Here is a 57,671-nt window from a genome sequence, read left to right on the forward strand (position 1 = left end):
GAGCACCACCTTCTTCAGGCTCATCTGCTAAAACCACTTCTGTAGTTAATAACATTGCGGCAATAGAAGCTGCGTTTTCTAAAGCTACACGAGAAACTTTAGTTGGATCGATAACACCAGCGCCAATTAAGTTTTCGTAAACATCAGTACGGGCATTGTAACCGTAATCTGCTGTACCTTCTTTAACTTTTTGAACAACGATAGAACCTTCGATACCTGCGTTTTCGCAAATTTGACGTAATGGCTCTTCGATTGCACGACGAATAATCTGAATACCAGTATTTTCATCTTCGTTAGCGCCTTTCAAATCAGCAATTGAAGCAACTGCACGGATGAAAGCAACACCGCCACCAGCAACAATACCTTCTTCTACAGCTGCACGAGTTGCATGCAAAGCATCATCCACACGGTCTTTTTTCTCTTTCATTTCAACTTCACTCGCTGCACCTACGTAAAGAACTGCAACACCGCCAGCTAATTTTGCTAAACGCTCTTGTAATTTTTCTTTATCGTAATCAGATGTAGTAGTTTCAATCTGAGCTTTGATTTGGCTAACACGAGATTTAATATCATCAGAGTTACCAGCACCGTTAATTACAGTTGTATTGTCTTTATCAACGACAACTTTCTCAGCAGAACCTAAGTAAGTTAAATCAGCATTTTCTAATTTATAACCTCTTTCTTCTGATACCACAATACCGCCAGTTAAGATTGCGATGTCTTCTAACATTGCTTTTCTTCTATCACCAAAACCTGGAGCTTTAACCGCCACAACTTTCAATGAACCACGGATTTTGTTAACCACCAAAGTAGCTAAAGCTTCACCATCTAAATCTTCAGAGATAATTACCAATGGCTTACCAGTTTGAACTGTTTTTTCTAAAACAGGCAACAATTCTTTCATGTTGCTGATTTTTTTGTCGTAGATTAAAATGTAAGGGCTATCTAATTCAGCCTCCATTTTATCTGCGTTGGTCACAAAGTATGGAGATAAATAACCTCTGTCAAACTGCATACCTTCAACTGTTTTAACTTCAGTTTCAGTACCCTTTGCTTCTTCAACAGTAATAACACCATCTTTACCCACTTTACCCATTGCCTCAGCAATTAAAGCACCGATAACTTCATCATTATTTGCCGAGATCGAAGCAACTTGTTTGATTTTGTTGTTGTCTTCACCAACTGTTTGAGATTGCTCTCTTAAGTTAGCAACAACAGCAGCAACAGCTTTATCAATACCACGTTTCAAATCCATTGGATTTGCACCAGCAGCAACATTTTTAATTCCTGTAGTGATAATTGCTTGAGCTAAAACAGTAGCAGTAGTTGTTCCATCACCAGCAATATCAGCTGTTTTTGAAGCTACTTCTTTAACCATTTGAGCGCCCATGTTTTCAACCGCATCTTTCAATTCGATTTCTTTAGCAACAGTAACACCATCTTTAGTGATCGCTGGAGAACCGAATTTTTTATCGATAATTACGTTACGTCCTTTTGGACCTAAAGTTACTTTTACTGCATTTGCTAAGATATCTACACCGCGTTTCAGGGCGTCACGTGCATCTACGTTATATTTTACTTGTTTTGACATTTTTATTTAAGATTTTATAATATGATGATTTGACGATTAGCCAATAAACTAATTATCGCATCTGCTAATTTTTTTACCCAACAACTGCGTAAATATCAGTTTCACGCATGATTAAGTAGTCTTTACCTTCGTAAGGGAACTCAGTGCCACCGTATTTACCATAAATAACAACATCGCCTACTTTTACGCTTGCTTTTTTACCTTCAGCATCTTCTTCAGAAACTGAAACTACAGTTCCTTTAGATGGTTTTTCTTTAGCGGTATCAGGGATATACAAACCCGATGCAGTTTTCTCTTCTGCGGCAGCTGGTTCTACAATTACTCTGTTCGAACTGCCAGCAATTGGTTTAAGGTTTAACGCCATAACTTTTATTATTTTTTATTTTGATTTAAGTTTTTTAACTAAGCTTACAATTAACACTTTTTATGCCAATAGGTTTTCAGGGACAAAATTACACCTGTACTGTCAAAATACAAACAAATCAAGAATAGAAGGTGCCAGCTTGGCAGGGAAGATTCTTTAAAACTACCATTGCTCATTCCAGTAAAATAATATCTAAATGGAGATTGCTTCGTCGTGCCTCCTCGGAATGACGAGTGCTTTAAAGCATTGTTCCCGGTTTTACGTATGAAAATCACTTTTTAAACCGGTCGTCATTTCGAGCGCAGCCGAGAAATCTTTTAAAGCCGCTAATCAACGCGATCCTCTTATCGATCACTGACCTGCTTATTCTTTGTCGTTGCGATCCCGATCTTTCATCGGGAGAAGCAATTTCATTTCAGCAAAACATCTTAATGGAGATTGCTTCGTCGTGCCTCCTCGCAATGACGTTTAGGTTGGAGTGGCGAGTGCACGAGAACCTTGTTAATATCAATTTTATAAATCAATTATCACTCAGAAAGAAATGCAATTACAACTATTTCAACGTAGCGGTAGGATTTGTTCCCTTATCTACCAAAATTTTAATTTTGCCTTTTAAATCAGAAGCATAAATTCGGCTTTGTGTAAATGGTTTTTCAGATCCGCTGAAGAAAACCCGATCATCTGCAGTAACAAAAAGATTCGAAACATGTAGTCCAACTGGTGAAATCTGTTTTATCACCTTAGATATTACATCCATTGCAAAAACAGCATTCGCCTTTCCATGCAACTCGGGCACACCAGCCCCAAAATAAGCACTGAAAATGAGTGTTTTACCCTGATCAGCATAAAAGAAAATATTATCGCTGGCGATATTGTAATTCGTTCCGATCAAATCTTTTAACTGCTTGGTATCAATAATTTTTCCGGCATTATTAAAAGTATACAGGTTATTCAGATCATGCGCAACAATTTCATTTGCCGATTTCCAGGTTGGAGAACTTACGCTGATGTTGGATTTGCCATCAAGGATTATAAAACCGGTATTATCATTTTTGATCAGGCCAATTTTCCAGATGCTTTTCTCATTTAAAACACTAAAGGCAATACGAACACCATATGCAGACCAGATTGCGCCATAATAGTTTTTACTATCGGCATGTAACTGCAGCTGACTTTTATTTTCCATATCTGCTACCCAAATGCTTCTGTTCCCGGTACTATCGCTAACGGTATAGGCCAGTTTGTTTCCATCTGGAGATATCGATGGATCTGTAGCGCCACCAAATGAAATTTGTTTCATGGTGTCGATGCTTGTTGCTACAATTTTGTTCCCATCCTGGTAAGCAAGTGCAAAACTTTTACCGCTCAAAGAAACAGTATCCAACATCGCACTTGATTTAGCTTGATCGTTGTTGTTAGAATTGCAGGAAACAAAAACTGATACGCATAGTAACATCGCCACTGCAATACGGAAATACAATTTAGTCATGTGCAATTTTACGAATTGTTTTTAAACAAAGAAGATCCGGGCTTTTCAAAACCCAGATCTTCTAATTTTTATGATTTTATTCAGACTTAACTTTTTTTCTTATCGGCATAACCAAACACTTTTTGCAGCAAAGTTGTACTACGCGAATTTAAATTTCCTCTGATTTTGAGTTCCTCTTTCGCCACCTCAATAAATAATCCGTCAATTGCCTTTTGCGTTACATATTCAGTAAGATTTGTATTTACAGGTTTTACCAAAGGCAAACGGTTATACTGCGAAGTTAAATCGCTATAATATTTCGTTGCATTCACTTTATTCAGGCTAGTTGTTACTATCGGACTAAATTTTTGCATCAATTCAGAAGTAGTTACCCGTTTAAAATAAGCTGTGGCCGCATCATTATTTCCTAGAAGGATGTTGGTTGCATCAGCCAGTGTCATCTGTTTAATCGCTGATATGAAAATTGGTTTTGCTTCAGTAGCCGCATCTTCAGCAGCACGGTTTAAACTGGTAATCACATTATCGCAAAGCTTATTCAAACCTATGCCACGTAAAGTTTTTTCCACTTTTTGTGCTTCCGGAGGCATTAAAATTTTAACAGCTAAATTACCCAAAAAACCATCTTTTACTGATAACCGGTCGGCACCTGCTGAAACGCCAATTTGTAAAGCCTCTTTAATTCCCTGCCCAATTTCGAAAGTGGTTGGAGTGCCCGTGGCGGTAGTAGTACCTTGCTTCTCCGTTACTTTCTTAAAAATGTCGCTCAATTTAATTTGAGCATTCGCGTTCAGGTTTGCAAATAATATCAATGCCAGGGATGACGTTAAAATATTTATTTTTTTCATTTTGTGTGTTTAGCTGTGTTAAGCAAAAGGGCTGCCACAATTTGTCGGCCGGTACGCAAAGATACAGCTTGGATGAAAGCCTAAAGATTAAATTTTTATCATTGGTAAAAATCTAAAATAAATAAGCCCGAATTGTATAAACAATCAGGGCCGTTGAAATTATAATAGACGAAACTTAGTTTACCGCAATATCTTTCGCCGGCACATTGGTTTCGGGATTTTTAGGAAGTGTAACCTTCAAAATTCCATCAGCATATTTTGCCGAAATGCTTTCGGTAAGCACTTTTCCGTTTAGGGCAAAGGCTCTTTCAAAAGCGCCGTTGCTATATTCCCTTCTGCTGAATTTCTGTGTAGCATCTCGTTCTTCATTCGGAGTGTAAGCTATGCTGAGCACATCATCCTTCGTTACTACCTTTAAAAATTCCTTTTCTAAAGCTGGGGCAAAAAGATGAATGATGTAGTTTTCATCTGTTTCTTCGATGTTTGCAGGAACACGTCTGAAACCTTTTCCTAACATTTCATGCGCATGGTGGGCGAACCTGCCGTGATGGTGTCTTCCAAATTTTCCACCTCGTGGTCCACATTCTTTGCCTGTATGGCATCTATTTTCGTTATACATTTTTATAATATTTAATTTTTTAATTCGAGATCATTTGCTGGGTTCTCGAAATTCCCAGCAATTGTGTGATGATGCTGGCGTATGGATAGGAGGGAGAAAAAACAGCATAGTCGAATTTCAAACCCCTAATCTGAACCACGATATCATCAATAAATTTCATTGGTTCCAATAGCGCACTAATCAATCCAGATTTTGGTTTTTTATCGTCCTGCTCATCCGCTTTAAAAATGTTTAAATCCTGATTATACGCTTTAAAATCGGCGCCGATGTTTTGGATCGATGCTTTGAATTCATCCGAACTAAAGAAAGTAACTTTTTCTCCCTGAGTGATTAATTCACTTGCAAATCCTAAAATCGGATCAACATCTTGTTGAGAAGGGCTGCTTAAAACTAAAACCTGCGACATGTGCTTATCTGTTTTAACTATGGTGTAATAACCGTATCAATTGGTTTGCTGTTGTGATGACTAAAACCATGATTCCGATGCTGTGATTCACAATTTCCTTCGTGATAATGTTTATTCTTGAAGTCAAGTCTGTCTGGGTATCCATTTCTCATAGCCAGTACATTTAGACTGTAAAAAGTTGCACCTGCAATGGCCAAAGCCAGTAATATTCTGAATGCTCTCATCGCTTAGTAATTAATGTTGATGTTGTTAACCTGTCCGTTACTTTGTACTGATGGTTTATACCATTGATTGTCAATGGGAACGATTGGTGAATAATTCGAATCGAAGCCTTCAAAGCGATTCACAAAATGACGACGACGTCCTTTGAAAATCATTCTGAACGTAAATCCAATTACCATTGCGGCTAATATAAACTTGAATATAAAGGGCACAAAGAATACCGCTGTACCAAGTACGATTCCGAATGCTATAGTTTTTAATATCTGTTTCATTTTTATTATTTCTTGTAATTTAATAGGGTAGACGGAACAGATTTATTTTTACTTTAAAAAATTTGAAATATTTATAGATTGATTTTTCAATAGAGGATTTGTCTCTAAATCAACATTTTAAAACGAGCGAGAGATTAAACAAAAAAAGCCGGCGTTTCTGCCGGCTCCAAATTATTCCTTGTTTCGATGTCCCCATCCGCCACATCTGCGTCTGTATTCTTCTTTGAACTTCGCCCTTTCTTCTTCATTCATGCCATCCCATTTGGAACGCATTTCTCTTGCTTTTTCTCTAAAGCGATTATGGCCACCGCCCTTGTTAAAATTTCCGAATAGCAACCGGCAAAGCACCAGCAAACCCAAGGCTTGCCAAAAGTTTAATTTACCGGCACCAACAACCTCTGGTAAAATCCAGTTCCACAAAAACATCACAATGTACCCTAAGGCCGCTGCAATAGCGGCGACAACAGGTATAAAAAAAATGAATTTCTTGCCTTTACTAAATTTCCTGTTTCTCATTTCCTATTCAATTAATAGTTAATAAATTCTTGATATAAATTTTGTAAACGGCTACGCAGATGTTTTACCGCATAACCCTTTCTTGATATTAATGTTTTTATATTTTCGCCCGTTTCATCCGCCAGTTCCTGAAATGTTCTTTCTTCCAGTTCATTTTGAATAAAAACATAACGTTGATTCTCCGGCAGTTCTTCCAGGGCTAAAAATAACTGGTCCCAAAAAAGTTTTTTCAAGCCTTCCTGTTCGGGTGAATACGCATCGGCTAACAAAATTTCCTTAAAGTTGATTTCCCCGTCATCACCTTCAAAAGTAAAATCCTCCAGGTGCTCTTCTTTTTGCTTTCTATACTTATCGGTAATTTTATTTCTCGCAACGCGATAAAGCCATCCGCTTATTTGCTCAATAGCGCCCGCTTCCGGCTGATTACTCAGCTGATACCAAACATCCTGCAAAATATCTTCCGCGTCCTCATCAGTATTCACTCGCCCCCGAATGAAACTGAACAGGCGTTTTCCATAACTGGAAACAGTGGAAATAATATTTTGGGATTCGTTTGTAGGCACTTATTTATTAGGATATAAATCAGTAGACGGATGAGATCTAGTTTTACTTTAAATTATTTTATTTTTTTTATTAAAAGGGCTGTTCAATATAAAATATCAGATACAAAAAAAAGCTTTCCCTTTTGAGGAAAGCTTTTATCATGCTAAAAAAGCATTAAATTATTTTTTAGTTGTATCAGTAGTTGCAGGCTTAGCCGGAGCAGTATTGTTTAACGATCCGCCAAGTGGAGATGGAGAAGGTGTTTTATCTAAACGTTCCTGGATAGCTGAGTTTCCAACAGCTGTAGCGCCACCACCGTTTTTGGTAATTGTAGTGATACCTAAGGTTAAAATAACAATTGCAGCCAATAAAACCCACGATCCTTTTTCTAAAACATCGCCCGTACGTTGCACACCAAACATGTTGCTTGTGCCACCGCCTGTTGCTAAACCACCACCTTTAGGATTTTGTATCAATACAAATAAGCCTAAAGCTATACACACAACAATTAATAAAATGATTAAAAAGGTTACCATCGTAATATTATATTTTAAAATTTCTTTTCTATGGATTGGATAAGGTCGGCAAAGTAACCACTTTTTTCTGGATATTTCAAACTTAATTTTTTATAAGTATCTATGGCTTTGTGATAAAGCATTTGCTCGATGTAAATTTTAGCTAAGGTTTCCGAAACCAGGTCGTAGTGATCTTCAGCACTCTTCTTTGCTTTATTCTCGGTATCAATTTGCTCTGGTTTTGGTGGCTTAATTGTAGGATCTTCTTTTAAGAATTTCTCGATAATTTCTGCGCCCTTTGCATCTTTTACCTCCGGAGCAGGGTATTCTGCTAAATGATCCGCTACTTCAAAAGGTGTTTGAATATGAAAAATATGCTCTACATACTGTTGCTGGAAGGCTGCGCTATCTTGTTGTTTACTAACTTCCTGCTGTTGTTTAGCTACATTCGGCCTGGGCTGCGCATAAGGCTGAAATATTTGTTCGTGTTCTTTTCTGGTTTTAGCCAGCCACCATAAAAAGGTATAAGGCAACTGATCATCGTCGTATTTAGAAACACGGTGAATTTCTGGTTCATCAGGAATAACGGTTTCAATATGTGGTGCCTCAGGAACAACATCGGTGCTTAATTTCTTTTCAAACGCAAAGAAGTCTACCGCGGCAACACTTTCGATAAAATTATTTTCATCGGCAGGTAAATCCAGAAGTTGATCTGCTCCCGGTAAATGGATTGGTGTTTCTACCTCAACCGGTTCAACTTTATGCTCTTGTTCCGTTTCTTGTAAAAGGTCGTTATCTGGAGCAATTTCCGTTTCAGCTAAAAAGATTTCCTCTGTTTCAGCATCTTCCGGTGAAGCTTCTACCGCAACAATATTTAAAATGTGAAACAAGGTGTTTCCTTGCGTGTAAAGTGCTGCTTTTGGAATTAATGACGATTCAGCTTTTGCCAGCAACAAATGAATCGGCTGGGCATAAGGAAATTGTTCGGCCATTTCTTTCAACATGGGTACATGTGCAGCTCCAACCTTTCCGGGTTGTGCAAGTAAATCTGCAAGTAGCTGTTTGTGGTCCATGTTTAAGGTTTGTCGCTAAGTTAAAAATTGTAGGCGGTTTTTGAGAAAAGATTGTGATGTGTAATTAGATATTTACCACTGTGCAAAGGCCCTGTTGAAGATATCTTCCGTTAATTGTTTATTAATTTGATCGAGCGCATTAGGCAATGCCGCCTGAATGGATGCTCCATTTAGTGGGAAATCAAAAAACTTCGTAAAACTTTCATCAAAGCTTTCCTTCTCCTTTCCTGCAACATTATTGGTGTATTTAATCGAAACGGTAACGGTTAAACGGTTTGCGCCTGCAGTTGGTGTAGCACTCGATTGTAATGCAACTGGTTTAATATCATAGCCTGTAATTCTGCCTTCGAAAACGGCATCTGCTTCAGTAGTAGATACGCTTAAGTTGGTTTGATTACGAATCCTTGTTTTTAATGCCTCGGTAAGCTGGTTGTTTAAGTTTGGAACCACCAATGGCGCATTGTTTTCAAATGTACGCACAATTACGGTTTTTAAGCCTTCGGTTGATGCACCACTAAACTTGTAGGAACAAGAAGTAAAAGCAGCAATCAGTATAAATGCTAATATTTTGATTTTCATTAACTGAATATTTTGGCAATATTATAAATTCAATTCCTTGATTTTTCTGTACAGGGTTCTTTCTGAAATGCCCAATTCCTGAGCAGCAAACTTGCGTTTGCCTTTGTGTTTTTTTAGGGCTTTTTTGATCAGATCAGATTCCTTATCCACCAGCGATAGAGATTCTTCAACTTCTTCTGCTTCATGGGCGAAGTAATCTCCGTTATTGCCGTTGTTGTTGCTGCTTGGTGAAGGCTGCTGAATGGTAAAAGCATGCTCGTGACCCGAAGGTAGCTCCACATCTCTATATAGCTGGTTGATGTATTGAGGATTATCGGCTAAAACGGTTGCTGTATTTCCGCCGTGTTGAATAATCTCCGCTACTAATTTTTTAAGCTCAACCATATCTTTTTTCATATCGAAAAGTACCTTATATAAGATATCTCTTTCTGTGAAATCTTCTTTTGATTGGGCATTAATTGCCATAGGTAAATTGCTTCCGGCTTCGTTAGGAATGTAATTTAAAATGGCCTGACCGGTAACATTTCTATCTTTTTCCAGTACACAAATTTGCTCGGCAATATTTTTCAGCTGACGAACATTTCCCGGCCAGCTGTAGTTAGTTAAAATATTTACTGCATCAGGCTCTAAATGTAAAGCCGGGCTGCGATATTTATCGCTAAAATCGGCAGCAAATTTTCTAAACAATAAATAAATATCTTCCTTACGTTCTTGCAGGGCTGGAATACGCAGTGGAACCGTGTTTAATCTGTAGTATAAGTCTTCACGAAACTTTCCGTTTTTAACACGATTGTAAACATCTACGTTGGTGGCTGCAATAATCCGCACATCAGTTTTTTGAACTTTTGATGAACCTACACGAAGATATTCGCCACTTTCCAGAATCCTTAGCAACCTGGCCTGAGTGCCCAGCGGCAATTCAGCAACTTCATCAAGGAAAATTGTTCCGCCATTGGCCACTTCAAAATAACCTTTGCGGGCTTCATGCGCACCGGTGAAAGAGCCTTTCTCGTGTCCGAATAGTTCAGAATCTATCGTTCCTTCAGGGATAGCACCACAGTTTACAGCGATAAATGCGCCATGTTTACGAGCGCTCATCTGGTGAATGATCTGAGAAAAAACCTCTTTACCACTTCCACTTTCACCCGTAATAAGCACCGACATATCCGTTGGTGCCACCTGGCTTGCAATATCTATAGCACGATTAAGCAAAGGCGAATTGCCAATAATGCCGAACCGTTGTTTAATATTTTGTGTATCCATTCTTTAATGGTTGAAAGTTAAAGGTTAAAAGTTGATGGTCATGCTTTATAACATGTTTCTTATGATTTAATCATTAACTTTTATTTTTTATTGTGTGACCAGTTTCGGTGTATTAAAAATTTGGCATTCAGTCATGTAGCCCGCAACCGATAACATGTAACTATTATCAAACTATTTTGCCAATCAGCGTTGCTGAAGTACATCTTTCGATATACACATTAGCATATTGGCCTGGTTTTACACCATCAATAGCCGGAAAAATAGCCATTGCACCACTATCGCCACGTCCGCAATAATCCAAATCAGATTTTTTTGAAGTGCCTTCAATCAATACCCGAACCGTTTTACCCACCCATTCCTGCAATCGCATTAACGAATGTGCTTGTTGTTTAGCTAAAATTTCTGCTAAACGGCGTTTCTTCACATCTTCAGGGATGTCATCAGCCAGTTTACGAGCAGCTAAAGTTCCTGGTCTTTCCGAATAGGTGAAGTTATAAGCGAAATCGTATTGTACATAATCCATCATGCTCAGCGTTTGCTCATGTTCTTCCTCCGTTTCAGTACAGAAACCAGCAATAATATCCGTTGAAATGGCACAGCCAGGAATAATATTTCTAATCGCATCAATGCGGTTAATGTACCACTCACGGGTATAAGTTCTGTTCATCAACTCCAATACCCGGGTATTACCAGATTGAACGGGTAAGTGAATATAATTACAAATGTTGTCGTATTTGGCAATAGTATGTAAAACTTCATCGGTAATATCTTTAGGGTGCGACGTAGAAAAACGAACCCTTAAATCTGGATTAACCAATGCTGTTTGTTCCAATAACTGTGCAAAATTTACAGTTTCTGTTCCGTCTTCTGAAGTCCAGGTATATGAATCCACATTTTGACCCAGCAGCGTAACTTCCCTGTAACCAGCTTCGAAAAGTGTTTTTGCTTCTTCGATGATGGAGTGTGCATCGCGGCTACGCTCACGACCGCGGGTAAAAGGCACCACACAGAATGAACACATGTTGTTACATCCGCGGGTAATCGAAATAAAGGCAGTGATGCCGTTACTGTTTAACCTAACCGGACTGATGTCTGCATAAGTTTCCTCACGGGATAACAGTACATTCACGGCTTTGTGTCCGCTCTCAACCTGCTCAATTAAGTTAGGTAAATCGCGGTAAGCATCAGGACCAACCACTACATCAACCAAACGTTCTTCTTCTAAAAATTTAGATTTCAATCGCTCAGCCATACAACCCAAAACCCCAACAATTAATTTAGGGTTGCGGCGTTTTTCAACACCAAACTGAGATAAACGATTTCTTACCCTGGTTTCTGCGTTTTCACGGATAGAACAAGTATTGATGAAAATAACATCGGCCTGGTGATAATCGCCGGTGGTTTCGAAACCTGTTTCCGAAAGGATAGAAGCAACAATTTCACTATCAGCGAAGTTCATTGCACAACCATAACTTTCGATGTATAATTTGCGGGCATCGGCTTTAACAGGCGTATCTAAAATCAACGCTTCGCCTTGTCTCGTCTCGTCATGCGTTTTATCCTGTACTTGTAAATCAATCATTCTTAAAAAGATTTTGGGGATTGCAAAAATACACAAATAAAATTAAAAGTGACAAATTGGCACGTTTTGTTTCAATGTTTACAATTGAATTGAAAAACCCGCATGAAATGCTTTAAGATGCGTTTATTCAGAGTGTTTGGGTTTGCTACCCAATCTTTTGGAGCGTAAAAGCGAAAGTTGTTCCTATACCTGGAGTGCTTCTTACAGAAATAGTCTGTTGGTGAGCTTCCAAAATATGCTTTACAATGGCCAAACCTAAACCAGTTCCACCTACTTCTCTCGCCCGGTGCGTATCAATGCGATAGAAACGCTCAAATAACCGCAGTAAATGTTTCTCTTCAATGCCGATTCCATTATCGGTTACCTCAATCAGGAATTGATCATGAAGTTCGAAAATTTTAATGGCTGTTTCGCCGTGTTCAATGCCGTATTTAATGCTATTTACAATCAGGTTAATTAGCACCTGCCGGATTTTTTCGCGGTCGGCATTAACCATGGTTACAGCCGTATATTTATCTTTAAAAAAAAGTTTGATGTGTTTGGCTTTTGCCCTGTCTTCGAGGTTTTCCATTACCTCTTTGGCAAGCGTAACGAAATCAAACTTCTGATAATGGATAGGCGCTTCTCCTGTTTCCAACTTCGAAATGGCATCTAAATCATTGATCAGATAGCTCAAACGCTCCACATTATTTTCTGCTTTTTTCAAGAATTTTACGGCCATATCCGGATCATCTACAATACAATCCTGCAAAGTTTCGATATAGCCCTGGATGGCAAAAAGTGGTGTTTTAAACTCGTGTGATACGTTAGACAAAAACTCCCGGCGAAACTGTTCCTGCTTTTTCAGTAAATCGATTTCCCGTTTTTTAGCACCGGCCCATTCTTTAACTTCTTGTTCTACATCATTAATCGGATCGGAACTTACATATTCTCCAAGCGCATCTTTCAAATCTTTTCCAAGCTTGAGATTATGGATGAGTTTATAAATCAGTTTAATTTTATTGTAGATGTATTTTTCCAGCAGATAATAGAAAACCAGAAAGCTGCACAGGAAGGAAACACCAAATGAAATTCCAAAATAATACCAGCTGCGTTCAAAATAAAAGTTTACCATCCCGATGGAAAGCGCAACAGCAAGAGCTGTAATTAAAACCAGCACACTTAATTTCATGGTGCAATTTAAAGCTTTTTATGTTAATGGAATGTTAACAGCATCGTTTTATACGGGCTATTCTGCTCTTTTAAATACCAACTCAGTTCCATTTAGATCAGATAAGATTAGCTTTTCTGGAAATAAATTTAAAACCTTGTAAACGTCTGTTCTTTTCGTTTCTAACATTGTTAGCTGGGGTTTGAAATCTACAAAAACATTACTCGATTTATTTTTGAGCTTATCAAACGGAATGGTTACGGAATTCAGTCCAATAAAGTCAATCGTGATATAATGTATATCAGCATGTTTTCTAATGGTTAAATCTGCTATCCCATTCACCACGGTGGTTACAGAAAATAATACGTCGAAATTTTTATCCCTCATGGTAACTCCAGCGCCATTTACAGGATTTTTTTCTTCAAATGCCTGGATATAAATACGAGTAAAATTCGATGGGTTATTGCTTATATCAATTTTATAAATGGAGGAGTCCTTGTCTTTTAAGGCATGATAATTTAAATACAACCGATTGTTTTTTAAGGAATAGGAACCTTCGCCATATTTTCCGGACATGTGTCCGGTAGATTTATCTGAAAAATTTGATCCTTTGAACGATAATGTTCTTGTGCCGGCATCTACACCAGCCGAATAAATATAGGTTCCAGCAATTTGAGCAATTGAACTACTTAAGGTGAAAGAGAGAAGGAAAAACAGGATATAGCGTAAATACATTTGTAACTATTTTACACCAAATTAATCAATTATTTTAACCCAATTGCTTTTCAGTTAAATATTTCCAATATCTTTTGGGTACGTGTTTAACATGGAGTTTAGTGTTTTTACGGGCAACAATGTTGGCACTTTTGAAATAATCTTTCCAAAGCAGAGAATATAATTCTTCTTTTTCATCCATTAATATTAATCCAGGATTTTTCTGATTGACTTCTGATGCAAAATCGATGGTGATTTCTTCCACCGTTTTTAAATTATAATGTAAACCATATTTTCTTTTCAAATCATAAATAATCCATTCCTGATCCGCATAGCGGTTTTTAAAATGATTGCTGATTAAAGGCAAAACATTAAAGTCTGGATCAACTGAGGCGTAAAACATGCCGTCGCCAGTTTTTTGAAAGCGAATAAACGCCTCCATGCGATGTTTTTCGCGTTCTACACTTTTTGCATATTTCGATAAAGCCATTACATGATCATTTCCATAATTGGACGCAGCACCGGTTTCATTTTGAAAAATATAGATGGTAAACTGAAACAAGTGATCGTATGCTTCAGGTATTTCTGATAAATAAGTGCAGTAAAATTTTCGTAGCCAATCTTTTTTTAGTTTTTTCTGAAGTCCAGCCCAAACCCTGTCGGCTTTCTCCTGGTCAGTTGTAACGATCAGGTTTTCACTGAAAGCCTCCGGTTGATAAAGCATCATCGATTTTAAAGTGGTAAATCCAGGTTTCCTTTCAAACCATTCAAATACCGCAGTTAACAAACCGGTTAAAGATCCATCGAAAATGTAAATCATTTAAAATAAAATCAATTGATTGCTATCCGTTTTCAAATATTTACTCTGACTATCCGCCAAAATAAAGGCCTTAATTTGAGTGCCCTGATAATCTTTCAGTTGATAAGGACTATCAGCGCAAGTAATAAAATGTTTTGCCCGGTTATAAGCCACACCAATTTTTTTCAACTGATCAATCCTTAATTTACCAAACTTACGGGCCTGAACAATTTTTTGGGCAGACATTACACCTATACCCGGAATGCGCAAAATCATTTTGTAATCGGCTTTATTAATATCCACCGGAAAATGTTGCATATTTCTGATTGCCCAGCTTAATTTGGGGTCTATATCAATATCGAGATTTGGATTGGCATCATTTAAAATCTCCTGAACCTTAAAGCCATAAAAACGCATAAGCCAATCCGTTTGATACAACCTGTTCTCCCGAAGGAGTGGTGGCTGGGTACCTAAAACCGGCATTCTAGTATCGTCGCTAATGGGAACATAACCAGAATAATAAACCCTCTTTAGCGAAAAGTTTTTGTAAAAAGCATTCGCAGTATACATGATGTCTTTATCGCTTTCTGGCGTAGCGCCAATAACCATCTGTGTACTCTGTCCTGCAGGAACAAATTTTGGAACATGTTTAATCAACTTTTTGTCAGCAGAAAACTGCGCAATATTTTTTTGAACAAAGTCTAATGGTTTGATGACATCCGCATGGTTCTTCTCTGGTGCTAAAAGTTTTAAACCCGCTTCAGTTGGCATCTCCAAATTGATGCTCATTCGATCGGCATAAAGTCCTGCTTCTTTTATTAATTCATCACTTGCGCCGGGAATGGTTTTCAAGTGAATATAGCCATTATAGTTTTGCTCTAAACGCAGTTTTTTACAAACCAAAAGTAAACGCTCCATCGTAAAATCAGCGTTCTTGAAAATTCCAGAACTTAGAAACAATCCCTCAATATAATTCCGTCGGTAAAAGTTCATGGTGAGTTCTACTACTTCATCAACAGTAAATGCAGCCCGCTTTACATCATTGCTTTTTCTGGAAACACAGAAAAGACAATCGTAAATGCAATGGTTGGTGAGCAATATTTTAAGGAGAGAAACACAGCGGCCATCTTCTGTATAGGTATGGCAAATGCCTGAAGAATGACTATCTCCAAGGCCTTTGTTATCATTTTTTCTTGTGCCACCACTTGATGAACATGAAACATCATATTTAGCAGCATCAGCAAGAATATTTAACTTTTCACGAATTCGATCGAATGACATAGGCAAGTATTTACTAACAAATATAGCTTTAAAACTAAATATATTAGTAAATATTGCTCAATAGTTTACTCTTTTAAGGAGTGACAATTAACTGGTTGCTAAAATATTTTTGCGACCAATTTTAAAAGGTTTCGATAAGTGATGGATTTCTTGATACTGATTATCCTGAAAGTAACGCAATTGTTTAAAAAAGGCCTCTGCTTCCTCTTCGTGTTGCTCTTTCATACTAAAATTAGCGCTAAAAGAGGGTTCGTTAAACCTGACAGCATAATAATAATCTCCGTTTTGATTATTGAATTTTTCCTCAATTGAAGTAATGCTTTTCCAGGTAAAAAAGAGATTTCTTTTGGTGTAAAACAAGCTATCATTTTTAATTATGAATCTTATTCCACTTTTATCAATATTAACATCGCAGGTTACAAAAATCTGCGTTTTAATTACCCATCTTAAGGTCAAAATCATTAAGGATAAAAATGATAAAATTAATACGGTAATTGTCCAGATTGGCGTGTCGATGGGTAAACAAAACAAAATAGTCAGCATCGTTAGCGCACCGATAAGTGGCACGCCGATAAATGCTGCGATAAGCACCCTACATTTATGATATTTTAATTGAAAGGAGTTCATGACGTTAATCTGCTACTAAATTAAACGCAGACTAAGTCCGATCAAATACTTACTTGTAAGTATTTTATACCGTAATATTACGGTATTTTATACATTTTGAATTAATTGCCCTCCCACTCTTTATAAAAATGATCCAGATATTGCTCCATAAAATGGTGCCTTTCTTCCGCAATAGCTTTACCTGCTTCTGTATTCATCATATCTTTCAGGAGTAATAATTTCTCGTAGAAATGATTAATGGTTGGAGCAGTAGTGTTTTTATAACTTTCTTTATTTAAGTGTTGTTCTGGTTTAATCGCAGGATCATATAACACACGGTTTTTAAAGCCACCATAGGTAAAAGCCCTTGCAATCCCTATTGCACCTATAGCATCTAACCGATCCGCATCCTGAACAATTTGCATTTCTTTCGATGTAAAAGTGTTCTGATCAAAACTATTTTTGAATGACATGTTTTGAATGATCAGTTTTACATGGTCAATAATTTCCTGGTCAACCGGAATAGATTCAAGGAAAGCTGCAGCCATATTCGGCCCCAAGGTTTCATCTCCATTATTAAATTTTGGATCGGCAATATCATGCAGTAGTGCAGCAAAAGCTACAACAAGTTGATTGCCATTCTCCTTTTGATTAATATTTTGAGCGGTTTTGAAAACACGTTCAATATGAAACCAATCATGGCCTGCTTCGGCATGGGCTAAAGTTTCTTTAACAAAGTCGATGGTTTTTTGGATAGACAACTGCATAGCTAAATTTTCTCAAAGATATTGGAAATATATGCAGGGCAGAAAAAATGATATCAACAGCGGAGAGTAAATTAACTCGCCGCTGCTGTTCTACTTTCATCTTCAGCAATAATTTTAATTAAATCATTGTGATTTAAAGTAAGTAAGTGTGTTACCTCAACCTCTAAAATTGCGGCTATTTGAAATAAACGATCGATAGTTAATTTACTGTAGCCTAACTCAATTTTACTATAAGCATTTTGAGATATTTTTAATTTCGCTGCCAGATAATCTTGAGTATAGTCTCTGTATTCTCTAATTTTCCTAATATTCCCGGCAACATTCTTCGTCTTTAAAGCCAATACATCTTCCATAAAAGGGATAATTTTAAATGTTTCTATAATTTACGAAATTCTTTAAAGCTTAGATTTTATAGGAATGATTCACTAGCTTTAAGGTATTACGCGAACGGGCAAACAAGATAATTATTACCAACAATGAAACAACTCAAAAGTTTAATGTATTCTATTTTGGTGTTGCTAATCAGGCAGTTGCAAAAACTATTGGATAACGAGATTCGTTTCTTAAATAACCTCGCAGTAAAATGCGATTATAAAAAGGAGTAGCCGAAAACCTCAAACAGAGTAGGCATTATTAAAATTAGAACGTTATGAAACTTCAAGAGTTAAATTTAAACGAAATGAAAGAAATCAACGGTGGTGGTTTATTTGGTGGTAATGATTCATCGAATTCAGGTGGATTATTAGGATCAATTGGAATTGGTAATTTACTATCATTTTCAAACGAAACCCAAGACGGAGATGAATCGAGTAAAACCTCGTTCTCTTTAGGGAATAACATTGGTGGAAGCTTGCAAGGTTTGTTCCAAAGCTTAACCAGCTAATTTGATTAACACTCAATTTATAGAAGGGGTTCTGAAAAGAATCCCTTTTTTTCGCTAACAAAATACTGAAATAATGGAAAATTTATCAGCACAAGAACTTGTAGAAATTGGGGGTGGAGGTATTTTTGGAAATACACAGCAAACAGCCGGCATATCAATCAGTGCTTCATCTGACAGTTTATTAAGTATAACATTTATTACCACAAACGGTGATAGACGAAATGAAACAACCATCTCTGTTGGAAATAACATCGCCCTTGATTTGGGTTTAATTGGCAGCAGGCAATAACTTACTTTAAATATAAGTGATGAAAGACCAAGAGATTTGGTCTTTTTTTATGGTCTTAAAACCTAAAATAGCAAAAATGCGTATGTCAATATAGATATGGATAGTGACAAATACATATTTCCGAAAGAGATTATTGAAAATACAGCCGAGTATCATTTTCATTCTCATAACTCCTACACCAAGGTAATTTATCAGGTTATTTTGGCTGTACTCATTGCTGCTTTTCTGGCATTATTTCTTATTAAGGTTGATGTAAATGTAAAAAGCACTGGTTTATTCAGGCCCACCGCAGAGCGGAATGAAATTAAACCGCTTATAGCCGGACGCATCGATTCTTTATTTATTAAAGAGAATATGCATGTAAAAGCTGGTCAGGTTTTGCTTACCATAAAAAAGGAAAATATCGAAAGTCAGGATGCCCTGAATCAGTTTCAGCAAACCGATGTTAAAGATCAGCTACATGATTTGGGCTTACTCATCAATGCTTACAGAAGAAACGATTGGTCGAAAAAGTTGCCGCTTAAATCTGGCGTATATGGCCAGCAGTACAGTTTCTTTATGCAAAGGGTAACCGAGGCAAAAGCAAGGTATCAGCTCGCTTATAAAAACTATGAACGTTACGCCTATCTTTTTAAAAGAAAAGCGGTTTCTGCATTAGAATATGATGAGATGAAACTAAGAAAGGATAACGTATTTAATGAGCTGAGTTTAATTGGAGAGGAGCAGGGGAATAAATGGCAAACCGAACTGAACCAGCTAAATATCCAAAATCAGCAGCTTGATACCAGGGATCGGCAATATGAAGAAGAGAAGGAGTTTTACACCATAAAAGCACCTTTAACCGGAACCGTACAGCAATTAAAGGGCATACAACCCGGAAGTTCTATTTCAGCAAATGAAGTTTTAGGTGAAATTTCGCCCGATTCGGGCTTGATTGCTGAGACCTATGTGCAGCCTAAAGATATTGGTTTGCTAAAAGTTGGTACCAAAGCCCGGTTTCAAATTGATGCCTATAACTATAATGAATGGGGCATGGCAACTGGTAAAGTCATTTCCATTTCGAGTGATGTATTTATGCAAAATGGGTCGCAACCCTTTTTTAAAGTTCGCTGCCTATTGGATAAAAACAACTTAAAGTTAAAAAACGGATATCTCGGTAAAATAAAAAAAGGGATGACCCTACAGGCCCGGTTTTTTGTAACCAGAAGAACGTTATTTCAATTGCTATATGATAAGGCTGATGATTGGTTAAACCCCAATGTAATTCCTGAAAGTAAAGAAAATCAAGTAAGCAGCCTATGAAAAATTTAACCCAATTCTTCCAGGCTTTCAAAGAGAAAATCGCTTTAAAAAAGAAAGCTAAACGTACTGTTATCAAACAGCATGACGTTACAGATTGTGGTGCCGCATGCCTGGCGTCTATTTCTATTCATTATGGTTTAGATTTGCCAATTGCCAGGATCCGGCAATACGCTGGTACCGATAAAAAGGGAACCAACGTACTGGGTTTAATTGAGGCATCTGCCAGATTGGGGTTTTCTGCGAAAGGTGTAAAGGCAAGTTACGACAACCTTTTTACCATCCCAACGCCAGTTATTGCCCATGTGAACCATAATAATCTCGCTCATTACGTTGTTATTTATAAAGTAACCGAAAATCATGTAGAGGTTATGGATCCTGCGTACGGAGAAATGCAGCGGCTAACGCCCGATGAGTTCAGGCAAAAGTGGACGGGTGTGTTGATTATGCTTTTGCCCGGAGATGATTTTACTGCCGGAACCGAGCGCATATCATTAGAGAAAAGATTTCTCTATCTGCTGATGCCACATAAGTCAATTTTAATTCAGGTATTAATTGGCGCCATATTTTACACCATCTTAGGTTTATCGACTTCCATTTTTCTTCAGAAGATCGTAGATAATGTACTTCCTGAAGGCAATACGAATTTATTAAACCTGATGGGAACGGTGATGATTATCATCATCCTGCTGCAGATATTTATCAATTACGCTAAAACATTATTAACCATAAAAACCGGACAGCAAATTGATGCGAGGTTGATTTTGGGGTACTATAAACATCTTTTAAAGTTACCTCAGGCTTTTTTCGATACCATGCGTGTGGGTGAAATCATTTCCCGAATGAATGATGCGGTTAAAATCAGGGCATTTATCAATGATGTATTGGTTGGTTTTGCGGTGAATATTTTTATCCTGATTTTTTCTTTTGCACTGATGTTTACCTACTATTGGAAACTGGCTTTGATTATGTTAACGGTTGTGCCTTTGTATGCCTTGGTTTATTACATATCAAATCGCCTGAACAAAACCACGCAAAGGCAATTGATGGAGAAAAGTGCTGAACTGGAAAATCAATTGGTAGAATCGGTGAATTCAGTTAGTACCATAAAACGGTTTGGATTAGAAAATTTCTCTAACCTGAAAACAGAAATCAGGTTTATTAATTTGCTAAAAACGGTTTACACTTCCGGAACCAATTCACTTTTAGTGGGCAATGCCAGTGGTTTTATTTCGAGCACATTTTCAGTAATCTTGTTATGGGCAGGGGCGAGTTTTGTGCTTCAAAACCTGATCACTCCCGGAGAACTTTTATCATTTTATGCCATTATTGGATATTTCACCGGGCCTGTAATTAGTTTAATCGGCATGAATAAGGTTTTTCAAGATGCCAGAATTGCCGCCGATAGACTTTTTGAAATAATGGATTTGGAGCGGGAGAAAACAGAAAACAAAACTGACATTACACCAGATATGATTGGAGATATCGAATTTCGGAAAGTGAATTTCAGGTATGGTACCCGGGTTACGGTTTTTGATGGTTTTGACCTTCATGTTCCGAAAGGTAAAATTACAGCTGTGGTGGGAGAGAGTGGCTCGGGGAAAACTACTTTACTTTCGCTACTTCAAAACATTTATCCGTTGCAATCGGGAAATATTATGATCGGCGAATTCGACATCAATTACATCACCAATGAAAGTTTGAGAAAACTCGTCGCAGTAGTTCCACAAGATGTGCATCTGTTTGCCGGAAATGTGATTGAAAATATCGCTGTTGGAGAGATGGAACCTGATATGAAAAAAATTGTACGTATTTGTGCCCAGTTACATATTATGGATTTTATTGAGCGTTTACCCAACGGATTTGATACCTATTTGGGGGAAAATGCGACCAATTTATCTGGAGGACAAAGGCAGCGGCTGGCCATTGCAAGGGCGTTGTATCGTGATCCGGAAATATTAATTTTGGACGAAGCCACCTCTTCGTTAGATTCTTCTTCAGAGGAGCATATTCATCATGCCATTTCTTTACTCCGTGAGCAAGGCAAAACCATTATTTTAATTGCTCACCGCTTGAGTACAGTTGTAAACGCTGATAAAATTGTGGTGTTGAAAGAGGGAAAACTTATTGAAGAAGGTACACATGCTGAGCTGGTTGAAATAAACGGGATGTACACCAGCATGTGGCACAAACAATTTCCATTAATTACAGATTCAATAAAGAAAAAGCGGGTAAAGAAAGTGGATAATCAGGAACCTAAAAGCTAATTGCATTTAAATTCCTGATGACCTATATATGTATTAGGCTTGTACTTTGTTTTCGATCAGCGGAGTTCTTCTTGAACCATCGTAAAGCTCATACTCTAACATTCTACAATCCAGTTTTCCGTTATAGAATTCTATTTTTCTTGATGCTTTTAAGCCGATTTTTTTGGCAAGATCAGGATTTCCGGTAAAAATGTAGCCTGAGTAACCTTTACATTTGGTTTTCATGAAATCGCCCATGCGTTTGTAAGTTAGCTCCAGTTTACTGTGTACGCCTAGACGTTCGCCATATTCCGGATTGAAAACTACAACGCCTTTTCCGCCTTCGGGAACAGGTGTGAGTTCGAAATCACAAACTTCAAACTCAATAAAAGTATCTACTCCGGCGGTTTGGGCGTTTCTGCGGGTAACCTCAACAGCATCTTCAGAAATATCGGAGGCAATGATTTTAAGATCAACATTTTTAATAACTTGGTCTTTCAAAATTCTTCTTTCAGCAAAAAATTCCTGCTCATCATAGCCTAAAATGTGCATAAAGCCATAGTTCATGCGATACAGGCCTGGAGCACGGTTAGTAGCAATTAATGCCGCTTCAATAGCTAAAGTTCCTGAACCACACATTGGGTTGATAAATGGTGATTTTTTATCCCAATTGGTAGCATAAATGGCGCCTGAAGCTAAGGCCTCGAGCATTGGTGCTTTTCCTGGAATTTTACGATAACCATGTTTTGCTAATGTTTCGCCTGAGGTATCCATAAAAACATCTGCATCGGCATCTTTCCAGTATAAATGTACTACTGCTTTGTTGGCATCAGAGCCGGAGTTAGGGCGTATGCCTTTTTTCTCTTTCATTCGGTCAACAATCGCATCTTTAACCTTTAAGTTGGCAAAAAGTGGAGTGGTAATGTTTGGGTTATCCACATTGGATGTTACGGAGAAATAACCTGCAAAATCAATCAATTCTTCCCATTCAATTGCTTTGATTTCGGTATACAAATCATCAGGCGTAATGGCTTTGAAACTTTTTATGGCGTATAAAATCTGACTGGCGCAACGCAAGTTCAAATTCAGCTTAATACACTCTGTAAGAGTGATATTTAACTCAACCCCAGTTGGGAAAGCCCTTTCAATTTTATATCCTAAGGCCGTAACTTCATCTTGCAAATACGGAGAAAGGCGTTTATTGCAGGTAATAATTACCTTGCTTTTATTGTGGAAAACTTGCATCATAATGTATGCGAAGTTATCAATAAAATTATAGAGATTTGATGTTTATAGTACATTAAGTAGTATTAGATATGGAAATTAAAGGAAAAGTACACGAAGTAGGTGCAACGCAGCAAGTGAGTGAAACGTTTAAAAAACGTGATTTAATAGTAGAATACGCAGAAAATCCAACATACCCAGAATATATTCGTTTTGAGGCTTTACAAGATAAAACTGCATTATTAGATACATTTAAAGCGGGTGATGAGGTTGAGGTTTTCTTTAATTTACGCGGTCGCCCTTGGACAGATAAAACAGGAAAAACATCATATTTTAACAGTTTGGTAATTTGGAGAATCAATGCCATTGCAGCAGGTGCTCCGGCAGCAGCTACTCCGGCCTATGCAGCTCCGGTTGATGTGAGCAATACACCAGGTGAAGATGATGATTTGCCTTTCTAAATAAAGAATCTTTTTAAGCAAACAATTTTGAACCATGCCGAGGCTTTTGCCTCGGCATTTTTTTTGCCTCATCTTTGCTTAAATCTTCATTTCCAGCTAAATAAACCATGTTAAAATATGTTAAAAACATTCCGTTAACTTAGCTATTGAGTATTTTTGATATCAGTTAGGTTGTAGAAAGTGTTTGTAAACCCTTTCCGCAAAAAATCACATCAATGAAAAAAAGGAGTTTTTGGTTTATTACTGTTTTAATGACGGTGGCTTTGCTGGGCGTTTTCGTGATGCAGTTGTATTACATCAAAGAAGCCTACAACCTAAAATCTCAGCTTTTCGATGAACAGGTAAATCAAACGCTTGCTACGGTAGTTAAAAAAGTAGAGCGATTAAATGTGGCCAATCACATTAACCGGAAAGATGCCGAAAATAAATTAAGGCGCCTTCAGGATGCCAGGCAAAGAGCGCTCGACATTAAAGATTTAAGGCAGCAATATGTGCAGGAATCGGAGTTGCGACAAGCCGAGCGGGAAAATTTAATCGAAAATTATTTAAATCAGCAGGATACGCTAATAAGAATGTCCTTTCGAGCACCCAATGTAATTTCTGAGCGAGAATTTGTTTCTATATCATCGCAAAATGGTAAAAGCCTTGATTTACAAATGGATGCAATTGTAGATATGCGTAGCTTGGTTTTAAAGAGTTACAATATGCGTACAAAACCTTACGCCCCAGCGCCTAAAACATTTGAGTTTAAAAGTTTGCAAAGCCTGCCCGATACATTAAGATATTTGGTATACGATCCGATAAATGCCAAACCGTTGACCGTTAGTTTGCCAAAAATTTCTGATGATTTAGAGAAAAAATTTAAGCGTGAAGATGAAATTGCCAAAAAACAGCTCGAAGTAAAGATTGCGGCTTTGGGTAAAGATACACTGCCTTACACCAGAATGAACCTGGTAGAAGATGTATCGAAAGAGCTTGAAGATTCAAGAATTCCAATTTACAAGCGAATTAATTTCAGGGCACTTGGTGATATTCTGATGTCAGAATTATCTACACATAATATTACGCTTAAGCCTTCGTATAAAGTTTCGCTGGCAAAAAAAGACTCAGTGCTGTTTATGGTGGCTTCCAACACCAAAGGAGAGTTTTTACCTGAGAACACCTACAAAACGCCACTTTTTGGTAACGATTTATTTCGCGATCCGGGAACCTTAATTGTGACCTTCCCAAACAAAAATTCTGCTATTTTAACCAATCTGGGTTTTACACTGGCATCATCGGTAGGCTTGTTACTGGTGCTGGTTTTTATCTTTTCCTATACGCTTTATGCCATTCTGAAACAGAAAAAAATCTCTGAGATGAAAACTGATTTCATCAATAACATGACGCATGAGTTTAAAACACCGGTAGCCACCATTATGATTGCGAGTGAGGCATTGAAGGATCCGGAAGTTACGGAAGATAAAACACGATTAAAGCGACTAGCAAACATCATTTATGACGAAAATGTTCGGTTAGGCAGCCATATTGAACGGGTATTGAGCATCGCCAGACTGGAAAAGGGCGAGCTTAAAATGGACAACACTGAAGTGGATATGAACGATTTAATCGTGATTGTTTTGGACAGCATGGGGCTTCAACTTCAAAAAAGAAATGCCATTTTAAATGTCAATACCGATGCTGAAAAAGCTACCGTTTTCGGCGATGAACTGCACCTTTCAAATGTACTTTACAATTTAATCGATAATGCCAATAAATACAGTTCTGATACGCCAGAAATTACCATATCGACCAGGAATACGCACAAAAATCTAATCATCGAAATTGCAGACAAAGGTATTGGGATGACGAAGGAACAATCAAAGCGAATTTTTGATCAGTTTTATCGTGTACCCACGGGTAACCTGCATGATGTTAAAGGTTTCGGTTTGGGGTTAAATTACGTTCAGGATATTATTAAACAGGCAAATGGCAGCATTAAGGTAAGCAGCGAGAAAGATAAAGGAACAACATTTGAAATATCGTTACCTTTATACGAAGGTTAAATGTCGGCACAAAAGCTTAATTGGTCGATACATCGCCCAAGTGCAGCCAAACATTGCTTAACATAGCGGTGAATTTATTTATATCACAGGTAAATTAAACCGTTATGCAAACACACAATCAAACTTTTACGGTAGGTAATGCTACATACGTGAACAAAATAAAAATAATGAAAAAAATACTTCTGGTTGAGGACGATCCAAATTTAGGTTTATTACTTCAAGATTATTTGCAGTTAAAAGGCAAGTTTGATGTGGTGCTTTGCACAGATGGCGAGGAAGGATTACGTGCTTTCAATAAGCAAAATTTCGATTTGTGTATTCTGGATGTGATGATGCCTAAAAAGGATGGATTTACGTTAGGAAAAGATATTCGTAAAATAAACGCACAGGTACCTATTATTTTTGCAACTGCTAAAACCATGTTGGAAGATAAATCTGCGGCTTACGATTTAGGTGGGGATGACTACATCACAAAACCGTTTCGTATTGAGGAGCTGCTTTTGCGCATTAATGCCATGTTCAAACGCATTTCGAGCAAAACGGATGGGATAGAAGAAGCGCCTGAAACGCAGTTTAGCATTGGCGATTATACTTTTGATTATACCACACAGATTATTACCAACGCCGATCAGCAACAAAAGCTATCCACTAAAGAAGCAGAATTACTTCGTTTATTGTGCTTAAAAAAGAATACCGTGTTAACCCGTGAAGAAGCCTTGTTAAGCATCTGGCATGACGATAACTATTTCAACGGACGCAGTATGGATGTGTTTTTGAGTAAGCTGCGCAAATATTTGAGAGGCGATTCGAACGTGGAAATTATTAACGTTCATGGTAAAGGCTATAAGTTGCTGGTGAGTTAGGGGGTGGTAACGTTGGAAAGTTGAAATGTTTTAACGTTCCTTTCCAATGCCAATTCACTGATTTAGTTTTAAAGATAGTTTGAATACGGTTGTTGCGACACCAGCTGTTAGGGTTAATTTAAAGGTAGTACCTATATTATAATCAAGTGATCTCTAAACGTTGTCACATTGAGCTTATTGAAGTATTGGGATAAGTTGTCGAAACGCCATCAGGAAATTTACAGGTCTCTTGATGTTATCTCGTATTTATGCCGCAATCCTTTACCTATAAATATAAATTTTCCTTTATTGCCGGGATAATGTTCCTCTCCTGAGCAAGGGTGAACAAGGTATCAACAGCTTTTCTACCTTCTTCGCCAAGGTTAATGCTGTATTTATTTACGTATAATTCAATGTGTTTATACATCACCGCCTCATCCATAGCCTGTGCATGTTCGCGTATAAAATCGATGCCCGATTTTGGGTGAGCAAAGGCGAATTCAACCGATTGACGAATCAAACGGTTTACTTTAAGCTGCACTTCACGATCTAAATTCCTGTTGATCACAATTCCACCCAAAGGAATGGCGCAACCTGTTAATTTTTCCCAATAATCTCCTAAATCAACAATTTTAGTTAAGCCTTTATCCTGGTAAGTAAATCTGTTTTCATGAATAATCAGCCCCAAATCGATCTGGTCTTCCAGCAAAGCTGATTCAATTTCAGAGAAAACCATTTCCTGCTTATGTTTTAGCTCAGGGTATGCAATTCCGAGTAGAAAATTTGCTGTAGTGTACTTGCCCGGAATTCCAACTTTCAGTTCACTCGCTCCGGATTTTAATAATTCATCAAGCGCTTCTGGTGTATGTTTATGGCTAATGAGCAAAGGACCAACACCGAAACCCAGCGCACTTCCCGCATCAAGCAAAGCATATTGGTTAGCCACGTAGGCAAAAGCATGGAAACTCAGCTTCGTAATATCTAACTGCCCCTTCAAAGCTTTTTGATTCAACGTTTCCACGTCATCATAAGTTACTTCAAACTCAAGGCCTTCGGTATCAATTTTATGGTGAATAAGGGCGTCGAAAATAAAGGTATCATTCGGGCAGGGCGAAAAACCAAGTGTAAGTTTCATAAATCAAAATTAACCACTGCAATACATTAAAACGTCATAATCAGTTCATTTCTGAGATAAAAGAAATCATCCAGTCGTTCAGGTTTCTAATTGCTAACCCAATTTGCCAGTTTTCTTTGTTTCTCGGCTCAACATAGTTTGATACACTTCTGATTTGCAAACAATCGATATTTTCGCGTTTGCAGGCGTAAAAAACCGCGGCACCTTCCATGCTTTCAGTTGTTGGGCTAATTCGCTTTTTTAAGTTTCTGATACTTTTTTCACTTCCCGTAACACAGTTAACGGTTATGCTTTTCACAGATGGCAAATCAATAATTTTTCTGCTTTTAGCCTTAAAATGATTTTCGCCAAATCCTAAATCCGTTATCGTTAAAAAATCATCACCGTTTTCGGCACCCAGTTCTGCAAAAATATCTTCACTAATATTTAACAAGCTGCCCAGTTTAATGCTGCGGTCAAAACATCCGGCTATGCCTACATTAATCACTAAATTGTATTTATTTGCAGTAAGATATTGCCCCAAAGAAAAAGCGGTTGCCACCATACCAACGCCAGTAATCAATAAATCAAAATTTTTGCTTTCAATAAAATCTCCCTCAGGTAAGTTAAAGTGCTGATAGAAGAAGGCAACCTCCGCTTTTGTGGCTGCTACAACCAGTGTTTTCATAAAGTAAAGTTAGGGGATTAGCAGAACAATCATTCAATTTCCATCTTACATTTTCCTTATCATCTCTTAAGGCTTTATCCGTATATTTGATCCTTTATTGTAAAGTAATGATTTATATAACGAGAAAAGCATCATTTAACGCAGCCCACAAGCTGGCCCGAACCGATTGGGATGATGATAAAAATGCAGAGGTTTACGGCAAATGTGCTAATCCAAACTGGCATGGCCATAATTACTGGCTTTATGTAACCGTTAAAGGCGAAGTAAATCCTGAAACAGGATTTCTTGTAGATTTGAAGTGGTTAAAAGACATCATGAATGATTACGTTGTAGATAAAGTTGACCATAAAAACTTGAATCTGGATGTTGATTTTATGAAAGGTAAACTGGCTTCTACAGAAAACTTGGCCATTGAGATTTGGAAACAGCTAGAAGCACCTATTGCAGAAGGCGGAGCTACTTTGCATTGTGTGAAAATCTACGAAACCGAAAATAATTTTGTTGAATACTTTGGTTAAAAACCACCTATATTAATGAGCACTAAAGACGTATTAAAAGGCGAATCGAGAGACGGCTATGTAAAAATAGATCGTTACAACGATGAAAAAATTGAAGCTGTTGCTACGCATTATAAAGATATTCTTGGTCAGTTGGGCGAAGATCCTGAACGTGAGGGTTTAATTAAGACTCCTGAGCGGGTTGCAAAAGCTTTACAGTATTTAACGCATGGTTATGATTTGAAACCAGATGAAATTCTGAAATCGGCAATGTTCGAAGAAGATTACAGTCAAATGGTGGTGGTTAAAGATATTGAGGTGTATTCGATGTGTGAGCACCACATGCTGCCTTTCTTTGGTAAAGCGCACATTGCCTATATTCCAAACGGCCATATCGTGGGTTTAAGTAAAATCCCTCGTGTGGTTGATGCCTTTGCCCGTCGTTTACAGGTGCAGGAACGTTTAACCAACGAAATCAGAGATTGTATCCAGAATACACTGAACCCAATGGGTGTTGCGGTTGTGATGGAATGCAGACACTTGTGTATGGCCATGCGTGGCGTACAGAAGCAGAATTCGGTAACGACAACATCGGCATTTACCGGAACTTTTTTAAGCAACGATAAAACAAGGGCTGAATTTCTGAGATTAATTACAGCGAGTTTAGATTAAGCCTCCAAACACTGAAGGGAAGCAAGGCTATGGTCATTATTAATAATTTATAAAAAAATTAATTTCCCCTTTAGGGGATTAAGGGGTATGAAAGCATATATTTTTCCTGGACAAGGAGCGCAATTCGTAGGCATGGGTAAAGATCTTTATGAAAACCCAAAAGCTGCCGAATTATTCGAAAAGGCAAATGAAATTATCGGTTTCCGTATTAGCGATATCATGTTTGGCGGAACAGATGAAGAATTAAAACAAACCAATGTTACACAACCGGCTATCTTTTTACATTCAGTAATTTTAGCAAAGGTTTTAGGTGATGATTTTAAACCTGATATGGTAGCCGGTCATTCATTAGGTGAATTTTCTTCTTTGGTTGCGGCGAATGCTTTGAGTTTTGAAGATGGCTTAAGGTTAGTAATTGCCCGGGCAAACGCCATGCAAAAAGCCTGTGAAGCACAACCATCTACCATGGCTGCGATTTTAGGCTTAGCTGATGATGTAGTTGAAAAAATTTGTGCTGAGGTTGATGCTGTTGTTGTTCCTGCAAATTATAACTGCCCGGGGCAACTGGTTATTTCAGGGAGCATTGAAGGTATCGATTTCGCATGCGCCAAACTTACAGAAGCTGGTGCTAAACGGGCTTTGAAACTAAATGTAGGTGGTGCATTTCATTCTCCACTAATGGAGCCTGCAAAAATTGAATTACAGGCTGCAATAGAAGCAACAAATATCTCGGCTCCAATTTGCCCGGTTTATCAGAATGTTGATGCAAAACCGTATACAGATCCGGCTCAAATTAAAGAAAACCTGATCAAACAATTAACAGGCGCCGTACGTTGGACTCAAACCGTATCGAATATGCTTGCAGATGGTGCAACAGAGTTTGTTGAAGTAGGACCAGGCAACGTATTGCAAGGTTTGGTGAAAAAGGTAAGTCGCGAAGTACAAACCAGTAGTGCCGTTGTAGCTTAACTTTAGCACACATTACAATATTTTTTCGACGCCATAAACAAACCGTTTATGGCGTTGTTTTTTATCAATATTTAATATCTTTATCGAAATAGATGAAATTGAGCTTTGGTGTAAAAATTAGATTTCTGCTGCTTATTTTAGGTTGTTGCCTCATTGTTACTTCGATTTCTTTGAGCAGATTTACCACTAAAAATGAGTTGCTGGAACGTGATGCAAAGGAAGTTCAACAAAATTTACTACTGAAAGAGCGAGATGTTGCCGCTTTTTTGGCCGATAAGAATGAAATTAAAAAGGCTAAGCAACTCCACGATAATCCGAAAGATGCCATCGAATTTTTGGACGTTTATAGGAAAGTGAAGGGAATTAACCTACTCACCTTTCAAAATAATCAGTTAAAATTCTGGAGTACCTATCGCGTTACGGATATTGATCCCCTTACAATTAAAGAAGGAAGCTCCGTTCTATTTTTCTCAAATGGCTGGTATGAAGTAATTAAAAGTACACAGGGCGATTTCAGCTTAATCTTCCTGATTTCCATACAATCACAATACCCTTTTAAGGAAACCAAATACTTCAAAAATGATCTGGATCCGCTCCTGTCGAGTTCACAGCTATTAACCTTAGCATCATTTACGGATAAAGATGTTTACAGCATCAAAAGTATCGACAACAAGTTTCTCTTTGGTTTAAAGGTTAAACCGGGTTATGTTGATGATTATTATTCTGCAACCCAGCTATGGCTTTTTGTAGCCGGAATGCTAAGCATTTGCATGTTCTTCAACTCGTTAAGTTCATTTATTGCCAGAAAAGGACATATTGTATGGGGAACGCTGTTGCTGCTGGTTTTCTTCCTGTCGTTCAGGCTTTCTGATTTATATTATGGCTGGTTTAATCACCGCTTCCCGCTCGATCTTTTCGATCCAAGGATCTACTCTGAGAGTTTTCTGATGCCGTCACTGGGCGATTTTCTGCTCAATGTATTTACCTTAACATGGTTATTGCTATTTATGTACAATCATAAAGAGCAATACAAATTTGGCACCTGGATCAGGAAAAGCAAAGTGTTAGGCATTATTATCCATGGACTGTTTTTAGGTCTTATAGCTACAATAGCTTATTTCAGTGATGAGGTTTTTTTCGGTTTGATTTATAACTCCAAAATCAATTTCGAGATTATTAATATCTTAAAGTTAAGCGGCACAAGTTGGGTAAGTATTGTTATTCTTTGCCTGGTATGGTTTCAAATTTATTTGATTACCGTGATAACAGCTACCGTAAGTAAGCAGCTAAATGTAACCAACAAAGAGCGATTAGTTATATTTTTGAGTGGTTTCGCTGCCGTTTTTATTTACAGGCTTGCCACTGATTTTACTGCCTTTTTCATCGTTTTTGCACTCATCCTGTTTATTGTTTGCAGAAGTATTTACGATGAAAAAGCAAAATTTTCTGTTGGGCTGTTTGCCATCGTTTTCTTTTGCCTGGCCTTTAATACATCGATTAAATATATAAAATACAAAGACATTACCGAGCGGAACTTGCGGGAGCCTCTGGCACGTAAAGTACAATCATCAGAAGATCCAAATGCAATTGTGGCTTTAGGGAGCCTGGAAGGGCAGTTGTTGAAAGATGAATTTTTGATTCGATATTTTAATCAGAATGGTAAATCGAATTACGCAGTGCTCAAAAATCACATTAAAAACTACCTGGATGGTTACTTGAGCCGATACGATTACCAAATCTATCCTTATGATAAAACGGGATTAGATATCAGCAATCCTAACGGGCAACCTTTTAAAAAATATAAAGGGTTGGTTGAATCGGGATCGGTTAAAATTGATGGAGCAAATTACTTTTACCAGGTAAACAATACATTCGGCTACCAGGATTATTTTGGAATTATTTCTGTGGTAAATAAGGGTAATTTACTGGGGTCACTGGTTATCGAACTCCGATCAAAACCTTATAACTACAATAACCGCTTGCCCGATCTGCTTGGCGACCAAAAACTCATCAGGGATGAGGATTTTAGAGGTTATTCTATTGCGCTCTACAGCAATAATAGGCTATTAAATCAATCAGGGAATTATACTTATCCGCTCGATGGATATATTTTTAAAGGGAAAAAGGATGATTTTATCACCAGTAGTGATGCTGACCAGGACTATAGTCACCTGATTTATAAACCTACAGCAAGCAAAATGGTGGTGATTAGTAAACAAAAAGTTGATTATGTGGAGCGATTGGCTGCATTATCGTTCTTCTTTTTAGTATTCATCATTTTCTCCCTTGTACTCTATGGATTAATTTGGTTAATCAAAAATCTTGATGATGAACGTGTCGGCTGGTTTAGTATCAACCGGTCACTGATGATCAACGCAAACAAGATTTTGTACAAAACGCGAATTCAACTCTCTATTGTGCTATCGGTTGTAGCTACCTTATTAATTGTAGGCTGGGTAACCTATTATTACATGGATCGGGAATACCGGGGGCAACAAACCGCTTCCATAAAAGATAAAATCAGGAAGGTTCAACAGAACTATGAGAAGCAGGTGTTTAGCAACGGGATTACCAATGATGAAGATGCCGTGGCCGATTTTAATAATTTCGCGGATATCAACAATGCCGATTTAAACCTATACGATACGCAGGGCAATTTGTTAATGACAACTTATCCAAAATTGTACAATTCAAAAGTAATCGGGAGGAAAATGGGGCCATTAGCTTACGCTTATTTAGATAAATTAAAACGATCTGAATACATCAACCCCTTTGAAAAAATTGGAAGCTTAACTTATGCCGCAGCCTATGCGCCCATCAGAAATGCTCAGAATAAAACCATCGCCTATATTGGATTGCCCAATTACTCCAATGAAGAAGAGTATTCAGATAAAATTGCGCTCTTCGTGAGTAATCTGATTAATATTTATGCCCTGGTTTTTGTTGCAGTAGGGGTTTTAGCGGTGTTTTTGGCCAATCAAATTACAAGTCCGCTTACTTTCATCCAGGAAAACATCAGCAGAACCCGAATTGGACAAAGAAATGAGCCTATTGTTTGGCGCAGGCATGATGAAATTGGATCGTTGATTAAAGAATATAACAGCATGATTGCAGCCCTTGAAGCCAGTGCGGTTAAACTTGCCCGTTCCGAGCGTGAAAGTGCCTGGCGTGAAATGGCAAAACAAGTGGCACATGAGATTAAAAATCCATTGACACCTTTAAAACTTGGCGTTCAGCTCCTGGAAAAATCGTGGAGAGAAAACGATCCAAATTTCGAAAACAAGTTCAACAAATTCAGTAAATCTTTTATTGAACAAATAGAAAGTCTTTCAAAAATCGCTTCTGAATTTTCAAATTTCGCCCGGATGCCGGATACGAATCTGGAAAAACTTGAGGTGATGCCGGTAATCGAACAGGCCCGCCAGGTTTATAAAAACAGCGACAATGTAGAAATTAATGTCTTAAACAAATCTGATCGGTATGTTCGCATTCTCGCCGATCATGACCAATTATTGAGAACGTTTAATAACTTGTTTAAAAATGCCATTGAGGCTATTGACGATGAATCGCATTGCTGCATTACTGCCGTAATTTATAACGATGAGGCGAATGCTTACATCGAAATTAAAGATAATGGGAAAGGTATCCCGGCAATGTTACATGATAAGATTTTTGTGCCAAACTTTACCACAAAATCTTCTGGAACGGGATTGGGCTTGGCCTTTGTTAAGCAAGCAGTTGAAAACGCAGGTGGAACGATCACTTTTACTTCCGTTATTGATCTTGGAACAACTTTTTACCTAACGTTTCCGCTAGCTTAATAAATTTTTGAGGAAAATTATCGAAGATCAACTTGGGCCTTGCCCATTGTGTTTCCATCTGCATACAGGATAACCGTGTAAATACCTTTTATGAAGTCTTTTGGGTTTTTCCAGTCGATAACATAGGTGCTGTCATCATTATTGTAATTGATATAGATAGAATGGCTGTATTGCATTTCCTGGCCATCGGCTTCAAAACGATTGCCTTCATCAGCTAATAAATTCCCTGCCGGATCAAATACCCTTAAATAGATATTGTGATGACCTTTTTCTGCCAGTTCATTCGGGATAATATTAAACCGAACGCTTAATTTTTCTGCGCTTGATGATTTGGTGACTTCTATTTTTTTACCGCTCGATTTCGTTCTGAAAGCTACAATTTCTGCACTTTGAAGTTTCAAAGCCGAAGCTGTTTTTACTTTCGCATTTAAAGTTGAGTTTTCAGTTTCCAGATTTGAAGTTTTGCTATTCAGGTTGCGTAACGTATTCTCTAAACTGTCACGGCTATTTTTCAGGAAAATATTATCCTTTTGCAACTGAATAACCTGGTCGTTATAATTTTTTACGAAAGTTTTTAATTCATTTATTTGGCTGTTTGCCTTGTCGAGTTCACCTTGTGTAATTTCGCCCTTCTCTAAAGCAAGCTTTAATTCGGCAATTTTTTCTCTTGCCAACTTTTGCTCTTCAACAAGTTTTTCGTTAAGATCCAGATTTAAGGCTTCTACTTTATCCAATTCCACCTCAATCTTTTCCACCTCTAAACGTAGTTTATCTTTCTCCGTGCTCACCGTAACAAATCTTTCGCTTTGCTGTCGATCTTTAAAAAAAAGGTAGGCGTTTGTTCCAATAAGGGCGGCTATTACAATAACCAGAAAGTAAATTTTGTTTCTATCGCCTTTATTAATCTTTTGTGGTTCCATTTTTAATAATGCTGTATCTTCTTAAATTAATATACTTTTGTTGTTCCATAGGTAAATGGAGTACACAATAGATTTTAGCAGGGCGCAAATTATAATTTTTAATAAACTTATAAGAGTTTTTAAAAAAAATCGTTTAATTGCTAATGTTGATTTGTATTAAAATTAACACAAATACACATCCCGAATAAAAAACAAGACATAATAATGCTTAAAAACTTTCTATACGCACTTTTATCTTTTATTGTAATACCTTATATATTAAATGCACAACCTTTAACAAAAATTGCACCAAAAAGAGAGTTTAGAGGCGTTTGGGTGGCTACCGTAACCAATATCGATTGGCCATCGCGGCCTGGTTTAACCATTGATCAGCAAAAACAAGAACTGATTGGCATTATGGAAAGGCACAAAGCCCAGGGCATGAATGCCATCATTTTACAGGTTCGGCCAGCAGGCGATTCATTTTATGCCAAATCAAGAGAACCCTGGAGCCAATGGTTAATGGGCAAACAAGGTTTGGCGCCAGCGGCTGGCTATGATCCATTGGCATTTGCCATCAAAGAAGCACACTTTAGAGGGATGGAATTACATGCATGGTTTAACCCATACCGTGCAAGTATGAGCAGCAGCAGCGTTTTACATGAAGATCATGCCTTCCGGAAACATCCGGATTGGTTTTTTACCTACGGCGGAAAGAAACAGTTTGATCCGGGTATTCCTGATGTAAGAGAATATATTGTGCAGGTAATTTTAGACGTGGTGAAAGGTTATGATGTGGATGGAATTCATTTTGATGATTATTTCTATCCTTATAAAATTGAGGGACAAAGCATTAATGATGCCGCTACCTTTGGTAAATTCCCCAATAACTTTACTGACATCAGAGACTGGCGCAGAAACAACGTAGACATGTTGATTAAACAACTTGATGACAGCATTCACCATTATAAAAAATGGGTGAAGTTCGGTGTGAGTCCATTTGGTATTTGGCGTAACAAATACGAAGACCCAGAGGGTTCAGCCACAAGTGGTTTATCAAACTATGCAGAACTTTTTGCCGATAGCCGCAAATGGGTTAAGGAAGGCTGGGTAGATTATATTAATCCACAGATATATTTTACATTTACCAGAAGGGTGGCACCTTTCGGAACATTGGTAGATTGGTGGAGCAATAACAGTTATGGCAGGCATGTTTACATTGGTCAGGGTGCTTACCTGGTAAATTCAAGGGCGGAAGCCGCATGGAAAAACCTTTCGGAAGTGCCGAGGCAAGTACGCTATCTCCGGGAGAGTAACCGCATACAAGGCAGTGTTTACTTCAGTTCAAAATCATTAAGTACTGTTGCCAGATCGGTTGCCGATTCCCTTAAAAATGATCTGTATAAGTATCAGGCCTTGCCTCCGCAAATGCCCTGGTTAGATGAAGTTCCACCGAATGAGCCACAGGCTTTAACTGTTGATGCACTTAAAGATGGGGTTCATTTGAAATGGCAAAATCCGTTGAAGGCTAAGGATGGCGAAACCGCTTCAGGTTTTGTGATTTACCGTTTTGCAGAAGGGGAGAAGATATCTACACTTGATCCGAAAAATATTCTCAAAATCAGTTTTGAGGACTATCTATCGTTTATAGATACAACAGCTGAAGCCGGAAAAAGATACAGTTATCTGGTTACGGCCCTTGATCGGTTGAAAAACGAAAGCGATCCTAGCGGACCAGTCGGTGTAGAAATTCCTTTGGCAAAAGAATAGGTTGGGTCGAATTATCGTGATTAATATTTCGCTTTATAAACACAAAGCTTTAATTTAGTTTGATCAACCAAAAAAAATCATGACCGACCCTAAACAACGATTGCTTTCTCTTGATTTTTTTAGGGGATTAACTGTCGCTGCAATGATTTTGGTTAACAACCCAGGCAGTTGGGGCCATATTTATGCGCCACTGGAACACGCCGAGTGGAATGGCTGTACACCAACTGATTTAATTTTCCCATTTTTCCTGTGGATTGTAGGCGTATCAATTGCCTTTGCGATGAGCAGCAGTAGAGCAAACCCAGCTACACACCAAAAAACAATAATCAAAGCCATTAAACGCGGTTTTACACTTTATTTACTGGGCTTTTTTCTCGCTATATTTGGTAAGCTGATGGCGGTGATGATTGATGGGAAAAGTTTTGTGGAAGCTTTTCAAACTGTTCGTTTATTAGGTGTGCTACAGCGTATCGGGATTGTGTTCATTTTAAGCAGTATCATCTTTCTTAAATTTTCGAACAAAGCAATCTTTAAACTTTTTATTACCATTCTTGCGGTGTATTGGGCATTAATGACTTTTGTTCCGGTTCCAGGCGTTGGTTATCCAAATTTGGAAAAGGAAACTAATCTGGCCGCATGGATTGATCGTGGAATTTTGACCGAATCGCATACTTGGGCAGCTGCAAAAACCTGGGATCCTGAGGGTATTTTAAGTACGCTTCCGGCAATTGGAACCTGCTTATTCGGGATATTGGTAGGTGTGTGGATGCGTAGAAAAGATATTGACAACGCAACAAAGGTAGCCTGGCTGTTTACCGCGGGAATTGCTGCGGTTATTTTGGGCTTACTTTGGGATCTTCAATTTCCAATAAACAAATCACTTTGGACGAGTTCTTATGTGCTATATGCAGGCGGGTTGGCTTCCATTGGACTTGCACTTTGTTTTTGGCTGATAGATGTTCAGGGCTACAAAAAAATCACCACGCCTTTTGTTGTTTATGGTGTAAATGCAATAACTGTTTTTTTTCTTGCCGGATTAATGCCCCGCGTTTTAAACCTGATTAAAATTACGAATGCCGATGGCTCCAAAACTGCATTATTAGAAAAGTTTTATACCACTTTTTATACCCCATATTTTTCACCTATCAACGCATCATTAGTATGGGCCATCACTTATGTGCTTGGGTTTTATATTCTGTTATACGTCATGTATAAAAAGAACATCATCATTAAGGTATAATTCCTAAATTACCTGGCCGGTTGCATATGGTAAACGGGTACTTAAATGCTTTAATAATTGAATAAAAAGACAACCATATACGATATTGCTAAAGCACTTAATATTACGGTTTCGACGGTATCAAGGGCGTTAAGCGGTTTCCCTGCAATAAGCGATGCAACAAAAAAAGCGGTAATTGAAACAGCGAAGAGGCTTAATTACAGTCCAAACAAACTTGCTTCTGCATTAAAATCAGGGAAAACACATACTGTTGGCGTAATTGTTCCAAGTGTACAGGCTCAGTTTTTTGCTTCCATCATCCATTTTATTGAGGATGGCTTAAAAGAATATGGGTACCGCGTAATTATTTATCAGTCAAATGAATCGGTTGAAAATGAAATTAATGGCGTTAGAACATTGTTAGAAGCGCAGGTTGATGGCATTATTGCATCAATGTCGCTAGAAACCGTTGATGTTGCACATTTTGAAGAAATCATTAACCAAAACAAACCACTCATACTTTTCGATCGTGTTCATGGTGTTTTGAATGTTCCGACAATTACCTTAAATGATTTTGAAGCCGGTTATGTAGCTACTCAGCATCTCATAAAAATAGGCTATAAAAACATCGCTTTCATTACCACTGTCCATCAAATTCAAATTTTCAATAATCGCTTGCAGGGATATAAGGCGGCATTAGCTGATCATCAGTTGCCACTTTTGGAAGAGTATATCATCTATGGAGGATTATCTGTTGCAGATGGTGAACTAGGGACTGAGAAATTGCTGCAAATGAAAAATAAGCCAGATGCAATAGTTGCTGCCGATGATTTTACGGCATTAGGTGTAATTAAAAAGTTAAAAGAAGTGGGTAAAACACCACCAGAAATTGGTGTGATTGGTTTTGCTAACGAAGTTTTCTCCGAATACATTAGCCCAAATTTGTCTACAATAGACCAACAACCCACACAAATTGGAAAAGAGTGTGCAAAAATGTTCTTAAAAATGATTAAGCAAGAAAGGCCTTATCAGCATATTGAACATGTTGTGTTAAAGCCAACGGTTGTTGGCAGGCAATCAACACTGAAAATCTAACTGCTGAATTTATTAAAAAAAATCCCCGCTTCTTGTAAAACGGGGATTATATTGTGATGATTTAGTCTTGGAATTTCCACCGGACAAAAGCTTCCATCGCTTCATATTCTGCTAAACCTAAATCGTCGTAAGCTTTTGCGGTTTCACGGTTACGGTCTTCAGCACGTTGCCAGAATTCTCTCGAATCATCGCCAGGAAATACTGCCCTATCTTTCTGGCTCTGGTGTTTGAAAATCGCATTTCTTTTACGCTCTAATTCCTGAGGAGAAATTGGAACAGCCATCTCAATTTCATGAGTTTCAAATTCATGCCATGCGCCACGGTACATCCACAACCAGCAATCTTGTGCCCATGCTTCGGTTTTACGCAAACGCGTTAATGCCTCCAAAATAATGTTAAAACAAACGATGTGCGTTCCATGTGGGTCTTCAAAATCTCCAGCCGCGAAAACCTGTTCGGGTTTTACTTGTTGTAAAAGCTCCATTGTAAGCTCAATATCGGCATCAGTAACCGGATTTTTCTGGTTTTTCCCACTTTCATAAAATGGAAGTGCCTGGAAATGAATATGATCATCTTCTAAACCGCAATAGCGGGCGCCGGCAATGGCTTCGCCTTTTCTGATTAAGCCTTTCACGGTCTGAATCTCTGGCGTATCTACCTGGTTAGGTCTTTTATGGTCGATAAACTCTCGCATGCGATTGTAGAGATCTTTCAAATGTGTATTGTCTAGCCCCATCTTTTCCGTAAAATCTACATTGAACTCCACGAACCGTAATGCATCATCATCCCATACGGCAGTATTGCCAGATGTTTGATAAGCCACGTGAACATCATGTTTTTGATCAACCAGACGGATGAATGTACCACCCATCGAAATTACATCATCATCAGGATGTGGAGAGAAAATAATTACCCGTTTTTTAGCAGGTTCAGCTCTTTCAGGGCGCTGAGAATCGTCAGCATTTGGTTTTCCTCCCGGCCAGCCGGTAATGGTATGTTGTAGTTTATTGAAGATATGAATGTTGATATTATAAACTGGGCCTTTTTCGGTAGCCAGTTGCGCCATACCATTATTGTTATAATCGTCTTCCGTTAATTTCAGAACAGGTTTTTTGAGCGTATTGGCTAGCCAGATCACCGCTTTGCGAATCAGGCTATCAGTCCAAACACAATCTTTAACCAGCCAAGGCGTATCAAAACGGGTAAGGTCGGCAGCTGCAGGAGTATCTAAAATAAATTCGACGTGTTCCGAAAGTTGCAAATAAGTCGCCGGAACATCGCCAGAGATTTCGCCTTCAACAGCTTTTTTAATAATTGAAGCTTTTTTACGGCTCCAGGCCATTAAAATGATTTCTCTTGCTTTGAAGATGGTACCAATACCCATGGTAATGGCTTTGGTTGGCACAAAAGCCTTTCCGCCAAAATCGCGGGCAGCATCACGGCGGGTCAAATCATCAAGCGTAACCAAACGTGTTCCAGAGTTTGGTGCAGAGCCAGGCTCATTGAAGCCAATGTGACCGGTACGACCAATACCCAAAATCTGAATATCCAGTCCGCCAAGGTCACCGATTTTCTTTTCGTAATCTAAACAGAAAGCCGGAATATCCTCTAAAGGAAGTGTTCCATCCGGAATGTGAACATTGTTCTTATCGATATCAATGTGATCGAAAAGGTTTTCGTTCATAAACGTAACGTAACTTTGCGCTGCTGTTGGCTGCATTGGATAATATTCATCCAAATTAAAAGTAATTACATTTTTGAAACTTAAACCCTCTTCTTTGTGCAGTCTAACCAGTTCGGCATAAACTGCAATTGGGGTAACACCTGTTGCTAAGCCCAGTACTGCAGGTGCGTTACTTGCTTGTTTTGATTTAATGAGGTTGGCAATTCTATGCGCCACATTAATGGAAGCAATTTTTGGATTGTCGAACACGCTGACAGGGAGTTTTTCAAAACGTGTCTCCTCCAGTAGATTTAATCTAGCCATTTTATTTATGGATTTTAATGTACGGAGCAGTAAATATAGAGAGTTATGCCCGAATTTTAACAAAGGTTATTTACTTTTATTGCAAGTATTTCCATAAAATTCATCTCAAACCGCAAACAAACGTTTGATCATTTTTTAAATAATTATGAATATTCAGATACAAAATCTTTATACCAAAGCCCAAAAGGAGCAACGATTAATTATTGGCCTAATGAGTGGAACATCAATGGATGGTTTGGATATTGCACTGTGTGCGGTTAGCGGGAGTGGTGCTGAAACTGCAATCGAAATTCTTGCATTCAAAACGGGTGGTTATACAGATGACTTCAGGGCTAAAATTAAAGCCATTTTCTCAAAAAAACAGGTTGATCTGGAGCTGGTTTGCCTGATGAATGAACACATAGCCAACACACATGCCGAACTGATTAACCAGGCTTTAAAAGAATGGGGTTACAAAAATGAGGATATTGATTTTATCGCGAGCCATGGGCAAACCATTTTTCATGCACCAAAGTCACTTCATAAACTAAAGGATTATCCAAACGGAACATTGCAAATTGGCGATGGCGATCATATTGCGGTGAAAACGGGGATTATTACCCTATCCGATTTCAGGCAGAAACATTTGGCTGCAGGAGGTGAGGGTGCCCCGCTAGCGGTTTATGGCGATTACTTGATTTTTTCAAAAAAAGATGAAGACCGGGTAATGCTCAATATTGGGGGCATCGCAAACTTTACCTATTTACCAGGAAACCTTAAGGCATCAGAAATTTTTTCAACTGATGTTGGGCCAGGTAATACGTTGATGGATCAGTTTATGCAACAGCATTACAACCAGTTTTACGATAAAGACGGAGCAGTTGCGAAATCTGGAACAATGAACGAGGTCTTGCTAAAGGAACTATTAAAGTGCGATTTTTTTGAGATTGCTTTTCCAAAAACCACTGGTCCAGAGCTTTTTAATCTGGAGTATTTAAAAAAGGCTCAAGACCAGTCATCTACACAAAATATAAGCACAGCTGATGTAATGGCCACACTTTGTCACTTCTCGGCAGATAGCATTTCAGCGGCAATAAAAAAATGTTTTGGTAATGAGGCAAAGGCTCAGGTTTTTATGAGCGGTGGCGGCATGCATAATCCGCTGCTGGTAGAATTGTTAAAAAAGAACCTGCCACATTCAAATTTCTTTACTACGGATGATTTAGCCATTAACCCTGATGCGAAGGAAGCTGTTTTATTTGCCGTTTTAGCCAATGAGACGCTCTGTGGGCAACCCATCAACTTTGGTAACAGGCAAGGGGTTCCATCGGTTTGCATGGGGAAAATAAGTCTGCCGGCTTAATACTTTGTTATTATTTTGTAAAGCGCTTTGCTTCGAATTAAAATTTGCTTTGTTGGGTATTTTACTAAATTTGTTAAAACTCTAATATTAATCAACAAAACCAAATTTTATGGAAAAAAGTTACCTAAAATGGTCAACAAGATTTTTTGCAATTTTGATGATCCCATTTCTGCTGCTTTTATTTACAGGGATGGCCCAGGCACAAACCAAGCGCTATACCATTAGTGGTAAAGTTACTGATGCCGCTAACAACGATCCGGTTCCTGGCGTTGTTGTTAAAATCTTAAATACAAACTTAGCAACCAGTACAAATGCAAACGGTGCATACACTTTCTCTGTTGATTTGGCCGCTGGAAATTATCAGCTTCAGTTCTCGTTTGTGGGTTACAAGAGCAAAACTCAATCCATCACATTAGGTACAAGTGATCAGGTCCAATCTAGCACGAGCTTAAGTGCCGATGCAGTAGGGCTGGATGAAGTAATTGTAACCGGAACTTCACAGGGAACAACGAGAAAACAACTAGGTAGTTATGTGAGTACGGTTAAAGGAGATGATTTAAATAAAGCGCCGAGTGGAAATGCTTTAGCTTCGCTTCAAGGAAAAACGCCAGGTGCACAAATCAGCCAAAACTCTGGCGATCCGGCAGGTGGAATTTCAGTTCGGTTAAGAGGGGTAAGCTCAGTAAACTCATCATCTGAACCCTTGTATATTATTGATGGTGTAATTGTAAACAACTCTACCACCAGGGTAACCAATACTTCAGCCAATTATGATGGAGGAAACTTCGTGGGAAGTATCGGCCAAAATAGAATGGTAGATATTAGTCCTGCAGATATTGATCGTATTGAGGTTTTGAATGGTGCAGCAGCTGCAGCTATTTATGGATCGAGAGCCAACGCAGGTGTAATTCAGATTTTTACCAAAAGAGGTAAAACCGGCGTGCCACAAGTAAGTTTTAACACCAGTTTAACTATAAGTGAACTGCGTAAACAAATTGATGTGAATCAATCGCCAACAAAATTTGGTGGTTCGGTTGATTTGGTTACGCAGGATGTCTTAACCCCAACATTAACCACAACAACACCGGTAACCCGTTACAATTACCAGGATTATATTTTTAGAACGGGAGTTGGAACCGATAATTCGGTATCAGTTTCTGGTGGAAATGACAATACAAAATTTTATACTTCGGCAGGTTATTTTTCTAATCAGGGAATTATTAAAAATACTGATTTCAGAAGAATGAATTTCAGGGCAAACCTGGATCAAACCATTAACAAATGGGCAAAATTAACTGCGGGTTTTAACTTTGTTCATAGCGATGCTAATGAGAAGCCAGATGGAAACTCCTTCTTCTCGCCAATGAACTCGGTAACGATCATCGGTAACTTCCACGATATTTTTGCAAGAGATGCCTTGGGTAACTTAAAAGCGATTGGAGAACGCGGCCGTGTAAATCCGGTTTCTGTAATCGAGGATATAAAACAGCGCCAGTTTACTAATCGCATTATCGCAAATACAGGTTTAAAACTAACGCCGGTTAAAAATCTAACCATCGATTACACCATGGGCGTTGATAATTCGATACAGAATGGAACAACTTATATCCCACCATTTGCATATAATGTAAGTACAGGTTTTTATGGTGGTGGTCCAACTTTAGACCCCTCATTAAATGGTTATGCCAGTGCAGCGAACGCAACTACTACTTTATTTAACAACGAGTTGAACTTTACCTACGATACAAAGATTACCGATTTATTGAGTTCAACCACGCAATTGGGTGGTTCTTATCAGTACCAGAAAGATCTTTTTAGCTTACTTAACGGCCGTGGTTTAGCGCCATTTGTTCAGGTGGTAAATGGAGCAAGTACTATTCTTCCAAACAGCGATAGCCGTTCAGAATTTTCTATTAGTGGTGCTTATTTGCAACAAAACTTTAAGTATAAAGATCATTTGTTTGTAACTGGAGCAATCAGAGTTGATCAATCTACTGTGTTTGGTGAGGCAAACAGAACGCAATATTATCCAAAAGCAAATGTGAGTTATGTGCTTTCGTCTGCAGATTACTGGAAAGATTTTGGCGTATCATCCTGGTGGAATGCATTCAAGCTACGGGCTGCTTATGGGCAATCAGGTAACTTAACAGGTATCGGAGCTTATGAAAGGTTTAATGTATACCTACCAAGTGCGTTAAACAGTAAAACTTCATTAACATCCCTAAGTACCTTAGCTAATACAAATGTAAAGCCTGAACGTCAAAAAGAATTAGAAATTGGTACTGACATGGCCTTCTTTAATAATCGTTTAGGACTAACTTTTAGCTATTACAATAAGAACATTAGCGATTTTTTACTCCCGGTAGTAATTGCACCAACAACTGGCTATTCAAGCTTGTTAAATAATATCGGTGGAACACTTAAAAATAAAGGTTTTGAACTAATGCTGACAGGTGTTCCATTGAAAAGTGATAATTTCTCATGGACCTCAACCGTGATCTTCAACAGAAACAGAAATAAAATTGTGGGTTCAGGTGCGCAAAGGTTAATTGCAACTAACGCAGGTGCGCCGGTATCTATTACAGATGGTTATCCGGTAGGTGTATTCTACGGAACGTTTTTCGCCCGTAATCCTGATGGAAGTCTGTTGTTGAATGCTCAAGGCATTCCGCAAACAGAGAGAGGAACTCAAACATCAGCTACAACTTATGAAACTTCGAGAACTGGAGGGCAGCCTACAGGAACCGTTCTTCGTAAGGTGATTGGCGATCCAAATCCGGATTACACAGGGTCGTTTGTGAACGATTTTACGTACAAGAAATTAAGCTTACACATTCAATTGGATGCTGTTCAAGGCGGTGATGTATGGAATGCAGATTGGAGAACCCGCCAAGGAGTAGGTAATGGCAAGGTTGCAGAAGCAGAACAAACTGGTCAATTACCAAGGGGTTACGTAGCTGGTGCATATAATGTTGAAGAATGGCGTATCGATGATGGGTCGTTTGTTAAACTAAGAGAAATCTCCCTGAGCTATAATATCGGCCAGGTTAAATTTATCAAAAGCTTAACCGTTAACTTAAGTGGCAGAAACCTGATTTCGTGGGATAATTACAAAGGTTACGATCCGGAGCTGAACTCTGGTGGTCAGTCGACAATTTTAAGAAATATCGATTTTGGTTCTGTGCCAATTCCACGTACTTACTCATTAGGTTTACAAGCAAGGTTCTAAATAAAAAAACTTATTATGAAAAATTTAAAATCAAAATATATAGGTTATGCATTTCTGCTTACAACTGTTGCTTTTTCAAGTGCTTGTAAAAAGGAATACTTAAACCCAAATGCAGCTACCGCTGATGATGTACTGACCTCGGCGAAGGGATTAACGGGTGTTACCGTTGGTTTGCAAAAAAACTTTTCCACTACCAGGGCAGGTGTTCTATATGCCTCGATTACGTTAAACGGATTAACAACTAATGAATTGATCTCTATTAACACGGGGAATACGAATGAAGAAAGACTGGTTGCCGGGGGTGTTCAGGTTGATGGGACCAATTCGGTTTTGTTGAATGTTTGGGCCGGGTCGAATAAAATTATTTTCGATGCGGATAATGTGATCAACAATGCTGCTAATCTGCCAGATAAGAACTATGCGGCCGGTTTAATTGCACATGCCAGTATTTTTAAAGCTTTGGCCTTGGGGAATTTATCTGAGTATTGGGAAAGAGTTCCGGCGTCTACCGGGCAGAATGTGGCTTTTATTAGCAGGGTTGATGGATTCAACAAAGCTATTGCCACCATTGATAACGCGTTGGCGGTAATTGCTGCGAACCCAATCAGCACTTCATTTAGCGGAAATATCCCGGCAGGTATTGACATTCCAAATACGTTAAATGCCCTGAAAGCCCGTTATGCATTATTTGCGGGTAATTACACATTGGCATTAACTGCAGCTAACGCGGTTGATTTAACTAAAAGATCTACTTTTACTTACGATGCGTTGAACTTAAACCCGATTTTTGAGATCGCGACCTCGACAAACAATGTTATCCAACCGAAAAATTTAAGTCTGGGTCAAACAGGAGCAAATGTTCCGGATGCGGCCGATCAGCGAATCCCCTTTTACACTGTCGTAAATACGACGGTTCGGATTAATGGTTTCGGAGCAGGTACGTTTACACAAATTCCTGTTTATTTGCCTGGAGAAATTACTTTGATTAAAGCAGAAGCTTATGCACGACAAGCATCGCCAAACTTAACGAGTTCGTTAACAGAGCTTAATAAGGTTGTCACCAAAGCTGCAGCGACAGATCCTTTCGGCCTAGGAGCGAACTTGCCTGCCTTAACCGGAACTTATACCCAGCAGCAACTTTTAGATTTAATTTACAAACACCGCAGTATTGAGCTTTTTATGTCGGGCTTGAAACTTGAAGATATGAGAAGATTTAATCAGCCGCTGGCAGATCGCAAACGTAATTTCTTTCCTTATCCTTTTCAGGAGAGAGACAACAACACAAATACACCAACCGATCCTGCTTTCTAAAAATGAGCAAAAGGGTTTCGAAATTTCGGAACCCTTTTTTATTTACAAAATATTAAGGTCTTTTGTACGATAGTTGGCCAGTGCATCATTCTGCTCATCTAGTTCAGTTACTAAATAGCTGATGCTTTCAATTGGGCAAACTTTTAATCTTAAAGAAATATCTAATTTTTCAGAGATGCAAAGCACCGCAGTCTTTTTGGAACAGGCAATCATTGCCTTTTTCAATTGGTTAATTTCCCAGTACGTATCTGTTAGCCCATCTGTAGGATGGATAGCACTGGTTCCCATCAAACATAAATCAGCTTTTATTTCAGATAATTGTGTAATCACATGCCCTCCGTAAGTTACCTGTGAGTTTTTAGAAAATAATCCTCCAATTAATACAACTTCAATATTATCATATTTCGCCAACTCAACGGCTACCAGCGGACTTATCGTAAAAAAAGTAGCTTCGATTTGTTGTGGCAGCTGCTTCACAAATTCTAAAATTGTGGTTCCGCCACCCGTTAAAACAACCATCCCATCTTTAATTAATGAAATAGCTTTTTTAGCAATGCCAATTTTGCTGTCTCTGGCATAAACCGTACTATCATCAAATGAACTATGGTAAGATTTGGAGAGTGCGCCGCCATGAACTTTAAATAATTTTCCTTCATCAACAAGTTCCTGAAGGTCTCGCCTGATGGTATCCTCTGAAACATTTAGCAATTGTACCAAATCAGAAGTAAGCACTCGGTTGTGCAAATTGATTTGGCGCATAATAAAATCATGGCGTTCTTTTTTAAGCATCGTAAAGTTTGGTTTACACGAAAATAAAAATACTTTTCAATAATTTGCGTGTTTATGCGTTTTTGTGCAATTAAATATCGCTACTTCACACTAAATAGTTCAGATAATTGTTTTTTATATTAAAAACATTCATCATATTTACATAACTATTATTAAGTATGCGGTAATCTGCATGTTTAATAAACCGGAACAAACAACAACCCCTATAAACCAACTTTCTTACTAACTAATTATGAAGAAAAAACTACTCTTTAGTTTTATCGGTATGGTTATGCTCCTTGCTCAAGTATTTGCGCAGCAGGCAACCATCACCGGCAAGGTCAGCTCTGGCGATGGCCCAATTCCTGGCGTATCCATACGTGTAAAGGGAACCTCAATAGTTTCGCAAACCAATAGCGATGGGAATTTTACCATCAAGGCACTAAAAACAGATGAACTTTCTTTCTCTTATGTTGGCTATAAAACGGTAGAGCGAACAGTAGGCAACAGTACTGTAATGAATGTGACTTTGCAGGCAGACGCCAGTACTCTTAATGAAGTTGTGGTGACGGCGTATGGGATTGATAGAAACAAAGCCAGTTTGGGCTACTCAACACCAACAGTAAAAGGAGATGAAGTAACTCAAACTGGTAGAGAAAATTTTGTTAATGGTCTTGCAGGTAGGGTACCAGGCCTTTTTGTAAACCAAACTTCGGGAGATCCAGGAGCATCATCGCAAATTATTTTAAGAGGTATAGTTTCTATGACAGGCGACAACTCTCCTTTGATTGTATTAGATGGTGTGCCTATTGACAACTCTGTTTTAAATCAAGGCAATACAGCTATGAATGGAAACAATAGAAGTCAGGATTACACCAACCGAGCATCAGATATTAATCCTGCAGATATTGAGAGTTACACGATATTAAAGGGGCCTGAGGCAACGGCGCTTTATGGTAACTTAGGCGCTAGTGGCGCAATTGTAATTACTACCAAAAAGGCAAAGGCAGGAAAATCTAGCGTTTCATACAATGGCTCTTACAGAATAGAAACTGTTAATAATGCGCCAGAGGTACAGCAGGTATATGGACAAGGTGATGCTAATGGTATTTTTAATGGCGGATCATTTAACTTCTTTGGACCAAAGTATGCTGAAGGCTTGCCAATATATGATAATGTCGGTGCGTTTTTTAGAACGGGATCTGCACAAAAACATAACGTTGTAGTGGAGGGAGGCAAAGAAAGTTTAACTTATAGATGGTCTAATGAATATACAGATAATAAAGGTACTATTCCAACAACACGTTATCAACGATTTGTTTCTTCGGTAGTTGGTGTGATACCAGTTTCTGATAAGATAAAAGTAACCACTAGATTTAGTTATACCAACGCTTATAACAAGAAAGCAAACAAGGGTGCCCAAGGTTACTTAATGGGGCTGCTGCGTTTTCCTTCAAGGTTTGATGTTAACAATTGGATTGATCCAGTTGGAAATAGAGTAACTACAACAGGAACTATCTTTCTTGAGAGCGATAACCCATTTTGGGATGTAAACAAAAATCTATCTGAAGATAAAACAAATGCAATTGTTGGAAATGCCAACCTTTCTTATAAACCCACAAAATGGTTGTCGATAACAGGTATTTTAGGAACAAATTTATCAAATACTAATGGTATCACGGTTTATCATACACAATCTTATTCTGGCTCGGGCAGTGCAGCCACCCCAACTGGAGGTACAGTTAATACCTATCAGCAACAGAATAAAAGATTAGACGGCTCTATTACCGCTAGTGCAACTCACAAGTTTGGTAAATTCAACAATACCTATATCGTTGGAGCCAACTTTTCTGATGTAAATAATACCACAAATTCGGCGAGAGGGCAGAACATGTTCGATCCTAATTTTTACAGTATAAACAATACACTTCCATCAACACAATCAGCACGTCTTTTCATTGGAAGGTATAGAAACGCAGGGGTGTTCGGACAAGCTGTTTTGGGTTATCAATCATTACTTTATCTTACCGTTTCTGGACGTGTTGATGCAGCCTCGAGGTTAATGCCGAACAACCCTTATTTTGCATATCCATCGGCTAGTTTAGCTTTTAATTTTACAGAGCTTGAGGAAGTAAAAAAATTAACATGGCTGAGTAGTGGGAAATTAAGAGGTTCTTATGGTATAACAGGTAAAGAACCTTATAAGCAATATGCTTTAGCTACGAGGTTGCTTACGGTAAATTCTACTGGTGGTGGGTTTAATTATGATGCCGCAAATGGTGGGAATCCGGATCTGGTTCCTGAACAAACTCGGAACTTTGAAACCGGTATCGAGATGGGTTTTTTAAAAGATAGAATTAGTGTAGACTTTACTTATTATAAATTAAATAGTCACAGGCAAATAATAGCACCTCGAATTAGTTATGGAACGGGTTCGGTTATTAGATTAATGAATGGTGGCGATGTCGTGAATAAAGGTATTGAAGTTCAATTGAAAGGATCGCCGTTTAGATCTGCTGGATTTAGTTGGGATATGACTTTAAACTATACCAAAAATAAAGGTACCGTATTGTCCATCGCTGATGAGTTGCCAGAGCTTTATGATTCTGATACTTGGGTAGCAAATGGTTTGAGAGGAGCTGTTTTTCCAGGGGCGAGTACGTTGGCAATTGCTGGCTGGGTTAACCAAAGAAATAATAGAGGAGATTTGTTAATAAATCCTGCTACCGGATTGCCTATATTGGGTAGCGATCAGGATTTTCCAGTAATTGGAGATAGAACGCCTAAATATAATTTAGGCTTCGTTAATAACCTTACCTTTAAAAATTTCAATATTTCTTTTCTGCTTGATTTAAGAGTCGGTGGTGATGTTTATAACCAAACTCAATACGAACTGTACAGAAGGGGATTAAGTGTTAAAACTTTAGATCGAGATGTTCCACGTGTTGTAACAGGAGTATTAAAGGATGGTTTGGAAAATACTAGCAATCCTACAATAAATACAATTCTGGTAACACCATCAGCTAATACCAACTATTATAGTTCAACAACAAGCGGTATTGCACCAGAAATGTTTGTCGAAAAGAATATCAAATCTTTAAGATTAAGGGATGTTACTATTGCATATGATTTTCCTAAGAAAATGTTATCTAGAACTAATTTTATCCAAAACCTAGGCGCTTTTGTAACACTTACGGACGTGTTCCTAATTACAAACTATTCTGGAACTGACCCCGATGCAAACTCTAACAACCCTTCGTTGGGTGGTGCAGGTGGTTACGGTATAGATTATGGTAATATGGGCAGGCCATTAGGCGTAAATATTGGTCTTCGTTTAAAATTATAATGATAAAAAAATGAAATCTCTAAAAATAATAATGTTCACAGCTATTGTAATTGGTTTTACAAGCTGTAAAAAATGGCTCGATATCAATGTCGATCCGGCTACGCCACAAACTACTAAAGCAGAATATTTGTTGGCGCCAATTATGTTTCAAATGGCAAACAATACTGCTACAGATAATCGATTGATTTTTAAGTATACCCAAGATATGTTTGGCCAGGATGTAACGAGTTTTACTATTGCATGGGAAAAACATGGCTATCAATCTGCCAGTGATTTAGGCGGATCAATGTGGAGAATGGTTTATATCAATTTGGGCCTTAATCTCGAAGCGATGATTAAAGATGCTGAAGCAACTGATAAATGGACTTATGCCGGAATTGGATATGCGATAAAAGCTTGGAGTTACCAACTTTTAACGGATGCACATGGGCCAGTTATTCTTGATGAAGCTTTTGCAAATCAATTAAAATTTAAATATCAAGATCAACCGGAAGTATATGCCAAAGTTAGGTTGTGGAGTCAAAAGGCTTTAGAATGTTTTAATAAAACAGATGCCGCTGGTACAATTGCCTTGCTTGCAGGTGTTTCGGGTGATCAAATGTATAAAGGAGATCGTGTAAAGTGGAGAAAATTTGTATACGGTTTGTTGGCTCAACAATATAGTCACTTAATTAACAAGGCCGAGTTTAATACTCAATATGCAGATAGCGTAACAAAATATGTCGATTTATCTTTTTCTTCAGCCGCTGATGATGCAACTATCACTTTTGGAGGTACAAACGCTGCAGATTCAAACCCGTTTAGTCAAAACTTTGGTATGTATACTGCTACTTCTACTGCAGCCCCAACCTATGGCAGAATCGGCCAACCGATCGTTAGTTTATTAACTGGTGGAGTTAGGGGTACTGCTGCAGTAGATCCTACTGTTCCAGGTGTTGACCCAAGGCTAACGAGAATGATGAATCCGATTCCAACAACAGGGATTTACAGAGGTGCATTGCCCTTTAATGGCACAGCAACAACACCGCATATTTTAGGCGCTTTATCTGGAACGTCAGTTTTGCCGTTTCCTGGTAAATATATTTTTTCTAATAGCGCAAGATATCCGATTATGAGTTATGCACAACTTCAGTTAGCTAAAGCGGAAGCACAATTTAGAAAAGGAAATTTGGCATCAGCATTTACATCATATGTTAATGGCATAAGAGGACACATGGAATTTGTAAATCTTTATGGACGTAATGGATCACCAGCCGCTGCTACAATATCCGCAACGGAAATTAATGCCTATTTGGCAAGTACTGAAGTTGCACAAAATGCTACAGCGCTAACAATAGCTGATATCATGCAGCAGAAGTACATTTCGCAGTGGGGTTGGGCTGGTATGGAGCAATGGAGCGATTTACGCAAATATCATTATGATCCATTGGTGTACAAAACATACAGACAACTTGAAGTTGGCGATTTCTTTGAAAGAAATAATGGTAAGTATGCTTATAGGTTAAGACCAAGATATGCATCTGAATATATTTGGAATCAAGAAGAGTTAGCAAGATGGGGTGGCTTGGCTACCGACTATCATACATTAGAAACATGGTCAAACCTTCCATAATAAAACCTAAAAAAAATGAAGTCAATTATAAAATATATAGCAATTATAGTCATTGCATCTATTGCAATTTCTTGCAGTAAGAATGAGATTAATTATGGGGAGTTCGAAATTCTCAAGGATGACCAAGCGATGTTGAAAGTTAATTATAATATTGCCTATGGTGCAGATCCCAATGTGCAAATCAATATAAACGGTAAACGTGTTAGCACACTTATCAAAACGAGATATCCCTATCCTGGAGGTGGCTATGGTACATTGGGCGATTCTAGGCCAGATTACTTGGTGATTCAGCCCGGAGCATCTGAAGTATCCATTTCCATTCCTAAACGAGGTACAAGTATTGATTCTGTCGTATTATACAAAACAGGAATTTCTACCGAGGCTGGCAAATCATATACGCTCCATTTAACAGATACTGCTGCAAATACAAAAAGCTTGTTGGCAGTTGATAATTTTGTTTTGCCCGATTCGGGATTTGTGAAGTATAAATTTGTTAATCTGATGCCAAATGTACCTTCAGTTGATTTGTATTATGGAACAACTTTGGTTGTGGCTAATATCGGCTATTTAAAGGAAAGTGAATTTTTTATTAGACCAGTTTTAGCCGGTACCGCACTTGCTTGGACAATTAGGGCGAGTGGCGGAACAACAGCATTAGCAACTTATACAAGCGCCAGTACTTTTTTAAACAGAAGAATCTATACAGTATTTGCAACAGGGTATTCTGGTCGAACTGATGCAGTAAGAAAACCTTATGTTGGATTTTTCTTAACCCGCTAACTTTTACATAAAGTCCTATCAAGGCCAACCTCAAAGGTTGGCCTTTTTTGTTTTACAGATTTAAGGGAAGGCGTATATAATTCCTGTTACCTAAAGCGCTCATAGTCAATATTTATGCGCTTTTATGCGTTTTTGTGCGGTAATAAAAATTTTGTATATTGAAATTTACAATTTTAAAAAAATATTTAGTGATATTTACTTGAAATATTGCTGTTTTATGCGGTATTAAAAAAAACTAATCATTCTAACAACATTCTAAACTTACGTTTATGAGAAAAAAATTACTATTCATTTTTCTTGGTACGTTTTTGCTGCTGGCTCATGCCATAGCGCAGCAGGTAACGGTTACCGGCAAGGTTACATCAGATGATGGACCAATTCCCGGTGTTTCCATTCGAGTTAAGGGCGGTGCTGCCGTTGCACAAACCAATGCTGACGGTAGCTATTCCATCAAAGCATCAAGCGGCGATGTACTGGTTTTTTCATACATCGGCTATGTCACACTGGAAAGAACCGTGGGATCAGGCACAACGGTAAATGTAAGCCTTAAAACAGATGCTCAAGGCCTGGATGATGTGGTGGTGGTAGGTTATGGTACCCAACGTAAGGGTAACTTAACAGGGGCTGTCTCTACAATCGATGTTAAAAAAACTTTAGAAGGCAGGCCAATTGCCGATGTAGGAAGAGCATTACAAGGTGCGGCTTCGGGTTTAAGCGTAACCGTACCAAGCGGCGAAATTGGATCTGACCCTGTTATCAAAATTCGTGGTCAGCTGGCTTCGTTTGCCGGAGGGAGTTCACCGTTAATTTTGGTTGACAATGTTGAAATTCCAAGTATCCAACTGGTAAATCCTAACGACATTGCATCAATCACCATTCTAAAAGATGCTGCGGCCGCTTCTATTTACGGTGCCAAAGCTGCTTTCGGTGTGGTATTGATTACCACCAAACAAGGTTCAGGAAGTGATAAGCCATCTATTAATTATTCAAACAACTTTTCTTTTCAAAATGTATGGAAAGATTTAAAGATGGCAGATGTAAATGGTTTAAAATACACTGTTGATGCTTCTGAACGCGTAGGGATTACAACACCAACTGGTGCATTCTATTACGTGGATAGAGCAAGTTATGAAAAAGCTGTAGCCTGGAAAGAGAGATATGGCAACACGATCGGTCCGAACGACCCAACAGTATTCGGAAGAGATTGGTATGTGCAGGGTGCAAATCAAAAAATGGGTGTTAGAACATATGATCCTTATGATTATATGATAAAAGAATGGGCACCTACACAACAACACAATTTATCCGTTGGAGGAACTACAGGAAAAACCTCATATAATTTAGGCTTAGCTTTGTTGGATCAAAGTGGGATGCTGAAGCCTGCCAAAGAAGATCGCTTTACCCGGTACAATGCTTCACTAAAAATTTCAAGTGAAATTAACAAATACCTAACCATTCGTGGAGGTGCTTTGTATTCAAGAAGAAATAAACAATATGCCTACTCAACTAACTCCACAACAGCCGATCCATGGTTGTACCTGTATCGCTGGAGTTCATTGTATCCATTAGGAAAGGATGAAAACGGTGATGCAATTCGTAGTCCTGAAAGTGAAGTTGCTGCTGCAAACACAGCAAACATCCTGCTGAATTATGCAAATGTGAATTTGGGAACTACTGTAAACATTATGAAGAATTGGAAAGTTGATTTCGATTATACCTTCACCAATCAAAATGAAGACTGGAAGCGTCCAGGTACAAGGTTTACAGCCAGAAACTCATGGGTGGCGCCGAAAGCCCGTTTAGATGCAAACGGTGCACCAGTTTATGTAAATGATATGGGTCAAGTGGTATCCAGCACTACTGCTGGTGCTATCGCTGCTTACGACTTATCGCTTGATATGTACACTACACCAGGCTCAAGTCCGGATCATTTCGCCAGAACAGCGACTAATTTCTTTATGCATACGATCAATGCATTCACAACTTATAATTGGAATATTAAACAGGATCATGATTTCAAATTTATCCTGGGTCTAAACCGTGTTGCTTCCACTACAGAATCTCAGTTCGGCATGATTACCAATCTGGCCGATATTATTAATCCACAGTTCAAATTTGGAACGGGGGTACAAACGGTTATACCAGCTACAACGGCGATGGGGTTAATACCAGGTGGAGTAAGTATTCCGGGTTCTGATAAGAGATGGGAAGCACAGTTAGGTTATTTCGGCCGCGTGAATTATGCATTCAAAAATAAATATTTAATAGAAGGTAACTTGCGTTACGATGGCTCTTCGAAATTTCCAACAGATTTGCAATGGAGATGGTTCCCGTCCTTTTCTGCAGGTTGGGTAGCCAGTGAAGAAAGCTTCATGTCATGGACCAAGCCTGTTTTAGATCAGTTAAAATTCAGGGGTTCATGGGGTTCTATCGGTGACCAAACTGTTCCCAACGGTTTATACATTGCAACCATGCCAAGCGGTCAATCAACCTGGATCGGCGCAAACGGTGCAAAAGTAAATTTTGTAGGCACACCGGCAGCAGTTGCTGCAGATATTCAGTGGCAAGACATTGTAACAACGAACGTGGGTGTTGATGCAACTTTACTAAAAAATAAGTTAAACGTTTCATTTGATGTTTTTCAAAGAAGTACAAACAATATGATTGTGCCTGCAGAGGGCATACCATTAACATTTGGAGCCGGAGCACCTCAGGGGAATTACGGATCTTTAAAAACGAGAGGTTGGGAGTTAACAGTTGATTTTAACCATAGATTCAAAAATGGTTTAGGAATTAACTTCAAAGGAAATATTTCTGATGCTAAAACAAGATTGACCGCCTACGGTTCAGGCACCCAGGTTACGGGTAACTATAATGGCAAAGATATCGGTGAAATTTGGGGATACCGCACAGATAGGTTATACCAGATGGGCGATTTTGAACTTGATGGAAGTGGAAAGCCTATCTTAATTACATTAACCGCTGCCGAAAGCAGATTAAATGCTGGAAAACAGGCTTATAAACTAAAAGCTGGGCCAAATGGCGAAAAACCAGTTTACCAACCATTTTTACAAAATTCAGCAAATTTCCGTTTTGGGCCGGGTGATGTAAAATTTCTGGATGTAAATGGTGATGGTGAAATTAGTAACGGCGATGGAACCTTGGCTAATCATGGAGATCTTGAAGTAATTGGTAACTCAAATCCGAGTTATGAATACGGATTTAGATTGGGTGCCGATTTTAAAGGTGTTGATATCAGCGCCTTCTTCCAGGGGGTTGGAAGTCGCAAGATTTGGGGAGCTGGATTTTTAGCCATTCCGGGTTTTAACTCTGCTGATGGCGCCATGCCGGAAGCAATTGCGGGTAATTACTGGACACCTCAAACACCTGATGCTTTTTATCCGGCAGCGTACAATAATGCCGCAAGTAGCACAACCAACAACATGCAGGTGCAAGATAGGTACTTATTAAATATGGCTTATTTAAGGCTCAAGAATTTAACCCTTGGTTACACTTTCCCTCAATTATTAACTAAAAAGGTTGGAATCAGTTCGCTGAGAGTTTATACCGCCTTAGAGAATTTCTTTACCTGGGATCATTTGGGCGATTTGCCGATCGATCCGGAAAGTGTAAGTGGTTATTCACTTTGGGATCAATCTAATTACAATAGCGGTCGTACCGGAACCGGAATTCCAGCTTTCAAAAGTGTTTCTTTTGGTTTACAGTTAACTTTTTAAAAATAATGAAGATGAAATATTTCAAATATATATATGGCTTACCGGTGATGGTATGCCTGTTTCTTGCTTCTTGTAAAAAGGATGTTTTAGATCGTCCACCATTAACAGATTATGTAGATGGACAATACTGGCGTGGGGAAGATGATATTCGGATGTATGCAAATGCCTATTATCCAAACTATTTTAATGGCTATAATTCTGGCTTTACTGCTGATTATACTCCGGTAAGAGGATATACCTTTTCCGATGATTTAACAGGGAAAAATGTGCAATCAAACTTTGAAAGCAGTATCCCTACATCTAGAGGTTCGGCTGCAGAAGGTGCAGAAT

General features: G+C 38.4%; 51 protein-coding genes (2 of these 51 only partly in view). 23 read left to right on the plus strand and 28 right to left on the minus strand.

What is annotated here, in order from left to right; all coding sequences use genetic code 11:
• The 22 genes from groL to R2Q70_RS10690 all read right to left on the minus strand — a co-directional run.
• Window positions 1–1,591, minus strand: partial view of a chaperonin GroEL gene (gene groL / locus R2Q70_RS10585; RefSeq protein WP_316807563.1) — the 5' portion only. 44 nt of this gene lie to the left of the window's left edge; only the first 1,591 of its 1,635 coding nucleotides appear in the window; its start codon is at window positions 1,589–1,591; its stop codon lies beyond the left edge, outside the window.
• A gap of 73 nt (window positions 1,592–1,664) precedes the next feature.
• Entirely contained in the window at window positions 1,665–1,955 is a 291-nt protein-coding gene (groES, locus tag R2Q70_RS10590) for a co-chaperone GroES (protein ID WP_010599229.1), read from the minus strand.
• A 553-nt stretch (window positions 1,956–2,508) separates the two neighbouring features.
• Window positions 2,509–3,444: a hypothetical protein gene (locus tag R2Q70_RS10595; RefSeq protein WP_316807564.1), complete on the minus strand. Its 936-nt coding sequence runs from the start codon at window positions 3,442–3,444 to the stop codon at window positions 2,509–2,511.
• A gap of 86 nt (window positions 3,445–3,530) precedes the next feature.
• Window positions 3,531–4,289 carry a DUF4197 domain-containing protein gene (locus R2Q70_RS10600; RefSeq protein WP_316807565.1) on the minus strand — a complete coding sequence of 253 codons (759 nt, stop codon included), beginning with the start codon at window positions 4,287–4,289 and terminating at the stop codon, window positions 3,531–3,533.
• A 175-nt stretch (window positions 4,290–4,464) separates the two neighbouring features.
• A complete protein-coding gene (locus tag R2Q70_RS10605) occupies window positions 4,465–4,908 on the minus strand; it encodes an Hsp20/alpha crystallin family protein (protein WP_316807566.1) in 444 nt (147 codons plus the stop codon).
• Window positions 4,909–4,927: 19 nt separating this feature from the next.
• On the minus strand, window positions 4,928–5,314 hold the full coding sequence (locus tag R2Q70_RS10610) for a hypothetical protein (protein WP_316807567.1): 387 nt from the start codon (window positions 5,312–5,314) through the stop codon (window positions 4,928–4,930).
• A 17-nt stretch (window positions 5,315–5,331) separates the two neighbouring features.
• Window positions 5,332–5,538 (minus strand): hypothetical protein, encoded by a 207-nt coding sequence (locus R2Q70_RS10615; RefSeq protein ID WP_316807568.1) that lies wholly within the window; start codon window positions 5,536–5,538, stop codon window positions 5,332–5,334.
• 3 nt (window positions 5,539–5,541) lie between these two features.
• Complete coding sequence (locus R2Q70_RS10620) at window positions 5,542–5,808, minus strand: hypothetical protein (protein ID WP_316807569.1); 267 nt, start codon at window positions 5,806–5,808, stop codon at window positions 5,542–5,544.
• 171 nt (window positions 5,809–5,979) lie between these two features.
• Complete coding sequence (locus tag R2Q70_RS10625; RefSeq protein ID WP_010599236.1) at window positions 5,980–6,324, minus strand: hypothetical protein; 345 nt, start codon at window positions 6,322–6,324, stop codon at window positions 5,980–5,982.
• Window positions 6,325–6,335: 11 nt separating this feature from the next.
• Complete coding sequence (locus tag R2Q70_RS10630; RefSeq protein ID WP_316807570.1) at window positions 6,336–6,887, minus strand: sigma-70 family RNA polymerase sigma factor; 552 nt, start codon at window positions 6,885–6,887, stop codon at window positions 6,336–6,338.
• Window positions 6,888–7,046: 159 nt separating this feature from the next.
• Window positions 7,047–7,403, minus strand: coding sequence for a preprotein translocase subunit SecG (gene secG, locus R2Q70_RS10635; RefSeq protein WP_316807571.1), 357 nt, complete (start codon window positions 7,401–7,403; stop codon window positions 7,047–7,049).
• 14 nt (window positions 7,404–7,417) lie between these two features.
• Window positions 7,418–8,455 carry a hypothetical protein gene (locus R2Q70_RS10640; protein ID WP_316807572.1) on the minus strand — a complete coding sequence of 346 codons (1,038 nt, stop codon included), beginning with the start codon at window positions 8,453–8,455 and terminating at the stop codon, window positions 7,418–7,420.
• 72 nt (window positions 8,456–8,527) lie between these two features.
• The gene (locus R2Q70_RS10645; RefSeq protein ID WP_316807573.1) at window positions 8,528–9,034 is read right to left on the minus strand and encodes an LptE family protein; all 507 of its coding nucleotides are present in this window, start codon (window positions 9,032–9,034) and stop codon (window positions 8,528–8,530) included.
• 21 nt (window positions 9,035–9,055) lie between these two features.
• Window positions 9,056–10,297, minus strand: coding sequence for a sigma-54 interaction domain-containing protein (locus tag R2Q70_RS10650; RefSeq protein ID WP_316807574.1), 1,242 nt, complete (start codon window positions 10,295–10,297; stop codon window positions 9,056–9,058).
• A 166-nt stretch (window positions 10,298–10,463) separates the two neighbouring features.
• Window positions 10,464–11,879, minus strand: a complete 1,416-nt coding sequence (miaB, locus tag R2Q70_RS10655; protein ID WP_316807575.1) for a tRNA (N6-isopentenyl adenosine(37)-C2)-methylthiotransferase MiaB — start codon at window positions 11,877–11,879, stop codon at window positions 10,464–10,466.
• Between the two features lie 145 nt (window positions 11,880–12,024).
• Window positions 12,025–13,050: a sensor histidine kinase gene (locus R2Q70_RS10660; RefSeq protein WP_316807576.1), complete on the minus strand. Its 1,026-nt coding sequence runs from the start codon at window positions 13,048–13,050 to the stop codon at window positions 12,025–12,027.
• Between the two features lie 57 nt (window positions 13,051–13,107).
• The gene (locus R2Q70_RS10665) at window positions 13,108–13,764 is read right to left on the minus strand and encodes a hypothetical protein (RefSeq protein ID WP_316807577.1); all 657 of its coding nucleotides are present in this window, start codon (window positions 13,762–13,764) and stop codon (window positions 13,108–13,110) included.
• A 34-nt stretch (window positions 13,765–13,798) separates the two neighbouring features.
• A complete protein-coding gene (locus tag R2Q70_RS10670) occupies window positions 13,799–14,563 on the minus strand; it encodes a TIGR03915 family putative DNA repair protein (protein ID WP_316807578.1) in 765 nt (254 codons plus the stop codon).
• Complete coding sequence (locus R2Q70_RS10675) at window positions 14,564–15,823, minus strand: putative DNA modification/repair radical SAM protein (protein WP_316807579.1); 1,260 nt, start codon at window positions 15,821–15,823, stop codon at window positions 14,564–14,566.
• Window positions 15,824–15,910: 87 nt separating this feature from the next.
• Window positions 15,911–16,450, minus strand: a complete 540-nt coding sequence (locus tag R2Q70_RS10680; RefSeq protein WP_316807580.1) for a hypothetical protein — start codon at window positions 16,448–16,450, stop codon at window positions 15,911–15,913.
• Window positions 16,451–16,551: 101 nt separating this feature from the next.
• On the minus strand, window positions 16,552–17,196 hold the full coding sequence (locus R2Q70_RS10685) for an HD domain-containing protein (RefSeq protein WP_316807581.1): 645 nt from the start codon (window positions 17,194–17,196) through the stop codon (window positions 16,552–16,554).
• Window positions 17,197–17,267: 71 nt separating this feature from the next.
• Complete coding sequence (locus R2Q70_RS10690; RefSeq protein ID WP_010601657.1) at window positions 17,268–17,549, minus strand: helix-turn-helix domain-containing protein; 282 nt, start codon at window positions 17,547–17,549, stop codon at window positions 17,268–17,270.
• Window positions 17,550–17,672: 123 nt separating this feature from the next.
• On the opposite strand from R2Q70_RS10690, the gene R2Q70_RS10695 reads away from it, so the two are divergent.
• The 5 genes from R2Q70_RS10695 (at window position 17,673) to R2Q70_RS10715 (ending at window position 21,934) form a co-directional block, all read left to right on the plus strand.
• Window positions 17,673–17,801 (plus strand): hypothetical protein, encoded by a 129-nt coding sequence (locus R2Q70_RS10695; RefSeq protein WP_316807582.1) that lies wholly within the window; start codon window positions 17,673–17,675, stop codon window positions 17,799–17,801.
• 44 nt (window positions 17,802–17,845) lie between these two features.
• Window positions 17,846–18,079 (plus strand): hypothetical protein, encoded by a 234-nt coding sequence (locus R2Q70_RS10700; RefSeq protein ID WP_055907032.1) that lies wholly within the window; start codon window positions 17,846–17,848, stop codon window positions 18,077–18,079.
• A gap of 73 nt (window positions 18,080–18,152) precedes the next feature.
• Window positions 18,153–18,368 carry a hypothetical protein gene (locus R2Q70_RS10705; protein WP_316807583.1) on the plus strand — a complete coding sequence of 72 codons (216 nt, stop codon included), beginning with the start codon at window positions 18,153–18,155 and terminating at the stop codon, window positions 18,366–18,368.
• 96 nt (window positions 18,369–18,464) lie between these two features.
• A complete protein-coding gene (locus R2Q70_RS10710; protein ID WP_316807584.1) occupies window positions 18,465–19,670 on the plus strand; it encodes an HlyD family secretion protein in 1,206 nt (401 codons plus the stop codon).
• Window positions 19,667–21,934: a peptidase domain-containing ABC transporter gene (locus tag R2Q70_RS10715; RefSeq protein WP_316807585.1), complete on the plus strand. Its 2,268-nt coding sequence runs from the start codon at window positions 19,667–19,669 to the stop codon at window positions 21,932–21,934. Before R2Q70_RS10710 ends, R2Q70_RS10715 begins: the two co-directional genes overlap by 4 nt.
• A gap of 33 nt (window positions 21,935–21,967) precedes the next feature.
• On the opposite strand, the gene R2Q70_RS10720 is transcribed toward R2Q70_RS10715, so the two are convergent.
• On the minus strand, window positions 21,968–23,158 hold the full coding sequence (locus R2Q70_RS10720) for a class I SAM-dependent RNA methyltransferase (RefSeq protein ID WP_316807706.1): 1,191 nt from the start codon (window positions 23,156–23,158) through the stop codon (window positions 21,968–21,970).
• A 71-nt stretch (window positions 23,159–23,229) separates the two neighbouring features.
• Here R2Q70_RS10720 and R2Q70_RS10725 point away from each other — a divergent pair, with 71 nt between their 5' ends.
• From R2Q70_RS10725 to R2Q70_RS10735, 3 genes are all read left to right on the plus strand, one after another.
• Window positions 23,230–23,598: a DUF3127 domain-containing protein gene (locus R2Q70_RS10725; protein WP_116168680.1), complete on the plus strand. Its 369-nt coding sequence runs from the start codon at window positions 23,230–23,232 to the stop codon at window positions 23,596–23,598.
• A gap of 215 nt (window positions 23,599–23,813) precedes the next feature.
• Window positions 23,814–25,643 (plus strand): HAMP domain-containing sensor histidine kinase, encoded by a 1,830-nt coding sequence (locus R2Q70_RS10730; protein ID WP_316807586.1) that lies wholly within the window; start codon window positions 23,814–23,816, stop codon window positions 25,641–25,643.
• A gap of 167 nt (window positions 25,644–25,810) precedes the next feature.
• On the plus strand, window positions 25,811–26,506 hold the full coding sequence (locus tag R2Q70_RS10735; RefSeq protein WP_029204345.1) for a response regulator transcription factor: 696 nt from the start codon (window positions 25,811–25,813) through the stop codon (window positions 26,504–26,506).
• Window positions 26,507–26,771: 265 nt separating this feature from the next.
• On the opposite strand, the gene R2Q70_RS10740 is transcribed toward R2Q70_RS10735, so the two are convergent.
• Together R2Q70_RS10740 and mqnB are read right to left on the minus strand one after the other, a co-directional pair.
• The gene (locus R2Q70_RS10740) at window positions 26,772–27,620 is read right to left on the minus strand and encodes a 1,4-dihydroxy-6-naphthoate synthase (protein WP_316807587.1); all 849 of its coding nucleotides are present in this window, start codon (window positions 27,618–27,620) and stop codon (window positions 26,772–26,774) included.
• A 40-nt stretch (window positions 27,621–27,660) separates the two neighbouring features.
• Window positions 27,661–28,287: a futalosine hydrolase gene (mqnB, locus tag R2Q70_RS10745; protein WP_316807588.1), complete on the minus strand. Its 627-nt coding sequence runs from the start codon at window positions 28,285–28,287 to the stop codon at window positions 27,661–27,663.
• 107 nt (window positions 28,288–28,394) lie between these two features.
• Between mqnB and R2Q70_RS10750 the strand changes: the two genes are divergently transcribed.
• From R2Q70_RS10750 to R2Q70_RS10765, 4 genes are all read left to right on the plus strand, one after another.
• A complete protein-coding gene (locus tag R2Q70_RS10750) occupies window positions 28,395–28,805 on the plus strand; it encodes a 6-pyruvoyl trahydropterin synthase family protein (protein WP_010601668.1) in 411 nt (136 codons plus the stop codon).
• 15 nt (window positions 28,806–28,820) lie between these two features.
• A complete protein-coding gene (gene folE, locus R2Q70_RS10755; protein WP_116168676.1) occupies window positions 28,821–29,456 on the plus strand; it encodes a GTP cyclohydrolase I FolE in 636 nt (211 codons plus the stop codon).
• Window positions 29,457–29,543: 87 nt separating this feature from the next.
• Complete coding sequence (gene fabD / locus R2Q70_RS10760; protein WP_316807589.1) at window positions 29,544–30,425, plus strand: ACP S-malonyltransferase; 882 nt, start codon at window positions 29,544–29,546, stop codon at window positions 30,423–30,425.
• 92 nt (window positions 30,426–30,517) lie between these two features.
• On the plus strand, window positions 30,518–34,246 hold the full coding sequence (locus tag R2Q70_RS10765) for a HAMP domain-containing sensor histidine kinase (protein WP_316807590.1): 3,729 nt from the start codon (window positions 30,518–30,520) through the stop codon (window positions 34,244–34,246).
• 17 nt (window positions 34,247–34,263) lie between these two features.
• Here the strand turns inward: R2Q70_RS10765 and R2Q70_RS10770 are convergent, their stop codons facing one another.
• Entirely contained in the window at window positions 34,264–35,166 is a 903-nt protein-coding gene (locus R2Q70_RS10770) for a hypothetical protein (protein ID WP_316807591.1), read from the minus strand.
• A gap of 204 nt (window positions 35,167–35,370) precedes the next feature.
• On the opposite strand from R2Q70_RS10770, the gene R2Q70_RS10775 reads away from it, so the two are divergent.
• The 3 genes from R2Q70_RS10775 (at window position 35,371) to R2Q70_RS10785 (ending at window position 39,229) form a co-directional block, all read left to right on the plus strand.
• Complete coding sequence (locus R2Q70_RS10775; RefSeq protein WP_316807592.1) at window positions 35,371–36,915, plus strand: glycoside hydrolase family 10 protein; 1,545 nt, start codon at window positions 35,371–35,373, stop codon at window positions 36,913–36,915.
• Window positions 36,916–36,994: 79 nt separating this feature from the next.
• Window positions 36,995–38,155 (plus strand): DUF5009 domain-containing protein, encoded by a 1,161-nt coding sequence (locus R2Q70_RS10780; RefSeq protein ID WP_316807593.1) that lies wholly within the window; start codon window positions 36,995–36,997, stop codon window positions 38,153–38,155.
• A gap of 57 nt (window positions 38,156–38,212) precedes the next feature.
• A complete protein-coding gene (locus R2Q70_RS10785; RefSeq protein WP_316807594.1) occupies window positions 38,213–39,229 on the plus strand; it encodes a LacI family DNA-binding transcriptional regulator in 1,017 nt (338 codons plus the stop codon).
• A 61-nt stretch (window positions 39,230–39,290) separates the two neighbouring features.
• Here the strand turns inward: R2Q70_RS10785 and nagB are convergent, their stop codons facing one another.
• Window positions 39,291–41,216, minus strand: coding sequence for a glucosamine-6-phosphate deaminase (gene nagB / locus R2Q70_RS10790; protein ID WP_316807595.1), 1,926 nt, complete (start codon window positions 41,214–41,216; stop codon window positions 39,291–39,293).
• A gap of 145 nt (window positions 41,217–41,361) precedes the next feature.
• On the opposite strand from nagB, the gene R2Q70_RS10795 reads away from it, so the two are divergent.
• The 3 genes from R2Q70_RS10795 (at window position 41,362) to R2Q70_RS10805 (ending at window position 47,098) form a co-directional block, all read left to right on the plus strand.
• Window positions 41,362–42,558: an anhydro-N-acetylmuramic acid kinase gene (locus tag R2Q70_RS10795; RefSeq protein ID WP_316807596.1), complete on the plus strand. Its 1,197-nt coding sequence runs from the start codon at window positions 41,362–41,364 to the stop codon at window positions 42,556–42,558.
• Between the two features lie 109 nt (window positions 42,559–42,667).
• Entirely contained in the window at window positions 42,668–45,787 is a 3,120-nt protein-coding gene (locus tag R2Q70_RS10800) for a SusC/RagA family TonB-linked outer membrane protein (protein WP_316807597.1), read from the plus strand.
• A gap of 15 nt (window positions 45,788–45,802) precedes the next feature.
• Entirely contained in the window at window positions 45,803–47,098 is a 1,296-nt protein-coding gene (locus R2Q70_RS10805) for a RagB/SusD family nutrient uptake outer membrane protein (RefSeq protein WP_316807598.1), read from the plus strand.
• Window positions 47,099–47,140: 42 nt separating this feature from the next.
• On the opposite strand, the gene R2Q70_RS10810 is transcribed toward R2Q70_RS10805, so the two are convergent.
• Window positions 47,141–47,887 carry a DeoR/GlpR family DNA-binding transcription regulator gene (locus tag R2Q70_RS10810; RefSeq protein WP_316807599.1) on the minus strand — a complete coding sequence of 249 codons (747 nt, stop codon included), beginning with the start codon at window positions 47,885–47,887 and terminating at the stop codon, window positions 47,141–47,143.
• 232 nt (window positions 47,888–48,119) lie between these two features.
• On the opposite strand from R2Q70_RS10810, the gene R2Q70_RS10815 reads away from it, so the two are divergent.
• The 5 genes from R2Q70_RS10815 to R2Q70_RS10835 all read left to right on the plus strand — a co-directional run.
• Window positions 48,120–51,212 (plus strand): SusC/RagA family TonB-linked outer membrane protein, encoded by a 3,093-nt coding sequence (locus R2Q70_RS10815; RefSeq protein WP_316807600.1) that lies wholly within the window; start codon window positions 48,120–48,122, stop codon window positions 51,210–51,212.
• Between the two features lie 31 nt (window positions 51,213–51,243).
• Window positions 51,244–52,824 (plus strand): SusD/RagB family nutrient-binding outer membrane lipoprotein, encoded by a 1,581-nt coding sequence (locus R2Q70_RS10820; RefSeq protein ID WP_316807601.1) that lies wholly within the window; start codon window positions 51,244–51,246, stop codon window positions 52,822–52,824.
• Between the two features lie 15 nt (window positions 52,825–52,839).
• Window positions 52,840–53,604: a DUF4397 domain-containing protein gene (locus R2Q70_RS10825; RefSeq protein WP_316807602.1), complete on the plus strand. Its 765-nt coding sequence runs from the start codon at window positions 52,840–52,842 to the stop codon at window positions 53,602–53,604.
• Between the two features lie 269 nt (window positions 53,605–53,873).
• Entirely contained in the window at window positions 53,874–57,341 is a 3,468-nt protein-coding gene (locus R2Q70_RS10830) for a TonB-dependent receptor (RefSeq protein ID WP_316807603.1), read from the plus strand.
• An 11-nt stretch (window positions 57,342–57,352) separates the two neighbouring features.
• Window positions 57,353–57,671, plus strand: partial view of a RagB/SusD family nutrient uptake outer membrane protein gene (locus tag R2Q70_RS10835; RefSeq protein ID WP_316807604.1) — the 5' end (the start) only. The gene runs 1,526 nt beyond the window's last position; only the first 319 of its 1,845 coding nucleotides appear in the window; the start codon lies at window positions 57,353–57,355; its stop codon lies beyond the right edge, outside the window.

Origin of the sequence: Pedobacter agri, assembly GCF_032678665.1 — a bacterium.
Taxonomy (GTDB): Bacteria; Bacteroidota; Bacteroidia; order Sphingobacteriales; family Sphingobacteriaceae; genus Pedobacter; species Pedobacter agri_A.

Coding starts and splice junctions, on each gene's coding strand:
- R2Q70_RS10770 (WP_316807591.1), bottom strand. CDS start 35,166: ATGGAACCACAAAAGATTAATAAAGGCGATAGAAACAAAATTTACTTT.
- R2Q70_RS10795 (WP_316807596.1), top strand. CDS start 41,362: ATGAATATTCAGATACAAAATCTTTATACCAAAGCCCAAAAGGAGCAA.
- R2Q70_RS10625 (WP_010599236.1), bottom strand. CDS start 6,324: ATGAGAAACAGGAAATTTAGTAAAGGCAAGAAATTCATTTTTTTTATA.
- R2Q70_RS10660 (WP_316807576.1), bottom strand. CDS start 13,050: ATGAAATTAAGTGTGCTGGTTTTAATTACAGCTCTTGCTGTTGCGCTT.
- fabD (WP_316807589.1), top strand. CDS start 29,544: ATGAAAGCATATATTTTTCCTGGACAAGGAGCGCAATTCGTAGGCATG.
- R2Q70_RS10820 (WP_316807601.1), top strand. CDS start 51,244: ATGTTCACAGCTATTGTAATTGGTTTTACAAGCTGTAAAAAATGGCTC.
- R2Q70_RS10680 (WP_316807580.1), bottom strand. CDS start 16,450: ATGAACTCCTTTCAATTAAAATATCATAAATGTAGGGTGCTTATCGCA.
- R2Q70_RS10720 (WP_316807706.1), bottom strand. CDS start 23,158: ATGCAAGTTTTCCACAATAAAAGCAAGGTAATTATTACCTGCAATAAA.
- R2Q70_RS10620 (WP_316807569.1), bottom strand. CDS start 5,808: ATGAAACAGATATTAAAAACTATAGCATTCGGAATCGTACTTGGTACA.
- R2Q70_RS10740 (WP_316807587.1), bottom strand. CDS start 27,620: ATGAAACTTACACTTGGTTTTTCGCCCTGCCCGAATGATACCTTTATT.
- nagB (WP_316807595.1), bottom strand. CDS start 41,216: ATGGCTAGATTAAATCTACTGGAGGAGACACGTTTTGAAAAACTCCCT.
- folE (WP_116168676.1), top strand. CDS start 28,821: ATGAGCACTAAAGACGTATTAAAAGGCGAATCGAGAGACGGCTATGTA.
- R2Q70_RS10815 (WP_316807600.1), top strand. CDS start 48,120: ATGAAGAAAAAACTACTCTTTAGTTTTATCGGTATGGTTATGCTCCTT.
- R2Q70_RS10710 (WP_316807584.1), top strand. CDS start 18,465: ATGGATAGTGACAAATACATATTTCCGAAAGAGATTATTGAAAATACA.
- R2Q70_RS10685 (WP_316807581.1), bottom strand. CDS start 17,196: ATGCAGTTGTCTATCCAAAAAACCATCGACTTTGTTAAAGAAACTTTA.
- R2Q70_RS10735 (WP_029204345.1), top strand. CDS start 25,811: ATGAAAAAAATACTTCTGGTTGAGGACGATCCAAATTTAGGTTTATTA.
- R2Q70_RS10675 (WP_316807579.1), bottom strand. CDS start 15,823: ATGTCATTCGATCGAATTCGTGAAAAGTTAAATATTCTTGCTGATGCT.
- R2Q70_RS10830 (WP_316807603.1), top strand. CDS start 53,874: ATGAGAAAAAAATTACTATTCATTTTTCTTGGTACGTTTTTGCTGCTG.
- R2Q70_RS10695 (WP_316807582.1), top strand. CDS start 17,673: ATGAAACAACTCAAAAGTTTAATGTATTCTATTTTGGTGTTGCTAATC.
- R2Q70_RS10730 (WP_316807586.1), top strand. CDS start 23,814: ATGAAAAAAAGGAGTTTTTGGTTTATTACTGTTTTAATGACGGTGGCT.
- R2Q70_RS10595 (WP_316807564.1), bottom strand. CDS start 3,444: ATGACTAAATTGTATTTCCGTATTGCAGTGGCGATGTTACTATGCGTA.
- R2Q70_RS10810 (WP_316807599.1), bottom strand. CDS start 47,887: ATGCTTAAAAAAGAACGCCATGATTTTATTATGCGCCAAATCAATTTG.
- R2Q70_RS10775 (WP_316807592.1), top strand. CDS start 35,371: ATGCTTAAAAACTTTCTATACGCACTTTTATCTTTTATTGTAATACCT.
- R2Q70_RS10700 (WP_055907032.1), top strand. CDS start 17,846: ATGAAACTTCAAGAGTTAAATTTAAACGAAATGAAAGAAATCAACGGT.
- R2Q70_RS10800 (WP_316807597.1), top strand. CDS start 42,668: ATGGAAAAAAGTTACCTAAAATGGTCAACAAGATTTTTTGCAATTTTG.
- R2Q70_RS10750 (WP_010601668.1), top strand. CDS start 28,395: ATGATTTATATAACGAGAAAAGCATCATTTAACGCAGCCCACAAGCTG.
- R2Q70_RS10640 (WP_316807572.1), bottom strand. CDS start 8,455: ATGGACCACAAACAGCTACTTGCAGATTTACTTGCACAACCCGGAAAG.
- R2Q70_RS10670 (WP_316807578.1), bottom strand. CDS start 14,563: ATGATTTACATTTTCGATGGATCTTTAACCGGTTTGTTAACTGCGGTA.
- R2Q70_RS10780 (WP_316807593.1), top strand. CDS start 36,995: ATGACCGACCCTAAACAACGATTGCTTTCTCTTGATTTTTTTAGGGGA.
- R2Q70_RS10605 (WP_316807566.1), bottom strand. CDS start 4,908: ATGTATAACGAAAATAGATGCCATACAGGCAAAGAATGTGGACCACGA.
- R2Q70_RS10610 (WP_316807567.1), bottom strand. CDS start 5,314: ATGTCGCAGGTTTTAGTTTTAAGCAGCCCTTCTCAACAAGATGTTGAT.
- R2Q70_RS10805 (WP_316807598.1), top strand. CDS start 45,803: ATGAAAAATTTAAAATCAAAATATATAGGTTATGCATTTCTGCTTACA.
- R2Q70_RS10665 (WP_316807577.1), bottom strand. CDS start 13,764: ATGTATTTACGCTATATCCTGTTTTTCCTTCTCTCTTTCACCTTAAGT.
- R2Q70_RS10825 (WP_316807602.1), top strand. CDS start 52,840: ATGAAGTCAATTATAAAATATATAGCAATTATAGTCATTGCATCTATT.
- R2Q70_RS10715 (WP_316807585.1), top strand. CDS start 19,667: ATGAAAAATTTAACCCAATTCTTCCAGGCTTTCAAAGAGAAAATCGCT.
- R2Q70_RS10645 (WP_316807573.1), bottom strand. CDS start 9,034: ATGAAAATCAAAATATTAGCATTTATACTGATTGCTGCTTTTACTTCT.
- R2Q70_RS10615 (WP_316807568.1), bottom strand. CDS start 5,538: ATGAGAGCATTCAGAATATTACTGGCTTTGGCCATTGCAGGTGCAACT.
- secG (WP_316807571.1), bottom strand. CDS start 7,403: ATGGTAACCTTTTTAATCATTTTATTAATTGTTGTGTGTATAGCTTTA.
- R2Q70_RS10705 (WP_316807583.1), top strand. CDS start 18,153: ATGGAAAATTTATCAGCACAAGAACTTGTAGAAATTGGGGGTGGAGGT.
- R2Q70_RS10690 (WP_010601657.1), bottom strand. CDS start 17,549: ATGGAAGATGTATTGGCTTTAAAGACGAAGAATGTTGCCGGGAATATT.
- R2Q70_RS10600 (WP_316807565.1), bottom strand. CDS start 4,289: ATGAAAAAAATAAATATTTTAACGTCATCCCTGGCATTGATATTATTT.
- R2Q70_RS10765 (WP_316807590.1), top strand. CDS start 30,518: ATGAAATTGAGCTTTGGTGTAAAAATTAGATTTCTGCTGCTTATTTTA.
- mqnB (WP_316807588.1), bottom strand. CDS start 28,287: ATGAAAACACTGGTTGTAGCAGCCACAAAAGCGGAGGTTGCCTTCTTC.
- groES (WP_010599229.1), bottom strand. CDS start 1,955: ATGGCGTTAAACCTTAAACCAATTGCTGGCAGTTCGAACAGAGTAATT.
- R2Q70_RS10725 (WP_116168680.1), top strand. CDS start 23,230: ATGGAAATTAAAGGAAAAGTACACGAAGTAGGTGCAACGCAGCAAGTG.
- miaB (WP_316807575.1), bottom strand. CDS start 11,879: ATGATTGATTTACAAGTACAGGATAAAACGCATGACGAGACGAGACAA.
- R2Q70_RS10650 (WP_316807574.1), bottom strand. CDS start 10,297: ATGGATACACAAAATATTAAACAACGGTTCGGCATTATTGGCAATTCG.